At 68.7% G+C, this 54,789-nt stretch carries 54 protein-coding genes; 28 read left to right on the forward strand and 26 right to left on the reverse strand.

The features are described 5' to 3' along the window. A partial coding sequence (locus tag BLQ73_RS26150; RefSeq protein ID WP_143020446.1) for an IS3 family transposase occupies nt 1–701 on the forward strand: 701 nt, incomplete at its 5' end. Nucleotides 702–741: 40 nt separating this feature from the next. Here BLQ73_RS26150 and BLQ73_RS31730 read toward each other — a convergent pair. The 3 genes from BLQ73_RS31730 to BLQ73_RS35150 all read right to left on the reverse strand — a co-directional run bounded on the left by BLQ73_RS31730 (nt 742) and on the right by BLQ73_RS35150 (nt 2,127). Next, nucleotides 742–1,140 (reverse strand): MvdC/MvdD family ATP grasp protein, encoded by a 399-nt coding sequence (locus BLQ73_RS31730; RefSeq protein ID WP_143020447.1) that lies wholly within the window; start codon nt 1,138–1,140, stop codon nt 742–744. A gap of 15 nt (nt 1,141–1,155) precedes the next feature. After that, nucleotides 1,156–1,428, reverse strand: a complete 273-nt coding sequence (locus BLQ73_RS35145; RefSeq protein ID WP_093174423.1) for a putative ATP-grasp-modified RiPP — start codon at nt 1,426–1,428, stop codon at nt 1,156–1,158. 261 nt (nt 1,429–1,689) lie between these two features. Next, on the reverse strand, nt 1,690–2,127 hold the full coding sequence (locus BLQ73_RS35150) for an ATP-binding protein (protein ID WP_093174425.1): 438 nt from the start codon (nt 2,125–2,127) through the stop codon (nt 1,690–1,692). 510 nt (nt 2,128–2,637) lie between these two features. Here BLQ73_RS35150 and BLQ73_RS26165 point away from each other — a divergent pair. Beyond that, a complete protein-coding gene (locus BLQ73_RS26165; RefSeq protein ID WP_275936325.1) occupies nt 2,638–3,477 on the forward strand; it encodes a helix-turn-helix domain-containing protein in 840 nt (279 codons plus the stop codon). Next, nucleotides 3,468–3,665, forward strand: a complete 198-nt coding sequence (locus BLQ73_RS26170) for a DUF397 domain-containing protein (RefSeq protein WP_093174429.1) — start codon at nt 3,468–3,470, stop codon at nt 3,663–3,665. Before BLQ73_RS26165 ends, BLQ73_RS26170 begins: the two co-directional genes overlap by 10 nt. A gap of 242 nt (nt 3,666–3,907) precedes the next feature. Here the strand turns inward: BLQ73_RS26170 and BLQ73_RS26175 are convergent, their stop codons facing one another. The 9 genes from BLQ73_RS26175 to BLQ73_RS26215 form a co-directional block, all read right to left on the reverse strand. After that, on the reverse strand, nt 3,908–4,753 hold the full coding sequence (locus tag BLQ73_RS26175) for an ABC transporter permease (RefSeq protein WP_093174431.1): 846 nt from the start codon (nt 4,751–4,753) through the stop codon (nt 3,908–3,910). After that, the gene (locus tag BLQ73_RS26180; protein ID WP_093174433.1) at nt 4,750–5,748 is read right to left on the reverse strand and encodes an ATP-binding cassette domain-containing protein; all 999 of its coding nucleotides are present in this window, start codon (nt 5,746–5,748) and stop codon (nt 4,750–4,752) included. The genes BLQ73_RS26175 and BLQ73_RS26180 overlap by 4 nt, the downstream gene beginning before the upstream one ends. 50 nt (nt 5,749–5,798) lie before the next feature. Continuing rightward, nucleotides 5,799–10,910 carry a type I polyketide synthase gene (locus BLQ73_RS26185; RefSeq protein WP_218126023.1) on the reverse strand — a complete coding sequence of 1,704 codons (5,112 nt, stop codon included), beginning with the start codon at nt 10,908–10,910 and terminating at the stop codon, nt 5,799–5,801. Then, the gene (gene pabB / locus BLQ73_RS26190; protein ID WP_093174435.1) at nt 10,891–13,110 is read right to left on the reverse strand and encodes an aminodeoxychorismate synthase component I; all 2,220 of its coding nucleotides are present in this window, start codon (nt 13,108–13,110) and stop codon (nt 10,891–10,893) included. The genes BLQ73_RS26185 and pabB overlap by 20 nt, the downstream gene beginning before the upstream one ends. Continuing rightward, the gene (locus BLQ73_RS26195; protein ID WP_093174508.1) at nt 13,110–13,856 is read right to left on the reverse strand and encodes a thioesterase II family protein; all 747 of its coding nucleotides are present in this window, start codon (nt 13,854–13,856) and stop codon (nt 13,110–13,112) included. Before BLQ73_RS26195 ends, pabB begins: the two co-directional genes overlap by 1 nt. A 185-nt stretch (nt 13,857–14,041) precedes the next feature. Next, complete coding sequence (locus BLQ73_RS26200; protein ID WP_093174437.1) at nt 14,042–14,326, reverse strand: ferredoxin; 285 nt, start codon at nt 14,324–14,326, stop codon at nt 14,042–14,044. A 32-nt stretch (nt 14,327–14,358) separates the two neighbouring features. Then, nucleotides 14,359–15,537 (reverse strand): cytochrome P450, encoded by a 1,179-nt coding sequence (locus BLQ73_RS26205; protein WP_093174439.1) that lies wholly within the window; start codon nt 15,535–15,537, stop codon nt 14,359–14,361. A 42-nt stretch (nt 15,538–15,579) separates the two neighbouring features. Further along, complete coding sequence (locus BLQ73_RS26210) at nt 15,580–16,641, reverse strand: DegT/DnrJ/EryC1/StrS family aminotransferase (RefSeq protein WP_093174441.1); 1,062 nt, start codon at nt 16,639–16,641, stop codon at nt 15,580–15,582. Between the two features lie 98 nt (nt 16,642–16,739). Next, a complete protein-coding gene (locus tag BLQ73_RS26215; protein ID WP_093174443.1) occupies nt 16,740–18,119 on the reverse strand; it encodes a glycosyltransferase in 1,380 nt (459 codons plus the stop codon). Nucleotides 18,120–19,478: 1,359 nt separating this feature from the next. Here BLQ73_RS26215 and BLQ73_RS26220 point away from each other — a divergent pair. Together BLQ73_RS26220 and BLQ73_RS31735 are read left to right on the forward strand one after the other, a co-directional pair. Beyond that, nucleotides 19,479–20,087, forward strand: a complete 609-nt coding sequence (locus tag BLQ73_RS26220) for a LuxR C-terminal-related transcriptional regulator (protein ID WP_218126024.1) — start codon at nt 19,479–19,481, stop codon at nt 20,085–20,087. A gap of 205 nt (nt 20,088–20,292) precedes the next feature. Further along, nucleotides 20,293–20,493 (forward strand): hypothetical protein, encoded by a 201-nt coding sequence (locus tag BLQ73_RS31735; RefSeq protein WP_143020448.1) that lies wholly within the window; start codon nt 20,293–20,295, stop codon nt 20,491–20,493. A gap of 101 nt (nt 20,494–20,594) precedes the next feature. On the opposite strand, the gene BLQ73_RS26225 is transcribed toward BLQ73_RS31735, so the two are convergent. Then, nucleotides 20,595–20,840, reverse strand: a complete 246-nt coding sequence (locus BLQ73_RS26225; protein ID WP_420820041.1) for a zinc ribbon domain-containing protein — start codon at nt 20,838–20,840, stop codon at nt 20,595–20,597. Between the two features lie 99 nt (nt 20,841–20,939). Here BLQ73_RS26225 and BLQ73_RS26230 point away from each other — a divergent pair, with 99 nt between their 5' ends. After that, the gene (locus BLQ73_RS26230; protein ID WP_093174445.1) at nt 20,940–22,106 is read left to right on the forward strand and encodes a TetR/AcrR family transcriptional regulator; all 1,167 of its coding nucleotides are present in this window, start codon (nt 20,940–20,942) and stop codon (nt 22,104–22,106) included. A 7-nt stretch (nt 22,107–22,113) separates the two neighbouring features. On the opposite strand, the gene BLQ73_RS26235 is transcribed toward BLQ73_RS26230, so the two are convergent. Then, entirely contained in the window at nt 22,114–22,695 is a 582-nt protein-coding gene (locus BLQ73_RS26235) for a type 1 glutamine amidotransferase (RefSeq protein WP_093174447.1), read from the reverse strand. Nucleotides 22,696–22,728: 33 nt separating this feature from the next. Here BLQ73_RS26235 and BLQ73_RS26240 point away from each other — a divergent pair, with 33 nt between their 5' ends. The 5 genes from BLQ73_RS26240 (at nt 22,729) to BLQ73_RS26260 (ending at nt 26,386) form a co-directional block, all read left to right on the forward strand. After that, nucleotides 22,729–23,190, forward strand: a complete 462-nt coding sequence (locus BLQ73_RS26240; protein WP_176955693.1) for an FtsX-like permease family protein — start codon at nt 22,729–22,731, stop codon at nt 23,188–23,190. Nucleotides 23,191–23,480: 290 nt separating this feature from the next. After that, on the forward strand, nt 23,481–23,909 hold the full coding sequence (locus BLQ73_RS26245) for an ester cyclase (protein ID WP_176955694.1): 429 nt from the start codon (nt 23,481–23,483) through the stop codon (nt 23,907–23,909). Nucleotides 23,910–24,604: 695 nt separating this feature from the next. After that, a complete protein-coding gene (locus BLQ73_RS26250) occupies nt 24,605–25,033 on the forward strand; it encodes an ester cyclase (RefSeq protein WP_093174453.1) in 429 nt (142 codons plus the stop codon). Nucleotides 25,034–25,102: 69 nt separating this feature from the next. Further along, complete coding sequence (locus BLQ73_RS26255) at nt 25,103–25,525, forward strand: hypothetical protein (protein WP_093174455.1); 423 nt, start codon at nt 25,103–25,105, stop codon at nt 25,523–25,525. A gap of 150 nt (nt 25,526–25,675) precedes the next feature. Next, entirely contained in the window at nt 25,676–26,386 is a 711-nt protein-coding gene (locus BLQ73_RS26260) for a PIG-L deacetylase family protein (RefSeq protein WP_093174457.1), read from the forward strand. Nucleotides 26,387–26,434: 48 nt separating this feature from the next. On the opposite strand, the gene BLQ73_RS26265 is transcribed toward BLQ73_RS26260, so the two are convergent. Both BLQ73_RS26265 and BLQ73_RS26270 read right to left on the reverse strand, forming a co-directional pair. Continuing rightward, nucleotides 26,435–28,801: a glycoside hydrolase family 65 protein gene (locus BLQ73_RS26265; protein WP_093174459.1), complete on the reverse strand. Its 2,367-nt coding sequence runs from the start codon at nt 28,799–28,801 to the stop codon at nt 26,435–26,437. Nucleotides 28,802–28,850: 49 nt separating this feature from the next. Continuing rightward, the gene (locus BLQ73_RS26270; protein ID WP_093174461.1) at nt 28,851–29,591 is read right to left on the reverse strand and encodes an HAD family hydrolase; all 741 of its coding nucleotides are present in this window, start codon (nt 29,589–29,591) and stop codon (nt 28,851–28,853) included. A 100-nt stretch (nt 29,592–29,691) separates the two neighbouring features. Between BLQ73_RS26270 and BLQ73_RS26275 the strand changes: the two genes are divergently transcribed. Next, entirely contained in the window at nt 29,692–30,594 is a 903-nt protein-coding gene (locus BLQ73_RS26275) for an alpha/beta hydrolase (RefSeq protein ID WP_093174463.1), read from the forward strand. 23 nt (nt 30,595–30,617) lie between these two features. After that, complete coding sequence (locus tag BLQ73_RS26280) at nt 30,618–31,394, forward strand: MerR family transcriptional regulator (RefSeq protein WP_093174465.1); 777 nt, start codon at nt 30,618–30,620, stop codon at nt 31,392–31,394. A 92-nt stretch (nt 31,395–31,486) separates the two neighbouring features. On the opposite strand, the gene BLQ73_RS26285 is transcribed toward BLQ73_RS26280, so the two are convergent. Continuing rightward, a complete protein-coding gene (locus tag BLQ73_RS26285) occupies nt 31,487–32,023 on the reverse strand; it encodes a toxin-antitoxin system HicB family antitoxin (protein ID WP_093174467.1) in 537 nt (178 codons plus the stop codon). Between the two features lie 247 nt (nt 32,024–32,270). Then, complete coding sequence (locus tag BLQ73_RS26290; RefSeq protein WP_093174469.1) at nt 32,271–32,840, reverse strand: helix-turn-helix domain-containing protein; 570 nt, start codon at nt 32,838–32,840, stop codon at nt 32,271–32,273. Between the two features lie 64 nt (nt 32,841–32,904). On the opposite strand from BLQ73_RS26290, the gene BLQ73_RS26295 reads away from it, so the two are divergent. Then, a complete protein-coding gene (locus tag BLQ73_RS26295) occupies nt 32,905–33,840 on the forward strand; it encodes an alpha/beta fold hydrolase (RefSeq protein ID WP_093174471.1) in 936 nt (311 codons plus the stop codon). On the opposite strand, the gene BLQ73_RS34725 is transcribed toward BLQ73_RS26295, so the two are convergent. Next, nucleotides 33,841–33,963, reverse strand: coding sequence for a hypothetical protein (locus BLQ73_RS34725; RefSeq protein WP_275936324.1), 123 nt, complete (start codon nt 33,961–33,963; stop codon nt 33,841–33,843). It lies immediately after the preceding gene. A 100-nt stretch (nt 33,964–34,063) separates the two neighbouring features. Between BLQ73_RS34725 and BLQ73_RS26300 the strand changes: the two genes are divergently transcribed. The 4 genes from BLQ73_RS26300 (at nt 34,064) to BLQ73_RS26315 (ending at nt 38,909) form a co-directional block, all read left to right on the forward strand. After that, nucleotides 34,064–34,567 (forward strand): copper chaperone PCu(A)C, encoded by a 504-nt coding sequence (locus BLQ73_RS26300; RefSeq protein ID WP_093174473.1) that lies wholly within the window; start codon nt 34,064–34,066, stop codon nt 34,565–34,567. Beyond that, a complete protein-coding gene (locus tag BLQ73_RS26305) occupies nt 34,564–35,664 on the forward strand; it encodes an NAD(P)/FAD-dependent oxidoreductase (protein ID WP_093174475.1) in 1,101 nt (366 codons plus the stop codon). The genes BLQ73_RS26300 and BLQ73_RS26305 overlap by 4 nt, the downstream gene beginning before the upstream one ends. A gap of 317 nt (nt 35,665–35,981) precedes the next feature. Then, complete coding sequence (locus BLQ73_RS26310; RefSeq protein ID WP_093174477.1) at nt 35,982–37,538, forward strand: ABC transporter substrate-binding protein; 1,557 nt, start codon at nt 35,982–35,984, stop codon at nt 37,536–37,538. A gap of 48 nt (nt 37,539–37,586) precedes the next feature. Then, nucleotides 37,587–38,909 carry an amidohydrolase family protein gene (locus BLQ73_RS26315; protein WP_093174479.1) on the forward strand — a complete coding sequence of 441 codons (1,323 nt, stop codon included), beginning with the start codon at nt 37,587–37,589 and terminating at the stop codon, nt 38,907–38,909. Between the two features lie 28 nt (nt 38,910–38,937). Here BLQ73_RS26315 and BLQ73_RS26320 read toward each other — a convergent pair whose 3' ends face one another. Beyond that, on the reverse strand, nt 38,938–39,621 hold the full coding sequence (locus tag BLQ73_RS26320) for a GntR family transcriptional regulator (RefSeq protein WP_093174481.1): 684 nt from the start codon (nt 39,619–39,621) through the stop codon (nt 38,938–38,940). Nucleotides 39,622–40,273: 652 nt separating this feature from the next. On the opposite strand from BLQ73_RS26320, the gene BLQ73_RS26325 reads away from it, so the two are divergent. From BLQ73_RS26325 to BLQ73_RS26335, 3 genes are all read left to right on the forward strand, one after another. Beyond that, nucleotides 40,274–40,540, forward strand: coding sequence for a hypothetical protein (locus tag BLQ73_RS26325; protein WP_093174483.1), 267 nt, complete (start codon nt 40,274–40,276; stop codon nt 40,538–40,540). Nucleotides 40,541–40,773: 233 nt separating this feature from the next. Then, the gene (locus BLQ73_RS33580) at nt 40,774–40,908 is read left to right on the forward strand and encodes a sigma factor (protein ID WP_245691425.1); all 135 of its coding nucleotides are present in this window, start codon (nt 40,774–40,776) and stop codon (nt 40,906–40,908) included. Nucleotides 40,909–40,972: 64 nt separating this feature from the next. After that, nucleotides 40,973–41,746 carry an alpha/beta fold hydrolase gene (locus BLQ73_RS26335; RefSeq protein ID WP_093174485.1) on the forward strand — a complete coding sequence of 258 codons (774 nt, stop codon included), beginning with the start codon at nt 40,973–40,975 and terminating at the stop codon, nt 41,744–41,746. 13 nt (nt 41,747–41,759) lie between these two features. On the opposite strand, the gene BLQ73_RS26340 is transcribed toward BLQ73_RS26335, so the two are convergent. Beyond that, the gene (locus tag BLQ73_RS26340) at nt 41,760–42,569 is read right to left on the reverse strand and encodes a helix-turn-helix domain-containing protein (RefSeq protein WP_093174487.1); all 810 of its coding nucleotides are present in this window, start codon (nt 42,567–42,569) and stop codon (nt 41,760–41,762) included. A gap of 64 nt (nt 42,570–42,633) precedes the next feature. Here BLQ73_RS26340 and BLQ73_RS26345 point away from each other — a divergent pair, with 64 nt between their 5' ends. Next, nucleotides 42,634–43,230, forward strand: coding sequence for a TIGR03086 family metal-binding protein (locus BLQ73_RS26345; protein ID WP_093174489.1), 597 nt, complete (start codon nt 42,634–42,636; stop codon nt 43,228–43,230). A gap of 17 nt (nt 43,231–43,247) precedes the next feature. Here BLQ73_RS26345 and BLQ73_RS26350 read toward each other — a convergent pair whose 3' ends face one another. The 3 genes from BLQ73_RS26350 to dnaE form a co-directional block, all read right to left on the reverse strand. Next, nucleotides 43,248–44,219, reverse strand: coding sequence for a BtrH N-terminal domain-containing protein (locus BLQ73_RS26350; protein ID WP_093174491.1), 972 nt, complete (start codon nt 44,217–44,219; stop codon nt 43,248–43,250). Nucleotides 44,220–44,282: 63 nt separating this feature from the next. Further along, complete coding sequence (locus BLQ73_RS26355) at nt 44,283–44,603, reverse strand: DUF6300 family protein (protein ID WP_093174493.1); 321 nt, start codon at nt 44,601–44,603, stop codon at nt 44,283–44,285. Then, nucleotides 44,600–48,157 carry a DNA polymerase III subunit alpha gene (gene dnaE, locus BLQ73_RS26360; RefSeq protein WP_143020449.1) on the reverse strand — a complete coding sequence of 1,186 codons (3,558 nt, stop codon included), beginning with the start codon at nt 48,155–48,157 and terminating at the stop codon, nt 44,600–44,602. Before dnaE ends, BLQ73_RS26355 begins: the two co-directional genes overlap by 4 nt. 110 nt (nt 48,158–48,267) lie before the next feature. On the opposite strand from dnaE, the gene BLQ73_RS26365 reads away from it, so the two are divergent. Both BLQ73_RS26365 and BLQ73_RS26370 read left to right on the forward strand, forming a co-directional pair. Beyond that, nucleotides 48,268–49,239, forward strand: coding sequence for a LysR family transcriptional regulator (locus tag BLQ73_RS26365; RefSeq protein WP_093174496.1), 972 nt, complete (start codon nt 48,268–48,270; stop codon nt 49,237–49,239). A gap of 443 nt (nt 49,240–49,682) precedes the next feature. After that, the gene (locus BLQ73_RS26370) at nt 49,683–50,669 is read left to right on the forward strand and encodes an NADPH:quinone reductase (RefSeq protein ID WP_093174512.1); all 987 of its coding nucleotides are present in this window, start codon (nt 49,683–49,685) and stop codon (nt 50,667–50,669) included. Nucleotides 50,670–50,703: 34 nt separating this feature from the next. On the opposite strand, the gene BLQ73_RS26375 is transcribed toward BLQ73_RS26370, so the two are convergent. Next, a complete protein-coding gene (locus tag BLQ73_RS26375; protein ID WP_176955695.1) occupies nt 50,704–51,153 on the reverse strand; it encodes a TetR family transcriptional regulator C-terminal domain-containing protein in 450 nt (149 codons plus the stop codon). Between the two features lie 84 nt (nt 51,154–51,237). Here BLQ73_RS26375 and BLQ73_RS32825 point away from each other — a divergent pair, with 84 nt between their 5' ends. The 4 genes from BLQ73_RS32825 to BLQ73_RS26390 all read left to right on the forward strand — a co-directional run bounded on the left by BLQ73_RS32825 (nt 51,238) and on the right by BLQ73_RS26390 (nt 54,202). Next, the gene (locus tag BLQ73_RS32825; RefSeq protein ID WP_176955696.1) at nt 51,238–51,375 is read left to right on the forward strand and encodes a hypothetical protein; all 138 of its coding nucleotides are present in this window, start codon (nt 51,238–51,240) and stop codon (nt 51,373–51,375) included. A gap of 75 nt (nt 51,376–51,450) precedes the next feature. Continuing rightward, a complete protein-coding gene (locus BLQ73_RS26380; protein ID WP_093174500.1) occupies nt 51,451–52,065 on the forward strand; it encodes a TetR/AcrR family transcriptional regulator in 615 nt (204 codons plus the stop codon). After that, nucleotides 52,062–52,901 (forward strand): alpha/beta fold hydrolase, encoded by an 840-nt coding sequence (locus tag BLQ73_RS26385; RefSeq protein ID WP_093174502.1) that lies wholly within the window; start codon nt 52,062–52,064, stop codon nt 52,899–52,901. The genes BLQ73_RS26380 and BLQ73_RS26385 overlap by 4 nt, the downstream gene beginning before the upstream one ends. Before the next feature lie 266 nt (nt 52,902–53,167). Continuing rightward, a complete protein-coding gene (locus tag BLQ73_RS26390; RefSeq protein ID WP_093174504.1) occupies nt 53,168–54,202 on the forward strand; it encodes a TerC family protein in 1,035 nt (344 codons plus the stop codon). Between the two features lie 239 nt (nt 54,203–54,441). Here BLQ73_RS26390 and BLQ73_RS26395 read toward each other — a convergent pair. Then, nucleotides 54,442–54,789 (reverse strand): MarR family transcriptional regulator (locus BLQ73_RS26395; RefSeq protein WP_143020451.1); only part of this gene is annotated, 348 nt, incomplete at its 5' end.

Consider the following 54,789-nt stretch of genomic DNA (forward strand, 5'->3'; position numbering starts at 1 on the left):
GGACCTACGGCTACCGGCGCGTGCACGCCGATCTGGTCGCCCGAGGAGTGCAGGCCGGCCCCGAGCTGATCAGGTCTCTGATGCGTGAGCTGGGCCTTCAGCCCTGCCAACCGCGGCCGTGGCGGGTCGGCCTGACTGAGTCGGACGGCGGCGGGCGTGCCGTTCCGGACCTGGTGCAGCGCGACTTCTCCGCCGATACGCCGGGGCGGAAGCTGGTCGGTGACGTCACTTACATAGAGACCTGGGAGGGCTGGGTCTACCTGGCCACGGTTATCGACTGCTTCACCAGGGCGGTCGTCGGGTGGGCCGTCGGCGACGATTACCGGACCCCGCTTATCGAGCGGGCGCTGGACATGGCCGCCCGGAACATCGGATTCTCCGAGGGAACGGTTTTCCATTCAGACCGTGGCAGCAACTATACCTCGCGGAGGTTCGCGGAGTTTTTACGCCGGCACGGTCTGAGGCAGTCATTGGGGCGAACGGGGAGCTGCTTCGACAACGCGTTGGCCGAGTCGTTCTTCGCCGCTTTGAAGAACGAGCGGGTTCATCGCACTGAATATCCCACTCGTGAGCATGCACGGCGCGACATCGCGCGCTACATAGAGCTTTGGTATAATTCCCGGCGTCGCCATTCCGCGTTGGGGTATCGGAGTCCGCGGCAGGTCTACGGCGAGTACCTGGAACGGCAGCAGGCAGCGTGAACTGACCACTAACTAAGCTGTCCGGAAACCTCGGGGCACATCAAGCAGCAGTAACGAGCTGCATGGGCTTGTACTCGGCGTCGCGAACGCGCCAGGGGTGATTGACGTAGAGCGCACCCGGTAACGCGGCAATCACACCCCCAAGGCCGAATCGAGACTGATCCGCCACCCAGCGGCCGGTCTGTTCGTCCAAGTATGGTGATGGCCGGAAGGGCGTCGGCCTTCGCCAGTACACCGACCGCACATCAGTGAGGTTGACGCGGCGTGTCGCTGTAGTGATCGAACCCGACATACCCTCAACTCCGAAATGGGCGTTCACCAGTGAATCACCGGGAAAGTCAGCCCCCGGGTCGAACCGCACGACCGGGATGCCCCTGTCGTGCAGTTCGACCAACACGAGATCAGCAGTCGGGTCATCCAGACACGTGACCGCCAGCACTGGTGACTGCAATGATCAGTCCGGTACGTGGTCGGTTACGGAGTCGGGCTTTGCGGGTGGGGGCGGCTTACCGTCCCCACCGTCCGGTCCCGCTGGCTGGGTTGCGGTGGACTTGTTGACGTTAGTCCCATGCTTCCCGGCTTCGATGACTTGCCCCATAGGGTCCACCCAGTTGCCTGCCTGCGTGACAGGGTCAAGCACGACACGGTAGTTAGGGGCTATCCCGTCGGGCGGCGGAAATGGGGCCATGCGAGAAATGCCCCATGGGACCACGGGTGAGTCATTCATCTTGCTTCCCTTCTACGGTATCCAGCCGATTGGCGTCGGCACGCTACGAGATTATGCACAAATTGGCTATGCCTCCTATCTGGGTGTTCGATCCTGACAACGGGAACTCTACGAAGGGGAGATCATGCTGTCCATAGGACTTGCTATGCCAATTTTGGTATCCAGGCGGCAATGCGTGAGCGTGACTTACGGCCTCGCTTCGAGCGTATTTTAGTGCATCACTCAAAGCGAGGCCGAGGGGCTGAGGTTGAGGCCTCTCAATCATGCCCAATCAACAAGAAACCACACCATCATGCGTGATTTGTCGCCGTCATGAGCGCCCCAGAAAGCCACGACTTGATCCACGAGCAAGAGTCCACGTCCGTTACTGCGGGTCGAGGTGGGGAGCTGTACAGTGGGCTTACTCTTCGATGAACCGTTGTCTGTGACCTCGACATGCAACGCTCCAGCAGATCGAGCGAGACGGACCGTTATCCGCCCATCAGATGATTGCCCAGACTGGGAATGGACGATCGAGTTCGTTACGAGTTCAGATAGGGCAAGGATGGCACTATCCAGCGCGGGGGCGGGAGCGGCACCTAACGTCTGGTCACGCAGCCAGCGCCGAGTTTCCGAAACCGTAACCCTTGTTCCGGGAAAGTCCCGCGTGTCGATTTCTTGCCAGAAAACCGAGCGTAATAAGTAGGAAGTTCTCAGCATTGGGCGGCCTGCCAGGTCCGTTTAGGGGGGTTCTCGTCGAAGGCCTTGATCCGCTGAAACTTGCTACGGCCCCACGCCAAGTACCAGTCTCGTCCCCTTGCGTAGGCCCTGCCCCTGAGGTGCCCCTCTCTACATCGGACCAGAAGAACTGGCGTTTCACGCTCGGCGAGTTCAACCGCTACGCATGCCATCGTGCGAAGCTCCCAAGCCACTCGCATAAGGTGAATGTACTGGTGTTCGCTCTCTCGCCGGTTCATCGCTCTGCCTTTCCATGTTGCTAGTGATCAAGATCGTAGGGTAATGCATATTTGATCACTATTCTGCCTAGGTATGGTCTATGGCTTCTGGATTCACCTGCCTCCTTGGTGCGGCATGACATAACTCAGGGTGCTGCCAAACTGGTCAGATATGCAGGCTGAACCCCAAACCAGTTCACGCCAAGCAAGGACAGGTGCGGTTTGGCATTGACCTAGGACCGGCATAGTCGCACGATGAGACCAACTCACCGATCTGAGGAAGGCGGCAAGTGAACAAGGAGCCCCCGCGTCCCCAGAGACGCCGCAGGCGCGTTTCGGTTCCGAGATGCGCCGATTTCGCGAAAAGGCACAGCTTTCACAGGAGGCCGTTGCAACCCGTCTGGGATGTTCGCAGACGCAGGTCAGCCGCTTGGAGATTGCCAAGCGGACCCCGTCAAAGGCTGACGCAGAGAAGTTGGATGATCTGTTCGGGACGACCGAAAGGCAATATTTTGTCGGTCTATACCGAAATATCACGTCGCCGGGCAGCCCCATTTGGTTCGCATCGTGGGCGGACAGGATCGAACCCGCCGCCGTCGTCATCCGGTCCTGGGACCCTCTCCTAGTTCCAGGTCTGTTGCAGACTCCGGCCTACGCCAGGTTCGTGCTCAGTCAGGAACCGCGCATCAGTCAGGAGAAGGTGGAGAGGAGGCTTCAGGCACGGTTACAGCGGCGCGAGATCCTCGACAAGGAAGAGCCTCCTCTGTTGCTAGTCCTAATGGACGTCGGAGTCCTTCGCCGCCCGGTCGGCGATGCCCAGGTGATGGCTGAACAACTGGCGTATCTAGTCGAAATCTCAGAGCGGCCCTGTGTCTCCCTCCAAGTTGTCGATGAACACTGCCTGGCTGGCTTCACAGGGCCGTTCATGATCGCTGAAATGCCTGGCGGGGAGCCCGACGTAGTTCACTCCGATTCTTCGACCGTCGGGCATGTGACCACAGACCACGCCCTCGTAACGTCGGTGTGGAACCGGTATGAGGCCATACGAGGTTGGGCCTATCCTGAACATGTAACACTTAAGATGATCAAGGACGTGAAGCGGGAATGGACCTGAGCGCTGCTGTATGGCGGAAGTCAACGCGCTCTGCCTCTAACGGGGGTCAGTGCGTAGAGGTCGCTGCCAACCTCCCGAACGTGATCGCGGTCCGTGACAGCAAGGACCCCGACGGTCACAAGCTGATCTTCTTGCCCGACGAGTGGAGGGCCTTCATCGCGGGAGTCAAGCACGGAGAATTCGACTGATGTAACGATAAGGGTTGGCTGGCCAGAGCTGTTCTGCCAGGTCAGCCCATCGTTCGCAGATCAGCTATCCGCTACGCGGTTGAAGCGCAGCCCGAGGGATCTCTGTCCGCAAGTGCTCGCCGCTTTGTGGCTGGGGCCTAGAACATTGCCTCCAGCGGGGGCCTCTGGCTCTGGGATGAGGGGGGTCGGTGGGGCAGTTCAGGCCCGTGCGGCTGAGGTAGGTGCCGGGTCATTCCCCGGCATCACATCGGGCGCCGGAACCCCACCGCCGCCAGCGCCGCTGAAACGATCGCGACGACCCCGCTGATCACCATCGCGGGCAGTACGGCTCCCGCCCCCGGAATGTCGAGCGCGAGGGCACGTGTCGCGTCGATGGCGTGCGTCAGCGGGTTGACCTGGGCGACCGCCGCCAGCCATGCGGGCAGGTCGGCCACGGGCACATAGGCGCTGGAGACGAACATCAGCGGCAGCACCGCGACGAGCGCGAGGTTCTGCATCGGTTCCGCCCGCCGCAGCCATGCCCCCGCGGCGATGAACGCCCACCCGAGCGCCCAGCTCATGAACAGCGTCAACCCCACGGACGCCGCCACCTCGGCCGGGCCGCCGCGCGGCGAGTAGCCGAGCACCCCGATCGCCAGCACCATGATCACGACAGCCTGTACGGTGCTGCGCGCCAGATTGGTCATGCTCCGCGCGACCAGCAGCGAACTCGGCGCGATGGGCAGCGACCGCAGGCGGGCCACGATCCCGTTCTTTAGATCGTCGACCAGCCCCACCCCCGACTGGACCGCCGCCTGGATGGCGTTGTCGACGAGCACCGCGGGCAGGACGTAGTCCAGGTAGCTCACCCCTGCGGGGAAGTGCGGCGGCGGCCCCATCTTGCTGAAGACCTGTGTGAGGACGAACAGGATGACCACTGGCTGCAGCAGCCCGAACAGGATCACGCCCGGGTCGGTGGCGAGCGAGCGCATGGATCGCGCGGTGAGGACGCGGATCTGCAGGAGGGGCGAACTGCCCTTCCAGGCCGGAGAGGTCGAAGAGGCCGGGGCGGCCGGAGAGGCCGGAGGGGTGGGTGTCGTCGCGGTCACGCGTCCGCTCCTTGCACGAGGCGGGCGGGATGCGGCCGGTGGCCGGCCAGGGTGAGGTAGACGTCGTCGAGGCTCGGTTCGCGGAAGGACAGCTCTTCGGCCTCGACACCCGCGTGGTCGAGTGCTCTGACCACCGCGGCGATGTCCTTCGACGCGTCGATGGGCACGACGATCACGCCTGTGTCCGGGCCGGCGACCGGCTCCATGGAGGCCCGCCGCAGCGCCTCGGCGGCGACGGCCGCGGTGTGCGCCCCGTCGAGGGTGACGACCACGGTCCGCCGGCCGACTCTGGCCTTCAGTTCGGCGGCGGTGCCGCCCGCGATCAGCGCTCCGGAGGACAGCACGGCGATCGAGTCGGCCAGCCGGTCCGCCTCGTCGAGGTATTGCGTCGTCAGCAGGACCGTGGTCCCTTCGGCGACCAGGTTCTCCACGATCTCCCACAGCGCCAGTCGGCTCGACGGGTCCAGACCGGTGGTCGGCTCGTCGAGGAAGACGACCTCGGGGTGGCCGACGAGGCCCGCCGCGAGGTCGAGCCTTCTGCGGAGTCCCCCGGAGTAGGTGCGGGCCCGCCGCGCCGCGACGTCGGTGAGGGCGAACAGTTCGAGCAGGTCGTCGGCTCGCGCCGCGGCAGCCTTGCGCCCGGCGCCGAGGAGCCTGGCGATGAGGATGAGGTTGTCGCGCCCGCTGAGCTGCCCGTCGACCGAGGCGAACTGGCCGGTGAGGCCGATCCGCCGGCGGATCTCCCGGGGCTTGCGCGCCACGTCGAACCCGGCGACGTAGGCGCGGCCGGATGTGGGCGGGACGGCTGCGGTGAGGACGCCGACCAGTGTGGTCTTGCCGGCGCCGTTGTGGCCGAGCAGGGCCAGGACGGTGCCTCTGCGGACGGAGAGGCTCACCCTGTCGAGGGCGCGCACGGCGCCGAACACCTTGGTCACCTCCTGCGCCTCGATCGCGATGTCTCCGTTCGGCCGGGGAGACGCGGCTGGGGTGATCATCGGTTTCTCCTTCAGCGAAGCCGTACGGCGAAGCCCTGCGGCCACCGGGGCTAGCCCGCGCCGTCCATCAGCCGGAACAGGTCCTCGTCGGAGGCGGCGTCGAGGTCGACGCCGCCCGGGCCGTTCCCGGGGCCGGCACCGAGGCGACGCGCGAGGCCCCGCAGCCGCGCGGCGTCGTCCGGGTCCAGGGGAGGGCCGCCGTCGAGCAGCGCCTCCAGTTCGTCCAGCAGGGCGGCCGCCGTACGTGGGGGCGCGGTGTCGGGCGTAGTGTCGGGTGCGAGGTCGCGCCGGAGGAGGCTCACCACGGACGCGGGCGTGGGGTGGTCGAACACGAGGGTGACGGGAAGCGCGACGCCGGTCGCCGCGCTGACCCGGTCGCGAAGCTCGATCGCGTTGACCGAGTTGACGCCCATGTCCGAGAACGGCTGGTCGGCATCGTCCCCGGCCGGTACGGCGCCGCCGAGCACGGCGCGTGTCTCCGCCATGACCAGGTCCAGCAGCGCCGCGCCGCCGTACTCCGCGCGCGGTGGCGCGACGGGTGGCGTGCGCGGGGCGGTGCCGTACGCGACCTGGGTGCCGCTCGTGAGCCAGTATGCCCGGCGCTGGAAGGGGTAGGTGGGCAGCGGCACCGGCCGCGCCCCCGGGAGGACGGCCGACCAGGACAGGTCCACCCCGTCGAGGTGCAGCCGCGCGAGCGCGGCGAGCACCTCGCGTTCCTCGTCCGCGTGCCGCCCGGGCAGGGCGGCCACCGCGGCGGGCCGGAGGCGACGGGTTCCCGCGGCGCACTCTTCGATCATCGGCGTGAGCGGGGCGGTGGGGCCGACTTCCAGGAACACCTCGGCACGCTCGTCGAGCAGGTGGCCGATCGCGTCGAGGAAGCGCACGGGGAGGCGCGCGTGCCGTACCCAGTGGTCGGGGTTCTTGGCCTCCTGCTCGGTCAGGGGGCGGCCGGTGAGGCCGGAGATCACGGGGATGGCCGGCGCGGCGAAGGCGAGCGGGCCGACCGCCTCGCGGAAGTCGGCCAGCATGGGGTCCATCAGGGGCGAGTGGAACGCGTGGCTGACGGCGAGCCGTGTGGTCTTGTGCCCGGCGGCGCGTATCCGGTCGGCGAGGTCCAGCAGCGGTGCCTCCGCGCCGGACAGTACGGCGGCGCGCGGACCGTTCACCGCCGCGATCGATGCGCTGCCGGCGAGGCCGCCGAGCCACGGCAGCAGGTCGCGTTCCGCCATGCGCACCGCCAGCATCGCGCCGCCCTCGGGGAGGGCGCCCATCAGGCGCCCGCGCGCCGCGACGAGGGTGCAGGCGTCTTCCAGGGAGAGGACGTCCGCCACGTGCGCGGCGGCGATCTCCCCGATGGAATGCCCCACCAAGGCGTGAGGTGTCACGCCGAACGATGTGAACAGCCGGAACAGCGCGACTTCGAAGGCGAACAGTGCCGGTTGGGCGTAAGCGGTGCTCTCCAGGAGCTTCGCATGCTCATCTCCCCACATCACAGAGGTGAGCGGCCGTTCCAGCAGGGGGTCCAGCGCCGCGCACACCTCGGACAGTGCCGCGCCGAATACCGGGAAGACCTCGGCGAGCCGGCGGCCCATGCCGTGCCGCTGGCTGCCCTGCCCGCTGAAGACGTAAACCGTGCGGGGGCCCTTCCGCCCCTGCGCCTTCCGGATCGGGGCGCCCTCGCCGAGCGCCGCGAGGCCCGTCAGCAGCTCGTCCCGGTCGGCCCCCACGACGAAGGCCGTGTGGTCGTGCCGGGCGCGGGTCGTGGCCAGCGCGTACGCCACGTCGCGGACCGGCAGCTCGGGGAGCTGCTCCACGTGGCCGGCCAGGCGGCGTGCCTGCGCCCGCAGCGCCGGCTCGCCGCGCGCCGACAGCACCCACGCCACAACCGCGCCCACAGCCGCGCCCACGGGCCCGGTCCGGCCCGCGGCCTCGGATGGGGGCGCCTCCTCCAGCACCACGTGGGCGTTGGTGCCGCTGATCCCGAACGACGACACGCCCGCGCGGCGCGCCCCTCCGGGCGGCGCCGGCCACGGCCGCTCCTCGGTCAGCAGCCGCACCGACCCGCCCGACCAGTCCACGTGGCTCGACGGCGCGTCGACATGCAGCGTCTTCGGCAGCACGCCGTGCCGCATCGCCATCACCATCTTGATCACCCCGGCGACACCCGCCGCGGCCTGGGCGTGCCCGATGTTGGACTTCACCGACCCCAGCCACAGCGGCCTGCCCGCCGGACGCGCCTCGCCGTACGTCGCGAGTACGGCGTGCGCCTCGATCGGATCGCCGAGCGCCGTGCCCGTGCCGTGGCCCTCGACGGCGTCCACATCGGCGGCGGCGAGCCCCGCCGCGGCCAGGGTCGCACGGACGACACGCCGCTGGGCGGTGCCGTTCGGAGCGGCCAGCCCGTTCGACGCGCCGTCCTGGTTGACCGCCGACCCCCTCACAAGCGCCATCACCGTGCGGCCGTCGCGCCTGGCGTCGCTCAGCCGCTGCAGCACCAGCAGCCCGACGCCCTCCGACCACGCCGCGCCGTCCGCCGCGTCGGCGAAGGACCTGCACCGGCCGGACGGCGACAGCGCCCGCAGCCGCGAGAACTCCACGAACGGGGCCGGTGTCGCCATCACCGCGACGCCCCCGGCGAGCGCCACGGACGACTCGCCCGCGCGCAGCGACTGGCACGCCAGATGCAGGGCCACGAGGGACGACGAGCACGCCGTGTCCACGGTCATCGCCGGGCCCTCGAAACCGAACGCGTAGGAGACGCGTCCCGCCAGCGCCCCGCCCGCCGTGCCCAGCCCGACCAGCCCTTCCAACTCCGGGGGAGGAGCGCCGGTGGCGTAGTCGCGGTACATCGCCCCCGCAAAGACGCCGGTACGGCTGCCGCGCAGCGCCGCCGGGTCGATCCCGGCCTGCTCCAGCGCCTCCCACGCCGTCTCCAGCATCAGGCGCTGCTGCGGATCGGTGGCGAGCGCCTCACGGTCCGAGAACGCGAAGAAGCCCGCATCGAAATGCCCGGCCTCGTGGAGGAATCCGCCTTCCCGCGCGTACGACGCGCCGGGACGATCGGGGTCGTCGTCGAACAGCCGCGCGAGGTCCCAGCCCCGATCCTCCGGAAAGCCGGACATGGCGTCGCCGCCGCGCGAGACCAGCGCCCACAGGTCATCGGGGGAGGCGACCCCGCCGGGGAGGCGGCACGCCATCCCGACCACCGCGATCGGCTCCTCCCACGCGCCGCCGGCGTCCGCCGTACGGTCGGACCCGCTCTCGTCCAGCCCGGCCAGCACCCGGGCCACCGCCATCGGATGGGGGTGGTCGTAGGGGAGGCTCACGGGAAGCGGCAGGCCCGTCGCCTCGGCCAGCAGCGCGCGCAGCCGTACGGCTCCCGCCGAGTCGACCCCCTGGGCGCGGAACGCCTCCTCGGCGTCGACCTGGTCGGCGTCGCGGCCCAGCACCTCGGCGACACACGCACGCACCAGGTCGAGCGCTTCGCCGAGGCCGCGGGGCCGTGCCTGGGCGCGCGGCGCGGCGGCGGCGTCGAGCATGTCCTCAAGGGCCCGGCGATGCAGCTTGCCCGCGGGGGTGCGCGGCAGCTCGCCGACCGCCACCAGCTCAAGCGGGATCTTGTAGTCCGCCACGCCGCGCTCGCGCAGGAACTCGGTGACCCGCGCCAGGTCGGTCCGGCCCGTCATGACCAGACAGGGGTACTCGCCGAGACGCGGATCCTTCTTGGCGACCACGGCCAGTGCGCCCGCGTCCGGAAGTCCGGCCAGCAGCCCTTCGATCTCGGTGACGTTGAACTTCCGCCCACCCACGTTGATCAGTTCGGCGGCCCTGCCGAGGAAGACGACCCTGCCGTCCGCGTCGAGGCTCGCGAGGTCCCCGGTGCGCAGCCACCCGTCGTCCGTGACCGCCGCGCGGGTCAACTCGGGTTCGCGGTAATAGCCGCGGAACATTCCCGGCCCGCGGAACTGCAGTTCGCCCGGTTCTCCTGCGGCGCACTCGGCGCCGTCGCCTCCCGCGATCCGGACCCGCGCACCCGGCGTCGGTCGGCCCACGCACCCGGGGGCCGTGTCACCGGGGTCACCGGGGTCACCGGGATCACCGGGATCACGGGTGTCGCCGGCGCGGGTGCAGGTGCCCGTGCCGACCTCCGACATCCCCCACACCACCACCAGGTCGGTGCCGAGCGCCGCGCGCACGTCGGCGGCGAGCGCCGCCGGTATCGCCGCCCCCGCCGTCCGCACCTCACGCGGGCGGAATCCCGCCGGCGAGCGGTCCCGTCTGAGCGCGGCCACGATGTCGTGGAGCTGCGCCGGCACCGCGACGACCAGGCTGGGCTTGGCCTGGCCCGCCAGCGCGAGGAAGCGGTCGGGGTCCCAGCTCCGCAGCATGACCTGCGGGCAGGCGGTGAACAGCGCCGCGTGCATGGACTGCAGCCCGAACAGGTGCGTCAGAGGGCAGGCCGTGATGACCGCGTCGCTGAAGGCGTCCGCTCCCTCCTGGGTGACGGCCGCGATGTTCGACAGCAGGCCGTCGTGGCTGTGCAGGCAGATCTTCGGCCGCGCCGACGTCGTCCCCGACGACGGAATCAGGACGAACGGCATGTCCGGCCGCACCTCCACCGCACGGGGAACACGGCCCGCCCACGTAGCCAGCAGACCGTCCACGGTGGTGGCCCCGTCCTCGCCCTCGCCCGCCACCACCACGGCCCGCAGCGACGGTACGCGCGACATCAGGTCCCGTACGGCGGGAGCCCGCTCCGCGCCGCCCTGCCGTACGAAGACCACGGGCTCCACACGGCCGAGCAGCGCCAGCGTGTCGGCGGTGCCGTTGCCCTGGTGCACGGGCATCGTGACCGCACCGACGGACGCCGCCGCCAGGTGCAGCGTCGGAAACTCCCAGCGGTTCGGAAGCTGCACCGCCACAACATCGCCCACGCCCACCCCGAGGTCCTGCAGAGCGCAGGCCAGGGCGTCGACCTCCGAGCTCCACTGCCGCCACGTCCACGCGCGATCCCCGTCGATCAGCGCGACGGCGTCGGGGGCGAGGCCGACGGCCGTACTGAAGACCCCCGGCAGCGTGTAGCCGCTCAACCCCGGGCCGGAATGGGATGGATCATTGGAGTCGGACGGATCGAACGTGTAGTCACCGGCATGGACGGACACCAGCACTCCCCAGAAAGCCGGCCATCGAGTGGTTCAGCGGCGCCCCGCCGCGGGGCGGCCACACCGCCGACGCCGTGGCGACGGCCGGCGCGGACTTGTGCCTGGGAATCTCGGCGGCGAGCAGGGCCAGCAGCGGCGCCGCCTTTACCACCGTCTCCTCGAACTCGTCCGCCGGGTCCGACAGCGCCGTGATCGCGCCGCCGACCCCGTAGCGCAGCCGGTCGCCGCTCAACACCACCGTGCGGATGACGATGCTCAGATCGACGGCCCCCGACAGGGAGAAGTAGCCGATGGCCCCCGAGTAGATGCCGCGGGGGCCCGCTTCGAGCCGGTCGATGATCTGCATGGTCCTGATCTTGGGCGCTCCCGTCATCGAACCCCCGGGGAAGGCCGCCCGCACCGCGGCCACCGGGCCCGCGTCGGCCCGCAGCCGCGCCCGAACCGTGCTCACCAACTGGTGGACGGACGCGTAGGTCTCCACCTGGAAGACGGGGTCGGCCGTGACCGTGCCGACCTCGGCGCACCGCCCGAGGTCGTGCCGCACCAGGTCGACGATCATGAGATTCTCGGCGCGGTCCTTCTCACTGGTCCGCAGGTCGGCGACCATGAGAGCGTCCCCGGCCGGGTCGGCGCCGCGGGGCCTGGTGCCCTTGATGGGCTTGGACTCCATGGTCCCGAACCGGTCGATACGGAGAAAGCGCTCAGGGGAGGTGCTGAGCACCGCGAGCCCGTCGAAGTCGAGGAACGCCGCGAACGGGGCGGGGCTGACACGCCGCAGGTAGCGGTAGGCGTGCCACGGGTCGAGGTCTGTCTCGGCCTCGATCATGTTGGTGAGGCACACCTCGTAGCTCTCACCCGCGCGGATCTCCTCGTGGCAGGCGTCGATGAGTTTGAGATACGCCTCACGGTCATGCCTGAGCCGCAGCGCGCCCCCGCCGTGCGGCGGCGGCGTGCCGCAGGGAGCGGGAGCCAGGCCCGCCAGCGCCGCGAGCGCCGACGACGTCGAGTCGAGCCACGCGCGGGCCGCGGGCACGGAGCCCTCGTCGGCGAGAGCGAGAAGATACGTGGTCTGCGTACGGTGGTCGAAGACGACCGCACGGTCGGCGAAAACCATGACGGCGTCGGGGTCGGGCGACCGGTGCGCCCGCTCGCCGTCGCATTGGGCCTTCAGCTCGTAGCCCAGGCAGCCCACCCAGCCGAGCGCGAAGTCGAACGGCAGATCGGGCGTGTCCACCCGTATCGACCGCAGATCGCGATCCAGCCAGTCCAGGAACGCACTGTCGACGACCTGCCCCTCGCTTCCCCCCTCGCTTCCTCCCTTGCTTACCGCCGCCACGGTCACCGTCCCCTGCGACACGTCCGCCGTCGCCACCCGGGCCAGCGGCCCCGACGCGTCGCCCATCACCGAGATGTGCCCGAGCGCCCCGCCCGGCCTGCTGCTGTCGAGCCAGAAAGGGTGGCTGCCGGAGCGGAAGAGCCGATCGAAGACCACTTCGGGATCAAAGCGGGTGGGGAGGTGCTCGACCAGCACCCGCAGACACCGCGCCGTACGGTCACCGCCGCCGACCGCCCGCTCCGACGCCCTCGCCGCGGGGGTGGGGGACGGCCTGCGGCGCAGCGCGCGGCGCTCGGTCAACGTGCGGAAGTTGGACAGCAGGCGGCGCCCCGCCTCCGTCCCGATGGACTCCGGGTGGAACTGCACCCCCCACAGAGGCAGTCCGCGGTGGCGCAGCGCCATGATCACGCCGTCGTCGGCGGCCCAGGCGGTCGGCTCCAGGTGCGAGGGAAGCCGCGTGACCGCGAGCGAGTGGTAGCGGATGACCTCCATGGGCTGAGGCAGCCCCTCGAACAGGCCGGTGCCGCTGTGCCGTACCAGGGAGGAGCGCCCGTGGCGCGGTGCCGGCGCTCGCTCCACCTCCGCGCCGTGCACGAGAGCCATGCCCTGGTGCCCCAGGCATACGCCGAGCACCGGCACCCGGCCCTCCTCGGCGATCTGCGCGCAGAGCCCGAAATCGGCGGGCCGGTGCGGTGTGCCCGGGCCGGGCGACAGGACCACGTTGTCGAACTCGTCGAGGAGCTCCGGCCGGAAGGCCGGGTCGTCATTGCGGATCACCTCGGGCTCCCGCCCGTTGACCTCGGCCAGGTAATGGAAAAGGTTGTAGGTGAACGAGTCGTAGTTGTCGACGAGCAGCGTGCGCATCAGAGCGCCTCGAATTCGCGCGCGATCTCCTCGCACACCGCCGGCTGGTGCTCACTGAGGAAGAAGTGGCCGCCTGAGAACACCGCGAACCGGAAAGCCCCGTCCGTGTGGCCCTCCCATGCCCTCGCCTCGGCGAGCGACGTCCGCGGATCGGCGTCGCCCGTGAGCACGGTGATCGGGCAGCGGACCCTGCGGCCGGGAACGCACGCGTAGCTTTCGATGGCGCGGTAGTCGCCGCGGATCGCCGGCATCGCCATGCGCATGATCTCGTCGTCGTCGAACAGGCGCACGTTCGTGCCGTTGAGCAGCATGAGCTCGGCGATGACGCCTTCGTCGTCACGGCTGTGCACCGTCTCGGCGCGCGTCGTCGACGGAGCCCTGCGGCCCGAGGCGACCAGCGCCCTCGGGGCGTGGGTCCCCTTCCGCTCCAGCCGCCACGCCGTCTCGAAGGCCAGCACCGCACCCATGCTGTGGCCGAAGAAGACCGTGGGTCTGTCCTCCAGACCGAGCAGCTCATCGGTGATGAGGTCGGCCAGAACGCCGATGTCCTCCACGCAGGGTTCTCTGCGCCGGTCCTGCCGCCCGGGATACTGCAGGGCGATCACGTCGACCCCGGGGGAGAAGTGTGTGGATACAGGGCGGTAGAAGCTCGCCGATCCGCCCGCGTGGGGGAAGCAGACCAGCCGGACGGGAGCGGACGCTCCCGGATGGAAACGCCGCAGCCATAGGGCCGCGGGATTGCCCATGCCGTTCACAGAGGTCGGTCCTTTCACAGGGAGGGTGGTGCTTGCGGGGCTGAACCTGGGGAAGCCCGGGCGGACTGGGAGAACCGGTCTGACCGGTCCCGTCGGACCGGTCAGACCGGTTCGATGGGACCGGTCGCTAGGCGCCGGGCGCGGCTGCGGGACCCCGCCGCGCCCGGACACCCGGCTCAGCCGTCGTCGACGACGACGCCGTCGTGACCTCGGCCGTCTTCGCGGCCCTGACCGTGGTCGTGGTCGCGGCCCTGGCTGTGACCTTGGCCGTGGTCGTGCACGGTGATCGCGTGGGAGGGGCACAGCTCAACGGCCTGCCGTACCGCGTCGCGCTCGCCCGGGTCGGGCGCGAACGTGAGGGCGGTGACCAGCCCCTCGGCGTCCTGGTCGAACACCTCGGGCGCGGACAGCACGCACTGCCCCGCCCCAACGCAGCGGTCGCTGTCGACGCTTATGCGCATGCTTGTCTCCTCGTGGTCCCCGCGGTCGGCTGCTACCAGCGGACCGGCAGCTCGTGCAGGCCGCACAGCACCCCATCGTGCTTGAACGGCAGCTCCTCGACCGGCACCGCCAGCTCAAGGCCGGGGATGCGCTCGAAGAGCCTGCGGTAGGCGATCTCCATCTCGACACGGACGAGGTTCTGGCCCAGGCACTGATGCACGCCGTACCCGAACGCCACGTGGTGGCGCTCGGTCCGCGCCGGGTCGAACGCGTGCGGGCAGGTGAACACCTCCGCGTCGTGGTTCGCCGCGGCGACCAGCGGGATGATGCCCTCGCCCGCCCTGATGAGCTGGCCCGAGACCTCGACGTCCTCCACCGCCACCCGCAGCGACACCAGATCGGCCACGGAGTGGTAGCGCAGCGTCTCCTCGACGACCCGGCCGTCGCCGACCCACGCGGGGTTCAGCAGCAGCGTCACCACCCCGAGGGCGATGTTGTTGGCGGTGGTCTCATGGCCGGCGATGAGCAGGAGCATCAGCACCCCGGACATCTCCTGGGCGCTGAGCGTCCCCGTCGCGAGCAGCCTGCTGATGAGGTCGTTCCCCGGCCACTTCTCCTTGATCGCGACCAGCCGGTTGATGTAGCGCAGCAGCTCCTTGGTGGCCGTGTCGCGCTGCCGATCGGTCGACGCGCGGATCGCGACCAGCGTGCGCGTCCGCGACTCGAAGAACTCCCGGTCCGCCGGAGGCACGCCCAGCAGCGTCGAGATGACCAGCGACGGCACCGGCAGCGCGAAGTCGGCGACCAGGTCGGCGGTACGGCCTCCGGCCAGCAGGGCGTCGATCCGCTCCTCGACGATGCGCTCGATCGCGGGCCGCATCTCCCGGACCCGCCGCACGGTGAACTCGGGGATGAGGGCTTTGCGGAACCGGTCGTGCTCGGGGGAGTCCAGCCCCACGAACCAGCCGGGGATCTGCTCCTGCCGAGGCACGCCCATCGTGTCGCTGATGTTGGGAAAACCCGTGTGGTCCGGATTCGAGCTGATCTTCTTGTTGGTGAGTACGGCACGGACATCCTCATGCCGCGTCACCAGCCACACCCTGTTCCCGTTCGGAAGATAGGACAGGACGAGCCCCGGGTGCCGGCGGTAATCGTCATAGCGCGGCGGGGGGAACGGCTCGCCCGGCCTGCGCAAGGGGAAGTCGACCACTCTCGGCTGAGCGCCCGTCATTTATTGAGCTCCATCCTGATCGAGGCATTGTCCGCGGGGGAGTCACTGAGGAAGGTCGTAGAAAGCGCGAATCCGTCCTGTCACGTACTCCTGGTCCGCGGCGGTCAGCGAGGTGTACGTGGGGAGGTACAGCCCGTCCTCGCTGAACCGGTTCGCTTTGAGCGACGGCCAGCCCGGGTCGTAGTAGCCGGGCTGGCGGCTCATCGGCTTGAAGAACACCCGCGTCTCGATGCCCTCGGCCGCCAGGAAGGCGCACAGCTCGCCCCGGCGCTCCGCACGCACGTCGTACATCCACAGCACATCCCGGGGCGGCATCAGCGTGATGCCCGGGATGTCCTTCAGGCCCAGGTCGTAGCGGCGTTCGATCTCACGGCGCGCGGCCAGGATGTCGTCGAGCCGCTCCACCTGGGCGAGCGCCACGGCCGCCTGCATGGCCGTCATCCTGAAGTTGTAGGCGAGCTTCTTGTGCAGGAAGTTGTGCTCGGAGGAGAACGCCATGCCCCGCAGGTGCGCCATCTGGGCGGCGAGCCTGGGGTCGTCGGTGAGGCAGATCCCGCCCTCTCCCGCAGTGATGATCTTATTGGCGAACAGCGAGAAGCAGGCGATGTCGCCGACCGGCCTCACGCCGTGGGCCTCGGCGGAGTCCTCCACGACACGCAGGTTGTAGTTGAAGGCGATGTCCATAATGGCCGGCATGGCGCAGCGCCGCCCGTAGATGTGGACCGGCATGATGACCTTGGTCCGCGGGGTGATCTTCTCCTCGATGCGCGACACGTCGATGTCGAGGTCGTCCCCGCAGTCGACGAAGACGGGCGTCGCACCGGTATACGTCACCGCCCACGCGCACGCGATCATGGTGAACTCCGGCACGATCACCTCGTCGCCCGGCCCGACGCCGAGCGCCCGCAGCGCCAGCGTGAGGGCCGCGGTCCCCGACGAGCAGGCCACGCCGTGCGCCACCCCGTTGTACTCCGCGAACGCCCGCTCGAACTCCCGGACCCGCGGCCCCTGCGAGGAGATCCAGCCGCCGCCGACGGTCTCGGTGACATATTCGAGTTCCCTGCCTTCAAGGCACGGCTGTGAAACGGGATACCTGTATGGCATGAGCCTCTCGTATCGTCGTTGGTCGCTCCGGGACGGCTCCGCGGCGCGTCCGGTCGGCGTCCTCACCGCGGGGCCGGTCCTCACGACAGGGCCGGGTGTCACGACAGGGCCGGCAGGTCGAGCACGAGGTCGGCCGCGGCCGTACGCCCGCCCGCTTGGCGCTGCAGCTCCCCGAGATGCTGGGAGCGCTCCCGGAATGACCTGTCTTCGACAACTCGAGTGATCTTGTCGACCACATCGTCGGGATCGACGTCGTACGGCCGGTCCAGGGTCAGACTGATGCCGAAGTCCTGGCCGCGGACAGCCTGGTCGAAGCAGTCCACCCAGAGCGGTCTCACGATCAGGGGTTTGCCGAAGTACACCCCTTCATGGAAACCGTTGCCGCCGCCATGGGTGAAGAACGCTTTGACATGGGGATGGGCGAGCACGTCGAGCTGCGACGGCAGCCAGCTCTCGATGCGCAGATTGGCGGGCATCGCGTGTCTGGACGGCAGCCGATGCTGCTGCTCCTTCGGGAGCTTCCAGAGGAACTGGTGCTTCCCATCCAGCCTGCGGGCCACCTCGACCAGCGCGCCGACGTGCGGACGCGTCAACCTGGTGATCGTCCCAAAGCCCATATAGACGACGGACGACTGGGCGTCGAGCCACCGTGCCAGGTCGCCATCGCCGTCCGGTGCCTCCGGCAGCGGCGGCAGCAACGCGCCGACCAGCTTCACCTTCTCCGGGACGGTGAACGGGTAGTCGAGCTCCGCGATGGAATTGCACAGCACCATCTCCGCTTTCTCCACCCGTGTCAGCGGGTCGGGCCGTGGAAGATTGAGCCGTTTACGGATCCTGGCATCCTCGGAAAGGACCCTGCCGAGGGCCGGATTGAAGAACATCGCCATGGTCCGCAGTTTGAACATTCGGTTGTGCATGCGCTGACCGAAGTTCATGGGGAACGGAAGTCCCGAGTGAGGGACGGGGAAGTCCCTCGGCGTATACGACGGGCGGAACGGATTGTACGACGTCAACACATTGCTGGGGAGGAATGGAACGCTCAATACATAGGGGATGCCCCGCGCGATCGCCAGGTCCACGGCGAAGCCGCTCATGCTGTCGATCACCATGAGGGCCGGTTTGATTTCCGCCACGACCGATTCAAGCCGCCGGTATTTGTCGGCCTGCAGATCCGGCCGGTAGGACTGCCTGACGACGGCGCGGTGCGCCCTGAACCGGGAGGACTGCGTGATCTCGTCGTAGACATCGTCGTCCCAACTCACCGCCGACAGCTCCGAGAACACCTCGCCCAGCGACGCGAACTCCACGCGAGCACGGGCCGCGAGCCGCCCGACCTCCCCGCGGCGGGGCTCGTCGGTGGCGAACCACAGACCGGGCACACCCCTGCGCGCCAACTCTCCCGCGAGCACCAGCAACGGGTTGAGCAGGCCGCTTTCAGGAAGACTGACGAAAAGGATCGGCCGCTGGGCGGTGCTCATCGCGCTCCTCGGGGCGAGTCCGAATCGGTGGCTGCACCCCAATGTGGTCTCACGGGCAGCGCAGGGAAATCCTTAGACTCGCCGCCGCCGGCTCCGCCGTACCGTCGGCACACGCGTCGCACCGGGGCGCCGGTCCGCCGTCCTCCTTGGCGTCGGCCGCGGCGGCACGTCTGGCCGGCGTGCGGCGGCAGGAGGAGCGGCGGGTGCTCCGCGACGGCCCGAATGCTGTTCTTGATGCATTCCATATAGCGGGGGGTGTGGCCTTGATGTCTTCCATACAGTCGTCGTTCTGCTTCTCGGGTACGCTGATCTGGCATTGGTCGAATCAGGTCCACGTTACGGCCCGTGCATTTGCCGGCGCATTCGTCGGCTTTTGTCGGAACAGGCCGGAGCGGCGATTCACTCCCGGCGCATCCGGGGTACGAGGGGGTTCCTCATCGTTCCCGACGGGGTTTTCAGGTTCGATTCTCGCGGTGTTCGGCGACGGGCGGCGGGAAAAGGTGAAGAGCGTGAAATCCGATGGGTCGGCGGGTGCGGCAATGATTATCGCGCATTGTTCGTCCGAAGGTCGCACGGGCCTGATCGCATGTCTGCGCGGCGAGAATTCCCGATGCCGCCCGGCCCGCGGTGGCGCGTGTGGCCGCCCATCGGGCCCGGCGTGCCCTGCTGCGGGGAGACCCGGTTCCGCAGCGGCCGTGCGCCGGGGCCGCTGCGTCCATCGGGGGCGCGCCGGCGGCCGGGGGCCGCGAGCTGGAACCGCGCGCCCCGCGGTGTCGCGCCGTGTCCTGGGCCTCGGTACGGCGGTCGCGGCAAGAGGTCCAATTGATCCTGAAAAGCGGCTGAATTCCTGCTCGGTCTGCCCCTGGGGAAATCCGTGTGGGATTCCTTTCCGGGGCCTTCGCGCCACCGCAATGCGTTCATTCTGCGCGAATCGGAATGGCCTGCATCACAGTCTCCCTGCCCGCTTAACCGTTCTTGGCGTAACGCCGTACTCGCCGCCCTAAATGGTGTCAATGGCATCCGGACGGGAAAGCCAGCCGGTCAAGCTGTGGTAAAGTCGCGGCGGCGCAGTGACCTGCGGGGAAGTAGAGGCTTACCGATCCGGTCCGGTGAAGTTCCGGTTGCGGTCAAGGGGGCTTCACTGAAGTCGACGCGTCTCCCGTGCGAGATGAGAGCCCGTTTAATCGTGCGTATCAAGGGTTGATTGCGGTGGCGCAAGGGCATGGTGTTGTGCAGAATTCAACCGGCAATATGTCGTCGGGAAGGGAAAGGGGTTCATTTGTGATTAACGTTCCCGCGCTGGTGGGCTTAGCGCAAAACATCACACAAGGTCCCAAGTCCGACCATGCCAGCTCGGCAGTGGACCATCCGCTCTCCCACCAGTCCGGCCTCACCATGGTGTGCCTCGACCGGAACCTCGCCATCCAGCAGGCCAACCAGGAGTTCTTCCGGATGTTCGGCGGATCCTCCCTGGAGCTCTGCGGTCGCGCCTTCACCGATCTGGTGCATCCCAGCGTCCGCCAGCCGCTGCTTCGCCAGTTCGCCTCCCTCCTGGAGGGCAGGCGTGACCGTTTCGCCGCGGACGTGATCGCCGTAGGGGGAGACGACACGGCTTTCACCGTGCCTGTGACGGCTTTCGCCGTACGTGGAGGAACGCCTGACGTGTTCGCGATCCTGGTGCTGATGTCGGAACGTGAAACCGGAGACGTCGGGGTCGTCACGAACCGCAAGAAGATCCTCAGTGAGATCGACGCGCGCATCCTGGAAGGGATAGCGGCGGGGGTCTCCACCGTGCCTCTGGCGTCGCGCCTGTACCTGAGCCGGCAGGGCGTCGAATACCACGTGACCTGTCTGTTCCGGAAACTGCGAGTCCCCAACCGGGCGGCGCTCGTCTCCCGCGCCTACTCGATGGGGGTGCTGAAAGTCGGCACCTGGCCGCCCAAGGTCGTGCAGGACTTCGTCAAATGAGGCCGGGCTTCCCTCTCCGACACGGAAGATCGAGGCCACGGCTCGGGCTCCGCGCCTGACCGAGCCGCCAGGGAGTGTGCCTGCCCACGCTCCCTGGCCGCCCGATCACGCCGCCTCGAAATCCTCCTCGGTGTGGGATCCTGCTGCGGGCCACGGCGCCGTCCCGCCTGGCCGCCTCCGACAGGCCCACCCCGAGGGGAGCAGCGTGACCTGGGCACTGGTGCAGCACGTCGACTTCGAAGGGCCCGGCGCCATCGCCACCGCGGCCGCACTCCACGGCATCGCCCTGGACGTGAGGAAGCCCTACGCGGAGACCCGCTGCCCGACGTCGAACTGCTCGACGGGCTCCTCGACGGGCTCATCGTGGTGGAGATCCCATGTCCGGTCTCCGCGTAGTCCTCGCTGAAGACGCCGTCGCGCTCCCCGGCCTGAAGGGCCGGGGATTCAGCCCGCACCGCATGGTGCGGCACCTCTGCGGCTTCCTGTTTCGCTGGGTCCCGCCCTCCGCTAGGCGGCGGGTCCTGCGATCCCTCCGCAGGCGTTCAGCCTCTCCGCCCGTCCGGCGGCGAGGATATTCCCGGCGGCGTTGACGTCCCGGTCATGGGATGCCCCGCGCGGGCAGGACCACGACCGGACGTCGAGCGGCATCGCGTCGGCGACGACTCCGCACGCCGAACACAGCCTGCTGCTCGGGAACCACCGGTCGATCTTGGCGAAGGTGCGCCCGCACCGGGCGGCCTTGTAGGCGAGCATGGCACGGACTCCATGATCATATGACGCCATCATCTGAATGACAGCGGTATCTTGGATCGATCGGCACTGCAAACGCCCAGGAGTGCTCGGAGGAGGAAGATGCGCCGGCTCACCAGGGCTGAGATGCAGGAGCGCACCCGGGCCAAGGTGCTGGCCGCCGCCAGGGATGAGTTCGCCGAGCGCGGTTTCCGCGAGGCGAAGATCGACGGCATCGCCGATCGCGCCGGGCTGACGCGGGGCGCGGTCTACTCCAACTTCCCCGGTAAGCGCGCGCTCTATTTCACCGTTCTCGCCGACGAAGCAGAGCGCTCGGCCCCGCCTGCGCTCGCCGAGGCAGAGCGTACGGCCGCCGAGGCGCTGGCCGCCCTCGCCCGCGCCTGGGTCGCCAGGCTGCCCCTCGCCGTCGAGGCGCCACGAGGTGTCGCCGGACTCGGCGTGGATCTGATGCCGGAGATCCTCGCCGAGCAGCGCACTCGGCAGGTCTTCGCCCAGCTCATGAAGCTCAACGCGATTGTCCTCGGGCTCTCCCTGGAGCGGCTGCGCCCGCGCGGCGCCCCCGCCGCCCGCCTGGTGCGTGTCGCGGAGTCGGTGCTCACGGCTCTGTACGGCGTGAGCCAAATGTCGGCCGCAGCCCCCGGCTTCGTCGACCCGTTCGACGCCGTGACCGTGTGCGAGCGGCTCGCGGATCTGCCCCTGGGCGGCGGATGGCCGCCCGTCGCGGGCGTCCCGCAGGTGCAGGCCATGGATCGGCCCTGGTCACCGGCGGACACGGCGGGTGCCGCGAACGCGCTGGACGCGCTGCGCGCCGAACCGGAGCGGTTCTCGGGTGACGGCGTCGTGGCCGTCCTGGGCCTGCGCCGGCTTGAGGCCGCGGAGGAGGCCGTGCGTGCCGCGCCTGATGGCACGGAGATCACAGCGGTGCTGGTCACCGACGACCCTGACGAGCTCGCGCCGCTGGCGCGGCTGATCCTGGCGGAGCTCGCCGGCTGCCTGCGTCAGGCGTTTCCGCCGTCGTCATGGCCGCCCCTGCGGGTGGTGTTCGACCCGTCGGGAGACCTCGCGGCAGCGGCGGGCGTGTCTGCGGTGAGCGACGAAACCGAGACCGCCGTCAGGATCGAGGCCGACCGCATTGTCGCGCGAGCGGACGGCAGGCTCGCATGCCACGCGATCGCCTCGATGCCGCAGGCCACGATCGCCTCCGTGCCGCAGGCCGCGGGGGCCACCACTGCGCCGGCCGCAGGGGCCTCCACGGCGCGTTCGGGCTGACCACTGGTCAGCGGCCCGCCACACGGGCGAAGAAGGCGAAAAACCGGTCGAGCACGGCAAGGCCGGCGAGCTCCGCTTCCTTGGCCCGATCCGGCTCGAACACCACGCCGTCCGGCAGGTGCGGCGCGAGGGTGGCGCGGAGTTCGGCGTCGACCTCCACGTGAAACTGGAACCCGTAGGCGCGATCTCCGACCCGGAACGCCTGGTTGAGGTAGGCGTCGGTGGACGCCAGCCGTACGGCTCCCGCGGGGAGGGTGAAGGTGTCGCCGTGCCAGTGGAACACGGGCAGCGAGGGCCCCTGCGGTCCGAGCACCGGGTCGGCGGTGCCCTCGCCGGTGAGGGCGACGTCGCCGTATCCGATTTCGAGGGCCGGGCCCCGCGAGATCTCCCCACCGAGCGCGGCGGCGAGGAGTTGCGCACCGAGGCACACGCCGAGCAGCGGAATCCCCCGGGCGACCGCTGCGGTGAGGAGGGCCCTTTCAGCGCCGAGGTGGGGGTGGTCGGCGTCGTCGAGCGCCCCCATGGGGCCGCCCATGTGCACCGAGGTCGGACCGCCGCGCCGGCGCACGACGCTTTGCTTGGCTGCCATGGAAACCAACGAAGCCGTTCATCTGTGGGCTGTGTGCAAGACGTTCGGCTTCTCAGCCTCGTTGACTACGCGCAGGAGAGCGGCGACGAGGAAGATCGTTTAGTGTGGATCTTCACCCTGCTCCTCATCGTGGTGTCCGCGGGCTACACGGGGGTCGCGATCGTGAACACGCAGATGATGGCGGCGGCCGGTCGAGCGCGTGACCTGACTGTTCTGAGGCTGTCGGGTGCTACGACACTCCAAGTGCTGCGGAGTGTCGCGACCGAATCGGCGTTCGTTGTGGCGCTCGGCACCCTGCTTGGACTGGCGGTGGCGATACCCGCCCTTCTCGGGATGCGTGCGGGCATGGCACAGGTGCTGAGCACAACGGTGGAGTTGGTCTTGCCGGTGCCGCTGATCGCTGCGGTCATCACCGCCTGCCTCCTGCTGGCCGCAGGCTCTGCGGTGCTCACTGCCCGCAGTGCCGTACGGATGGACGCCATGAGGTCTCCATAAGGGCGCGGCCCGCTCTGACGGCCCGTGCCGGGGAGCCTGTTTCGAAGGGCAAGGGGAAGGGCGATAGGGAAGGGACAGCAGCGGTCCGCCGACAGGGGCGGATTCGCGGCCCGCGCGGCGTGCGCGCAGCGGGCGCTTCTACGGAAACCGGATTGGTTAAATTCTGTTCAGGGTTGCGGGTGATTATTGGACACGAGTGGTTATTGGGTCGGCTCACGTAGCATTGTATGAGCAGAAGACGATCTCAAAGACTGGGCATGGAGCCCGACGGGTGGCAAAGGGGGGATGCCATGAGGACTGCTCGGGCTGCGGCCGATGGATACCTCGCCGGTTTCAATGACCGCGATATGGATCTCGTTCTGGACACGTTCAATCCGGCTGGGTTCGCCATCAGCCCGGAAGGGGCGGCCGAAGGGCACGATGAGCTTGCCTCATATATCAGGCAACTCTGGGATACGTTCTCCGACCTCCGCGCTGTGGTGTGGAATTCGATGGACATCGGAGATCTGGCAGTTGACGAATTCACCTTCGTAGGCACCCAGGACGGGCCCTTCCTCGTGCCGAACGGCCATGTGATTCCACCGACGGGCCGACCCATCCGTGTGCCTGGCTGCATTCTCTGCACGGTGGAGAACGGGCTGATCGTGAGCGTGCGCCTCTACTTCGATCAGCTGCAACTCATCACTCAGCTCGGTTATCGCTTCGGCGTCGGTGACTGACCATCGGACGGCCGCCACGCTGTGTGGTCGTAGACGGGATGTCCGCAGCTTTGATCGCCAAATCCTCGGTCTGAGTCGCGTGGGTCGCCTCTCGGCATTCCCTGCCCTCGCAGACGCCCGGTCGTAGAGGTGACCCACCCTATTTTGATCGGTGCTTGACATTGGGATAGACCGGCTTGCGGGGGGAGGGGCGTGCACCTTGATCCGTGGGGGTTTGATCTTTGCGGCGGTGGTGCCTGGACGGCGCGGCGCCGTGGCGCGGCGTGTTCCTGACCGCCGAGTCCGGTAAGCGTGCTGTAGGTAGGTGTGCTGGGTCGCGGGAGGCGCGTCGGCCCAGTGCCCTGCGCCGCATTGGCCGGAGGAGGGATGCGGACACGAGGGGAAGGGGCGGCCGGCGAGGAGACATCCGTACCACGTGTCACCATGGCCTCGTCGTGCACATTTGCAGTGAAGGGGCGAGCGTCTTTTCAGGACGCGTGGCCCTATCGCCGTTCCCCTTTGCCGTCGGTAGGGCTTGAAGGCCAAGAGTTTTGACGGCCCCGGTCTCGGGCCGCGGATTTGGTCGAACATGATCAAATCGATTGGCAACGTGTGGGGCGGGCGCGCGTACGATCGAGCCTAGGGGGACGGTCACGCATGGGGACGGCGGGCTCCGATCCGCAGCGTGAGTTCATCGGGGGTAAGGGGGCACCACCATGACCGACGCCCGCGAGGTGCGAGACAGGTACTTTGCCGCGTTCAACGCCCACGACATGGACGCATTGCTGAGCACGATCAGTCCGGCGTGCGTGGCCACCAGCCCTGAGGGAGCGGCCGAGGGGCATGATGAGCTCGCGTCTTACATCGGGCAGTTCTGGGAGGCGTTTCCCAATATGCGCGCGCTGACATGGGAGTCTTTCGATGTCGGGGACGTGACGGTCGATGAGATGACCTTCGCCGGCACGCACAAGGGACCTTACGCCGGCCCCAACGGCCAGGTCATCGCCGCGACCGGCCGCACGGTGCAACTGAGAGCCTGCTATATCTGCACCATCGAGAACGGGTCCATCGTGAGCATGCGATTCTATTTCGACCAGCTTGAAGTGCTCGCGCAACTCGGGGCTCTCCCGAACTCCACAATCTGACCGCTGGAGGCCTGCCGAACGTACGGCAGGGCCCTCGCCACGACGGCGCTCCCGACTTATGATCTCGATATGCCTATCGGCCTGACCGAGTTGCTCATTCTCCTCGCCATTGTTCTGATTCTTGCGGTTCTCCTCGCGGTCTTGAGAAGGAACGCCCTCTCACGGGCGAACGCCCTGCCGATTCCACTGCTGGTCCCTCCAGCGGACCTGCGTCAGCGCGTCGAATCACTCCTGCGTTCAGGGCAGAAGCTCCACGCTCTCAAACTGATCCGTGCCGAGACGGGGCTCGGACTGCGGGAGGCCAAATACCTCGCCGACGCGGTGGAAACGGGCGCTACGTGGAACTTCCCTCAAGGCCCGCCCCGCCACGATCTGGCCTCACGAGTGCGCGAACTCAAGGAGGCGGGACACGTCGGGCAGGCCGTTCACGTGGTGTGCTGGGAAACGGGGATGGAGCCGGATGACGCTCGGCGGTTCGTCGACGCCTTGTAGTGCCCGAGAAGTTCCGCGAAGCGGGGCGTCTCATGCCGGTCACCGTTTTCGGCCGGTCGCGGGTCAGCCGCGAGTCCAGGCGCGCGACGCCCCGAAGCGTTGAATCGGGTCTGATAGACAGGGTGCGTGACAGGCGAACAACTGCTTCCCATGCCGACCGACTGGCAGCGTGCCCTGGCCATTGTTGCTCACCCCGACGACCTGGAATACGGTTCCTCGGCGGCGATCGCCACCTGGATCGACGCCGGGCGTGAAGTCGCCTATGTCCTCGCCACGCGCGGCGAAGCAGGCATCGCCGGTCTCCCTCCCGCCAAAGCGGGCCCGCTGCGTGAGCGGGAGCAGCGGGCCAGCGCGCTCGCCGTCGGCGTGACCACGGTCGAGTTCCTCGATCACCGGGATGGAGCGGTGGAATACGGCTTGGCGCTTCGGCGCGATGCCGCCGCAGCCATTCGGCGGCACCGCCCAGAGCTCGTGATCACACTGAACCACCGGGACACGTGGGACGGCGCCGCGTGGAACACGCCAGACCACCGCGCTGTGGGCCGCGCCGTACTCGACGCAGCCGCTGATGCGGGCAATGAGTGGATTTTTCCGGAGCTCGCGGAAGGCGGGCTCGCCCCCTGGGACGGCGTGCGCTGGACAGCGGTGGCGGCCTCTCCACGGCCCACACACGCCGTTGCCGTCGAAGCCGGGGTGGAACGCGCGGTCGCGTCGCTGCTCGAACACCGCACCTACATCGAGGCGTTGACCGATGAGGCCCCCGAGGAATACTGCAAGAACCTCATTGCCCAGACGACCGACTCCGCTGCCGGCCGGTTCGGGGGCCGCCGCGCGGTGACCTTCGAACTGTTCACCCACTAGCCTCCCCTCCGGGATCGGCCTGCGCTGTACGGCGTGGGGCGCTCGAGGTCAGGTGGGAGGTCGGCCCGGGCGGCGTGGTCGGGGGCGGCGGCTCGGCGGTTGGGAGGGTTCGGGGCCGACGCGGGGGAGGGGAGGAAGGGGGCGCGGCTCTGGGGCGCCGCTGGTGAGAGTGATGTGTTCGTCCAGGTGGACGATGGTGTAGGGGTCCCCGCCGAGCAGGGTGTAGGTGACGGTGGTGCGGGTGATCTCGACCTGGAGATGACGCTGCTGGATGTTCACAATGAAGCGGATCCGGGTGAGGTTCTCCGGGAGCCGGGGCGTGAACCGGATGGTGTCTTCGAAGTGCCGTAGGCCGCCGAATCCTCCGACGAGGGCCAGCCAGGTGCCGGCGAGGGAGGCGATGTGCAGGCCGTTCCGGGTGTTGTGCTGAAGGTCCTCCAAGTCCATGAGGGCGGCTTCGCCGAGATAGTCGTAGGCGAGACGGGTGTGACCGACCTCTGCGGCGATGACGGCCTGGAAGCAGGCCGACAGTGAGGAGTCGCGAACGGTCAGCGGCTCGTAATAGGCGAATCCGCGTGTTTTGTCCTCGGCTGCGAAGGCGTCTCCGCGCATGACCATCGCCAGGATGAGGTCGGCCTGTTTGACGACTTGTTTGCGGTAGAGGTCGAAGTAGGGGAAGTGAAGGAGCAGAGGGTATTGGTCTGCCCTGGTGTGGGCGAAGTCCCACACCTCATGGCGGGTGAAGCCCGCCGACTGTTCGTGGATGCCGAGCTCGTCGTTGTACGGAATGGTCATGCTGGCCGCGGCGTCGCGCCACGATGCGATCTCCTCCTCTTCGACTCGGAGGGCGGTGGCCTGTGCGGGGTGGCGCTGCGCGAGGTCGGCGGCGGCCTTGAGGTTCGCCTGGGCCATGAGGTTGGTGTAGAGGTTGTCGTTGGCGACGGCGCTGTATTCGTCGGGGCCGGTGACGCCGTCGATGTGGAATCGCCCTTGGCTGTCGTGGTAGCCGAGCGAGCACCATAGCCGGGCCGTCTCGACCAGGAGCTCGACGGCGGTGTCGGCCTCGAAGTCGCGGTCGCCGGTGAAGCAGAGGTAGCGCAGCACGGCGTCGGCGATGTCGGCGTTGATGTGAAAGGCTGCGGTCCCGGCCGGCCAGTATCCCGAGCATTCCAGCCCTGCGATGGTGCGCCACGGGAAGGCGGCTCCCCGCAGGCCGAGCTGGCGTGCCCGTTTCCGGGCCTCGGGCAGGGTGCTGTGCCGCCAGCGCAGCGCCTCGGCGACGGCCTTGGGGGCGGTGCAGGTCAGGACCGGCAGCACGAAGGTCTCGGTGTCCCAGAAGCAGTGGCCGTCATAGCCGGAGCCCGTGAGTCCTTTGGCGGGGATCGCGCGCCCTTCGGCGCGCGCACCCGCCTGCAGAACGTGGAACAAGGCGAAGCGGACGGCCTGCTGGATCTCGGGGTCGCCGTCGATCTCGACATCCGCACCAGCCCAGAAGGCGTCCAGGTAGGCGTGTTGTTCGTCGAGCAACCCCTGCCAGCCGGTGCTGCGCGCACCGGTCAAGGCCGCGTCCACCTGGTCGCGCATCGCGGGGAGCGAGCGGCTCTGCGACCAGCCGTACGAAACCAGCTTCTCCAGCCGTAGGCGCTGTCCGGGGGCGAGCGGCGCCGTGACGGCGAACCTGCCCATATCCGGAAAGCTCTCGCTGAGGGTGTCTATCCCCTCGGATCCGGTCACGTGGTGGTCGGCTGCAGCAGCGACCCGCAGTCCGCTGTGGGCCGTACGGTGGATCAGGCGTAGCCGGCTCCCCATGGCGGCGTGCTCCTCGGGGCGCAGGGCTGTCTCCAGTACGGTCGAGACCCGCGGATCCCGCGGCTCCTTCGGCAACTGCTCGTTGGCGAGGAGTTCGGACTGGAGCACCACGCGGACCGGCTCGTCGACCGGCTCCACCTCGAAGGCGACGGCGGCGATGGCCCGCTGGGTCAGCGAGACCAGCCGCGTCGAGCGCACTCGTACGGTGCGGCCGGTGGGGGCGGTCCACAGGCAGTCGCGGTGGAGCAGCCCGCTACGCAGGTCCAGGACACGCTCGTGGGAGTGGAGCCGCCCGTAGCGCAGGTCGAACGGTGTGTCGTCGACGAGGAGTCGGATGACCTTGCCGTTCGTTATGTTGAGGATGGTCTGGCCGGTTTCGGGGTTTCCGTAGCCGATCTCGGGATAGGGCAGGGGATGGCGCTCGTAGACGCCGTTGAGGTAAGAGCCGGGCAGACCGTGGGGTTCCCCTTCGTCCAGGTTTCCTCGCCAGCCGATGTGCCCGTTGGACAACGCGAACACCGACTCGCTCTGGGCCAGAACCTCCAAGTGGAGGTGGGTTTCCCGCAGACACCACGGCTCGACGGCGAAGGCCGGGTGACTGATCACCGCTCCTCCTTCCCCTGCCACCTCTCGGTGGCACGCAGGATCACGTGGTTCACCTGGGCTCCTGCAGCAACTCGCTGAGATCGTGGACGACGACGTCGGCGCCGTGCGCACGCAGGTCCACGGCATGGCCTACGCGGTCGACGCCGATCACGTAGCCGAAACCGCCGGATCGGCCCGCGTCCATGCCGGCCACCGCGTCCTCGAACACGGCGGCCTCCACGGCCGCAACTCCAAGATCGTGGGCAGCGGCCAGGAACGTATCGGGATGGGGCTTGCCGGCCAACCCCCGCTCCACCGCGGTCACCCCGTCGACGCGTGTGTCGAACAGGTCTTCAATGCCCGCGGCCGTGAGGACATCGCGGCAGTTGGCGCTGGAGGACACGACCGCGGTCGCGAGTTGCTCCCTGCGCACCGCCGTGACGAACTCCACCGATCCTGGATATGCCTCCACACCTTCCTCTCGGATCTTCTTGAGTACGAGGATGTTCTTGCGGTTCCCCAGACCATGGACGGTGTCACGGTCGGGCGGGTCGTCCTGCGTGCCTTCGGGCAGGTCGATGTGTCGTGAGGCGAGAAAGGCTCTGACCCCGTCGATCCGCGGACGTCCGTCGACATAGGTGTTGTAGTCGGCGACTGCGTCAAAAGGCCGATATCCTTCCCCTTCCCTGCCGCGCAGGAAACCATCGAAGATCTCTTTCCAGGCTGCCGCATGGACGACCGCGGTCTTGGTCAGCACGCCGTCCAGGTCGAACAGGCACGCACGGACGCCATCGGGAAGCAACACCTTCATACAGGGCTCTTCCCCATGCTGACCTGCGAGAACACACTGATCGCCACCATGTGCCGCCACGGTTTGCCCTGACGCAGGGGCAATCCCCCAGCATGGTGCCATGACCACGAGAACCAGTGCGGTCGAGGTCGGCGCACTGCGCAAGCCGTACGGTGGCCGCGACGGCGATGGGGAGCGAGCCGGGAGAGGCGACGGGACGATGCGGCACTTCACGGTCCACCACGACGGCGTCACTATCCCTGTGTCTCGCGGCGGCCGGGGACGACCGCTGGTCCTGTGCCCCGGGCTGAACTCGACGCAGGCCGACCTGCACGAGCTGGCCGGCCTGCTGCGGCTCGACCACGATGTGGTGACCTTCGACCTCCGGGGCCACGGCCTCGCCTCGGCCGCCGACCGCTACGCCTTCGAGTCGTTCCTCAGTGATCTGTCCGCCGTGATGGCAGAGTTGGGACGCCTTGACCCGGATGCGGCGCCTGTGCTCGTGGGCTATTCGCTGGGAGCGGACCTGGCGGTGCACTATGCCTCCGAGCATCCTGGCACCGTCGCCGGGCTTGTTCTCATCGACGGGGCGAATCCGGTGCCCGAACCGTTCATCACTGAGGCCGACCTGCCGGAGTTCCGCGCGATGTGGGAGGACCTGGCGACGCGGTTGGAGGCCGAGCGGGGCACCGAGCGTCAGGTGCTGCTCACCGCCCAGGAGATTCTCGAGCTGAATGTCGAGATCGATGTGGTTCGGTCTGGGATCCTCGGCCGGTACAGGAAGATCGACCAGCCCATCAGGATGATCATGTCGAGGTCGATGGCCGGCGACAGCGGCGAAAGGCCCGCGCTGCGGTTCAATCGGAACTGGCGTGCCGGCGTCGAGCGGCTAGTCCGCGAGCAGCCGCACATCGCCACGTCCTCGCTCGACGCCGACCACCGGCTGGTCTTCACCCACGCTCCGCACATCGCCCAGATCATCCGGAGCGCACGCGAGGTCCAGCCGGGCAGGCGGACTTCCTGAGCGGCTCCTGAGAAGCTGGTCTGATGCTGACCATCGGCGAGTTCGCGTCGTATGCCGGAGTGACAGTGCGCGCAGTGAGGCACTACCACGCCAAGGGGCTGCTGTCGGAGCCGGAGCGGGACCACTTCGGCTACCGCAGGTATGGCGCCGGCGCCGTGATCGAGCTGATCAAGATCCGGACCCTCGTGGAGGCCGGAGTCCCGCTGGCGCGGGTGCGGGAGCTTCTGCGGGCCGACGAGGAGGAGTTCGCCGGTGCTGTCGCGGGCATCGACAGGCGGCTGCGGGCGGAGATCCGGCAGCGGCAGCGGCAGCGCGAGCAGATAGCCCGGCTTGCCGCTGGGGACGGCGTGGCGCTGCCGACTGAGGTGGTCGAGTATCTCGACCGGCTGCGGGCGCTCGGGGTCGCCGAGCGGATCGTCGAGGTCGAACGCGACGGTTGGATCGTGCTGGCCGCGCGCTCACCCGGGCGGGTTTCGGAGTGGGTGACGCGCAAGCGGGAGCAGATCGCCCACCAGCGGCTCCTCGACTTCTATCTCACCCTGGGCCAGGCTCTCGACTGGACCGCCGACGACCCGCGGCTGGTCGAGCTGGCCGACAGGCTGGCCGCCTACCTCACGGGGCTGGCCGACGAGGAAGGCGAGGACTATGTCGACGACACCGACATCGAGCCACCGCTTGTCAGGCTGATGGACACGCTGGCGTTCGACTCCGTGCCGCCGGCCCGTCGCCTGATCGGGCTGCTGGCACAGCGAGGTTGGACCGGCTGGACCAGACTTGAGCGTGTGGAGCGCACGATGTAGTCCTGACGGAGATCCGCATGCCCGCGACGGATGGCCGACGAGGCGGACCACCGCGGCCGATCCTCGGGCCCGCGGGCGATCTTGCGCGGTCGTTAACGGACCCAACCTGTGTAGGGCCGGGTGGACTGCCGGTCTGTGCGCTGGCGGCTGCCGCCGTCGAAGTCGAGGGCGGCGGAGATGGCGCGAACGAGCCACGAGTTGACTGAGAGTCCTTCTTTGCGAGCGGCCTCTTCGATGCGCGGCTTGAGATGCTCGGGGATGCGAAGCGAGATGCGCGATGTGCCCCCACCGTCTTCGGCGTTCGGCGGTACAGGGGGAGCGGGCAGGCCGCCGCCGGAGCCGGGCGGCATCGGCCGCTCCGCGTCGGGGTCGAACGCGTGGTCGCCCGGCGGCCGTGTCACGACGAACTCGGGGTCGCGCCCGCGCAGCCGTACGTCGACCGATCCCGGGGCGAGATCACGGGTGATCTCGTCCGCCGCGGCGGACAATGCCTCCAGCAGCGCAAGCCGGAGGGCCGACTCCAAGGGCGCGGTGAGCCGCTCTGCGAGTGCTCGGGCCTCTTCGCCGCCGGCCTCGGCGGCGACCGCCAGCTCGCGGCGGAGATTTTCGACGTAGGACCCTAGTTCCATGACGTCATGATGGCATCATTGTGGCGTCATCGCAACTCGGGGAGGTCGCGTGCGGCGTCTCATGGGACCGTCCGGGCCGGGGCCGCTGTCCGGACGGGCTCAGACGCTGAAACGTCTACCAGGTTAAGGCCGCCGCCCGGAAATGCTCGCGCGTCCTGCGGGCCGGGCGGCGGCCGACCGCGCTCGCTGTACGGCAAGGCCCGCTCGGCCGGGCGGTCCGTCGGCGGCGGGTCAAGCACCGCGGCGGTCATGGGGAGCCGGTTCGGCCGGGGCGCGGAGGCTCCCGGGGTGGCTCCTGGAAGGGGAACAGAATCGTGGCCAGCAGGTGTGCGCGGCGGTCGGGAGTGGGTTCGTTGCCCATTCTGGAGATGATCGCGCTGCGGATGTCGTCGATCAGGCCGGCGAGTTCTTCCTGGTCGAGCCAGAGCGGGTGCTGCTTGTAGGACACGGAATCGGCGGTCGGGTCGGCGTGCCCCCGGTCGAGGTAGGCGTTGAACTCGGCCAGGAGGGCGCCCATGGCCGCGGCGAATCCGTGGCGGTGCTCGTCCAGGGACATGGCCGCGGCCGTGTCCTGGCCGATCACGCTGCGGGCGCGGTGCAGGCGGTAGCGGCGTTCCACGGCGCCGTGGACGCGCTGTTCTCCGTCGACCTCCAGCATGCCCGCCTCGGCCAGCAGGCCGACGTGGCGATACACGGTGGCTTTGGACACGTCGGGCAGGCGGGCGCACAGATCGGACGTGGTGTGCGTCCGGCCGCCGGACATGGCGTGAACGATGCGGAGCCGTACGGGGTGCAGGAGTAGTTCAAGGGTGTCCACAGTGATACAGTCTCACGACTGAGACCGTTCTCAAATTTGAGAAAACATCCATCGAGGAGTCGGCATGTCGCATCGACCGTCGGAGGTTCGGCCGGAGACGGCCAAGGAGGGCAGCCCGCCACTGGGGCGGTACTACGACGTGGGGGGACGGCGCCTGCTGCTGCACCGGGCGGGCAGTGGGGGACCGGCGGTCGTGTTCCTGCCCGGAGGCGGCACGGTCGGGCTGGACTATCTGAACGTTCAGGAACGAGCCGCCGAATTCACCACGAGCGTGCTCTACGACCGGGCGGGGACCGGATGGAGCGACCGGGCCGACCTGCCGCGCACATCGGCCGAGGTGACCGACGAACTGCGCGAGGTGTTGCGCGCCGCGGGCATTCCGGCTCCCTACCTCTTGGTCGGTCATTCTCTTGGCGGCTTCTACGCCCGCCACTATGCGCGGCGTTTTCCCGGCGAGGTGGCCGGCATGGTCCTGCTGGACCCCGCCCACGAGGACTACAACTCCTCCATGCCGCCGGAACTGGTCGAGCTCTGGAACACGTGGGACGCCGACCAGGCGTTCCCCGATGAGCTGCCCGACGAACTCGTCCAGCTTTACCGCGGCATGTTCGCGCAGGAAATGGGCGACTGGCCCGACACGGTTCGCGAACTCCTTCTCGACCGCCACGTCAGCCCGGAGTGGTTCCGGGTCGGCTTCGACGAGGCGAAGAACGTGGAGGAGCTCAACGAGGAGCTCCGCCGTACAGGCCCGATGCCCGACGTGCCGCTGATCATTCTCACCGCCATGGGGATCGACCCGTTCAAGAGGCTCGTGTCGCAGGGCGTGCCGGAGTCGCTGCTGGACGCGGAGCTCCAGGGCAAGCGGCGGCTCTATACGGCCTTGGCCGGCTCGGTCTCGCACGGTGAGAACCGCATTGTCGAGGACGTCGGACATGTCACCATTCACTTCCGGCGTCCCGATGCCGTGACCGAGGCGATCCGGGATCTCCTCGGAAAGTGATCACCCTCCGATGAGGGCGAGGGTCGCCGGGCCGCTGTCGGCGCCGCGGATCCAGACGACGTCGTCGGCTTCGCCGGCGGCGGAGCCCGGTGCGGTCGCCGACGCTGCGCCACGAGCAGTCAACGCCGTGATGTCGCGTCAACGTCAAGCCGTGACCCGACCCGAGCGATGAGGTGACCCGCGGAGCCGTCTGAGCGAGTACGGCGTGGCTACGCTCTGAAGCATGATGATCACCGTGTGTATCCAGCGGCTGCTGTGGTGTGTCGCCCTGGTCGCGGCCAGCGGAGCGGGGGGCTGCGGTAGCCCGCCGTGGTCACCGGGCGAGCAGCCGTTGTCGCCGGAAGGCGCGCTGGCCGCGAAGGACGGGCTGCGCCTCCAGGACGTCTCCGTTCTCGGGCCGGCGCCGACGGAGACGGTGCAGGTCGGGGCTTCTCTCCCTCTCTATTTCTCGATGACCAATGAGGGAGGTCAGCCCGACTCCCTGGTCGGGGTGAGTGCTCCGGGTGTGGCCCGGTCGGTGGCGATGTCCCGCTCGCCGGTCGCCGTGCCGCCGGGGAGGTCGGTGTGGATGGGCGGCAACGTGAAGGTGACGTTGACCGGCCTCCTGAAACCACTGCAGGTGGGACAGGTTGTGACGGTCATCATGCACTTTCAACGGGCAGGGGAGATCGTAGTCGGCGATGTCCCTGTCCAACCCGCCTCCTACGCGACGACCCTCCCACGATGAGGAATCGAGCGGCGGCCGAGGACGGCGAACAGCGCTATGACGTGGTGGTGGTCGGGGGCGGCGGCGCCGGGCTGAGCGGCGCGCTGGCGCTGGTGCGGGCACGCCGTACGGTGCTGGTGATCGACTCCGGGCGCCCGCGCAACGCGCCCGCCGGCGCGGTGCACGCCTACCTCGGCAGGGAGGGCACGCCCCCCGCCGAGCTGCTGGCGATCGGCCGCGACGAGGTGGCGCGTTACGGCGGCACGTTCCTGAACGGCAGTGTGGCGGCTGTCAGGCGACTCGGCGACCAGGGCTTCCGGGTGGTTCTCGCCGATAAGCGCGCGGTTCGTGCGCGGCGGCTGCTGGTGGCCACCGGACTGGTCGACGAGCTGCCCGAGGTGCCCGGACTCGCGCCGCGGTGGGGGCGCGATGTGCTCTACTGCCCGTACTGCCACGGGTGGGAGGTCCAGGACCAGCCGATCGGGATCCTCTCGACCGATCGCCGCGGGGTGCATCAGGCTCTGCTGTGGAGGCAGTGGAGCAGGGACATCACGTTGTTTCTGCACACGGGTCCCGAGCCCACCGCAGAGGACTACGGGAAGCTCGCGGCCCGCGGGATCGCCGTCGTGCCGGGGCGGGTCACCGCTCTGGAAACGGCCGGGGGACGGCTCCATGCCGTACGGCTCCACGCTGTACGGCCGGAGGCCGGAAACCCGGTCCGGTGCCGCGTACTGGTCGTCGCGCCGCGTTTTGCCGCCCGCGCGGACTTTCTTACGTCGGTGGGCCTGAAACCGGCCGAACACCGCGTGGACGGGCGTCTGGTCGGCACCTATGTGGCCTCTGACGGGAAGGGCGCGACCGCCGTACCGGGTGTGTATGCGGCCGGTAACGTCACCAACCCGAACGACCAGGTGATGGCCGCCGCCGTGGCGGGGGCGCGCGCGGCGGCGGCCGTCAACACCGATCTGATCGACGAGGAGACCCGCCGCGCGGTGTCCGCCGATCGCGACCGTGTCGGGGCGGGCCGCACGCCGGCCCCGGTGGCCGGGAAGGCGGCGCACGGCCTGCGCCGGCCGTGGTGGGCGGCCGGTGGCGGGCCGCCGGTCGGGACTGACTGAGGAGCGGAGCGGGGGCGCGGCGTGTCCGCGATGGAGGACGGCCTGCTGCTGTGAACGAACATGGGCATCAACTTTCGAAAGTCTATTGACCAATCGAATGTCGGCCGAGTACACCTATAGGTGTTTCCGTCAGCTCGAATCAGGCTCTGACCTGTACTTCCCCAACGCCGACCTGTCCGATTCCGTCCTCGCCCACGGAATCGTCCATCGTGTCGGGTCGACCATCCAGGCGCCTCGGTGGCGCCGTCCACGCCGCCTGGCCGCCCTTCGTGGAACGGTCCGGCAAGGCGGCATCGTACACAAACCATGGAGAAGCCATGCCCAACGGCAAACATGGGCCGCAGTTACCGCATCCCGGGCGCAGGGGGAGGCGGCTGAAGACGTTGCTGGGAGCCTGCCTAGCCCTCGCCGTGGCCTCGGCCTGCGGCTCGGGTGCCCAGGAGGAGAAGGCGGCCGGGGAGAAGCCCAAGCCGGTCCTGCGGTTCGGCGTGCCCGTGCCGCTCAACGACTGGGAGACCATCGACCGCGGCAACAGCACCTACACCTCGCTCGTCTACGAGGGCCTGGTGGGGCTGGCCAGCAACGGTGTCACGATCATCCCCGGCCTGGCCAAGGAATGGAAGGTGAGCGACAGTGAGATCACCTTCACCCTGGAAGAGAACGTGGTCTTCCACGACGGGACGCCGTTCGACGCCGCCGCCGCGGTGAAGAACCTGGAGCGCATGCGCTCCACCTCGGCCCGCTGGAAGGGCACCATGGGCACGGTCACCGCCTTCGAGGCGGTGGACGCGAAGACCCTCAGGATCAAACTGAAGGGCGCGGCTCCCGCACTGCTGCCGAACCTCGCGCGCAGCCAGGGCTACATCATCTCGCCCGCCGCCATCGAGGCCGGGACATGGGCGAAGACGCCTGCCGGGACGGGTCCGTACGCCTATGACCCCTCGCGCTCGGTCGCGGGCTCCAAGGTGATGGCCAAGGTCTTCGACCGCTACCGGCACCCGGAGAAGATCGGCACCGGCGGCATCGAAGTGCACTTCATCAACGACCCCGACTCGCTGCTGAACGCACTCACCGTCGGCCAGCTCGACATCGCCTACACCGTCGCGTCCTACGACAAGCGGGTGGAGCAGAGCGGCCTCGGCCTGGCCACTTACCCGTCGAGCCTCTTCCACCTGCAGATGTACGACACCAAGGGCGTGTTCGGCGACAAGAAGGTACGGCAGGCGATATGCCTGGCCATGAACCCGCAGGAATACGCCGACACGCAGTACCGCGGCTACTCCAAGGTGCACCTGCAGCGGATGAAGGAAGGCCAGCAGGGCTACAACCCGCAGGTCGCCGGCTATCCCCACGACCTCGCCAAGGCCAAGCAGCTCATGGCCGAGGCCGGCAACCCCAAGGTGAGCTTCGTCCTGCCGAGCTACGACATCCAGCGGTCGATCGCGGAGCTCTTCCGTGCGCAGATGGGCGAGATCGGGGTGGACGTGAAGCTCGACATGATGACCTGGGGTCAGTTCTACAGCGTTTACAACAACGGAAAGTATCCCGCGGCCATCCTTTCGGACTTCGGTGACGCCAGCGCCTACGACTACTACCTCTACAAGTTCTTCCCGGGTGGCGCGGGCAACCCCAAGAAGGTCGCCTACCCTGAGCTCGACAAGGTCGTCGAAAAGGCGCTCGCCGCGCCCGATGAGAAGGCGGCCGCCGCCGACTGGGCGGAAATGACGAAGATCGTCAACGATGAGGCGCTGGACTGCGGCTACTTCGAGCAGCCGTACTTCTGGGCCTTCAACAAGAAGAAGGTCGACAAAGTCGACTCGACGGCGACTGTGCCGGCCGCGATTCGCTACGCCGAACTCGTGGCCAAGGGCTGAGGCGCGCCCCTTCCCCGTCGCCCCGACTCACCTGTAAGGAGCTCACTGGTGTCCAGCATTCTGATCAAGAACGGCTTCGTCGTGACGATGGATCCCCGCCTCGGGACCCTGACGCGCGGCGACGTCCTCATCCGGGGCGACCGGATCGAGGCGGTCGGCAAGGATCTCGAAGGGCCGGCGGACAAGACCATCGACGCCACCGGCAAGATCGTCATCCCGGGCTTGATCGACACTCACATCCACATGTGGCAGCACCCGCTGCGCGGCCTCGCCTCCGAGCTGTGGAGCCACCTCATCTACAAATCGGTCATCACGCCGACGCGCGACCGGTTCAACGCGAAGGACTTCGGCACCGCCGTCTACCTGTGCGGCCTGGAGATGCTCGACCGCGGCGTCACCGGGGCGCTCGACTTCTGCCACGGCATCATGACGCCCGGCCACGCGCGTGCGGCGTACGACGCGCATACCCGCACCGGGCAGCGCGTCCTCATGGCGTACGGCCTGTCACTCGGCTACTCGTTCGACGGGCAGATCCCGGACCGGCCGCACGGGGCGAAACTCGACGACCTGATCGAGCTCCAGTCCGAGCAGCGCGAGGACACGATGGTGACGCTCGGCGTGGGGCTCTCCGAGATCGAGACCGCCGGTCTGGAATTGTTCACCAAGGAGCGGAACTTCGCCCGCGACCACGGGCTGCGGGCCACGTTCCACCAGAACTCGCCCGGTCAGATCCTTACTCTTCACGAGCAGGGCCTGCTGGACGGGGAGCTGGTGCCCGTCCACGTCAACTCGGTGTCCGACCGCGAACTGCGGCTGCTGCGGGAAGCCGACATCGCCATCTCCGTCACGCCCGAGGTGGAGATCGCCGTCGGCCGCTCGATGAGCGTGCTCAGCCGTGCGTTCCGCGAGGACGTGAAGTTGTGCATCGGCACCGACACGCCGTCGCGCGTCTCGATCGACCTGCTGAGCCAGCTCCGGCTGTCGTTCACGATGGTCCAGGCGCACGACGCGGCGGAGGCTCGGGCCGCGGGCCGCCTGCCGCTGTCGGGACAGAATGACTCCCGGTCGGCGGCGCCCGGCGACATGCTCGCCACCGCGACGGTGAACGCCGCCCACGCCCTGGGCCTCGGCGATCAGCTCGGCACCCTCGCACCGGGCAAGTTCGCCGATGTCGTCCTGTTGGAGACCTGGCCCTACGGTGACCCGATCGGCGACGCGGCGGCGCACGCCGTACTGTTCGGCTCGTCCCGCGACGTCGACACGGTGATCAGCGGCGGGGTCGTGCGCAAGGAGAACGGCGCCCTGGTGGGCGTCGACCGGCAGGAGATCGCCGAAACCATCGCCGACCTGCGCACACGCGTGCTCGCCTGAGCCGCGTTCCTGGCGTACGGCACAAGCCTCACGCGGGCACGCCGCGCACTCCGATCAGTAGGTCGGTGGTGTGCGCGATGTGAGCGCGCAGCAGGTCGGCGGCCCTGTCGGCGTCGCGGTCGAGCGCGGCGTCGAGCAGGGCCCGGTGTTCGCCCGCGTGGTCGCGGTCGGCGGCGCGGGCCGCCGGCAGCGACCAGTGGCGGTAGAGCTCGGCCTCTTCGCGCAGTGCGCGGGCGGTCTCGGTCAGCCTGCGGTTGGGGCATCCGGCGAACAAGGCGCGGTGGAAGACCGTGTGCGCGACCGCCCACGTCTCCACTAGGGAGACGTGGGCGGGCTCCCCGTCGGGGAACGGAGTGCGTTCGAGCACGTGGTGCGCCGCGACCAGGTCGGCCTCCCACCGCACATTGCCGTGCGTCACCGACATGCGGAACACCAGTGTCTCGACCTCGATGCGGGCCTCGGTCAGGTCGAGCAGGTCGTCATGGGACAGCGGTCTCACCATGTAGCCCTGATGGGCTTGAGCCCTGACCAGCCCCTCGGCGCTCAGGCGGGCGAGCGCCTCACGCGCCGCGCCCACACTCGTGTTGTAGTTCCCGCAGAGATCGGGAAACTTCAGTCGCTCGCCCGGGGTGAGCCTGCCGCCCAGAATGTCGGCGCGAAGTCGTCGATAGATGCCCTCGGTGCGTGTCGTCGCACCACCCTGGCGTGCCATGCCAGCATTCTATTTAGATGTGGCGACGGCCGATATTGGCGAAGGCGTGGCGGTTTCCCATAGCGGCTTAGCCACTATGCCAATTTATCAATGGGGGGCCGATCGCGTAACCGGCCGGTCGGCCCTCCACGCAGCGACGCTTCGCGTCGCGAGAGCCGTCGTGGCGACGTCGTCTGAGGCTCTGACGTGGTCAGCCCGGCCGAGACCCACCGCTACGGCATGCATCGCATCACCAACCAATAGCCCGACTGAGGCGTCACCTTTTGGAGGTGCCGCCGCCACGCCTCGCCCTTTTCCAAGGTCTACCGAACCCCTGGCGTTGCGTTGGTCGAAGCCGGGCACTCCGGCGGCGCCTCCGCCTGAGGATCAGGCACGAGAATGCGTTTTATGCATTCGATGCGGCGAACAGCAATCTCATCTCAAATGACGGGATGCCCTGCTCTTTGGAAGTAGCCGCGACGGTGAATCGAGTGTGCGGTCGATCGCCTGAGGTCAGGTTTTGCCGCCGACGGGGAGAGCAAGGGGGGCGCCCTGGCTATGGTGGAACTGTCCACAGCGCCGTCATGGCGTATCCCGGGAACCCTGATCGACGGTCCATAGAGTCCCAGGTCCGAGGCCTCGGACTCACTCCTTCAGATCACGGAGTGAACCCATGCTGAAACGACTTCTCGTCGCTGCCGTCGTGGCCGCGTCCACACTCGTCGTCAGCGGCACGATCAGCACGCAGTCTGCAAACGCCTCCGGCCCACTCTCCATAAGCGCCGACCGGTCCGCCGTTTCGCCGGGCATCGCCAAGGCGAGCTGCCGGTGGGTGGATAGGTACGGCGACTGGTGCAAGCAGTGCTACAAGTACGGCAAGTGGCGACTCGAATACTGCAAGGACAAGGACGAAAGCGACAACGGTTACGGCGGCTACTAGAGCCGGGCAATCCGGGCCGATGGACCGGCCTGGAAAGTCCTCCGTCCCGCGAGGGGATCCCCTCGCGGGACGGCCCGATGTCCGGCCCGATGTCCGGCCCGATGTCCGGCCCGATGTCCGGCGTGGCGGCCCGTCAGGCGAGGGCGCCGGTACGGTGGCCCGCATGGGTGGTGAGACGGGGGATCTCAGGCTGGAAGGGCACCGGGTCGAGCTGACGGGCCTACTGCTACCGCATGCTGGGATCGCCGTTCGACGCGGAGGACGCGGTGCAGGAGACCCTGGTGCGCGCCTGGCGGAGCGTGACTCCTCCGACGAGGATCGCGGGCCGCTGCGGCCGTGGCCGTACCGCATCGCCACCAACGTCTTAGTTTTCCGCCGCTGTTCCGTATCACGGGTATACCCCCGCACGAGAACGAAGGGAACCACCGCATCATGGCCGACTACATCGACGTCAACGGCGTGCGCACCTGGTATGACGAGCGCGGCTCGGGCGATCCGCTGGTGCTCCTGCACGGCGGTCTCACCGACAGCAGGGACTTCGCCGGCAACCTCGCCGCGCTCGCCGACCGGTTCCGGCTCCTCCTCCCCGAACGGCGGGGCCACGGCCACACCCCCGACGTGCCGGGGCCGATCACCGTGGAGGCGATGGCGGCCGACACCGCGGCGTTCATCGAGAAGACCGTCGGCGGTCCGGTGCGGCTGGCCGGCTACAGCGCGGGCGCGATCGTCGCGCTGTGGGTGGCCGTGCGCCGCCCCGACCTGGTCGAGAGGCTCGTCCTGATCAGCGGTGGTTTCGATCCCGACGGGATGATCGTGCGGCCGACCGCCGACGGGCCCCTGCCCGAGCCGCTGGTCGCCGCCTACGCCGAGGTGTCACCAGACGGCGCGGACCACTTTCCCGTGGTGGTAGCGAAGATCGTCCAATCGGTGAACGAGGAGCCGCCGCTGGCCCTGGCCGACCTGTCGGCCGCCACCTGCCCGGCGCTGGTCGTGGCCGCTGACGACGACATCGTGACCCTGGAGCACACTCTGGAGATATACCGCGGCCTGCCCGACGCCCAGCTCGCCATCGTCCCCGGGACCTCCCACCTGCTCCTGCATGAGAAGCCGGAGCTGTGCACCAGCCTCGTCGCCGATTTCCTCACCGGGGATCCGGTGCCCACCTGGATGCCGATTCGCCGTGCCGCCGACCCTGTCGCCCCCTAGGCCGCGGCCACGGTCACGCTTCGGCGCGGCCGCTTTCCGCGTAGCGGGCAGGTGAGACGCCCACCGCCGCCGTGAAATCGCGCGTGAAGTGGGCCTGGTCGGCGTAGCCGAGATCGGCGGCGACCGCCGCCCAGTCGACGCCGCCGCTCCCGGCCGCCCGCTCGGCCGCCTCGTGCAGGCGGGCCCGGCGCAGGACCCACTTGGGGGCGGCGCCGACGTATTCCGCGAATAGACGCTGCAGCCGGCGCACACTGACGCCGAACTCCTCCGCCACCTGGTCGACTCTGCGCAGCTCAGACGTGGCGGTGATGTGCTCCACCATCGCCGCGACCCGCTCCACCACCGGGTCGGGTTCGGGCAGCCGGCCCAGCAGGAAGGAGTCCACGAAGGAGGCGATGCCCGCGGCGTCCGCAGGGCCGCCGAGCACCCCCGCGTTGAGCCGATCCACCTCCGGGCCGAAGAACTCGCCGGCCGGCACCGCCCGGTCGGCGAGATCGGCCACGGGACGGTCGGTGAACGGCCGGAAGCCTCCCGGCCTGAACTTCACCCCCCACACATGCCCGGCCCCCTCCAACCGCCGCACGAACAGCGACCGGTCGACCCCGTACACGTGAGCCCGCGGCGCCTCGAAGACCAGGTGCACGTTGGGATGAGAGAGCACTTTCTGCTCATAGGCCGGAAGGCCGCGGCGATCCCAGCGCACCAGCCAGTAGAACTCGACGATGCGCGCCAGCCGTACGGCAGGCTTGTGCCGGGAGAGGCTGATCACGGTCGCCCCCCGGCCGGGGTGAAGCACCCCTCGTCCAAGGGCGCGCGAGGTCATACCGCCAGGTTAGCCGTCGCGTTTGTTCAAGACGGACGTACGGCGGAGCCTCCACGATGGGTAAATGCACGTTCACGCACTTCACCCCTTGATGGCACGGGCGGCGGCGGAATCCGCCCGCGTCGCTTACGGTGTCCGCACCGAACACCTGGACGGCCCGACCCCTTGCACGGAGTTCGACACCCGGACCCTGGTCAACCACTGGGTCCTGTACACCTCTCACGGCCTGGAACGCCGGGCCCGCCGGGAAACCCTGCCGCAGGACCTCGTCGAGCGCGACTTCACCGCCGACCCCGCCTGGGCCGACGCCTACGCCAAGCAGGTGGACCGGGCCGTGGCCGCCTGGGCTGACCCCGCGGCCTGGGAAGGCGAGATCGACCTGGGCTGGACGGCCATGCCCGCCACGGCGATCGCCCAGATGGTGGTCAAGGAGATGGTGGTGCACGGCTGGGACGTCGCCCGCGCCACGGGCCAGGAGATCGACATTCCCGACGACCTGGCCCTCATGGTGCTCGGGGTGGTCGAGGAACACGCCGAGATCTACCGGCAGTACGGCGGATTCGCCGACCCTGTGCCGGTTCCCGCCACTGCGCCGCCCCTCGCCCGCGCCCTGGCCGCCTCCGGCCGCGACCCGCACTGGATCCCGTCCCCGCCGGACTGATCGCCTTCCGCGCCCCCTTACACGGCCACCTGCGCCAGGACCCGCATAGCGTCGTGTTCCCTGCGCGACAGCTCGGCCAGCATGTCCGAGGCGCGGGTCAGCCGGGCGGGATTCTCGGCAGCCGCAGCGATCTCCGCGATGGCCTCGGTCCACAACTTGGCGATCTCGCCGTACAAGTGGTGCCCCTCGTGTACGGCCGGGTCGTCGACGAGGGCGGCGCATTCGCCGAGGAAATCGCGGTACATGTTGCGGAACAGGGCGCCGCCGGTGCCGCCGTACTCCATGATCGCGGCTGTTCGGGCGATCGCGGCGGGGTCGCGGTCCGTCCAACCCCGCATCTGCCGCGCAGCCTTGGCGATGCCCTTGTGGCCGAGGTTCGTGATGGGCGGCTCAAGGAACGCGTGCGCGTTGCGCTTGATCGCCTCTGCGAGCACCTCGCGCAGCTCGCGCGCGGCTGAGCCCGTGACGGTGAAGGACCGGTTGCGGGCGGCCATCGGCCCCCGCTCGGCGCGGGCGAGCCGCAGGCTGTCGAGTGTGGCGGTGACCGCGCCTCCCTGCTGCGCGGTGTCCACCAGGTGGGCGTGCGTGGCGCTGAAGCCGTACGCCGCCACGAAATGGCCGGCGAAGTGGACGCGCGTGGTGAAGTAGCCCAAGTGATAGCAGTCAAGCTGTAGTCCTACGGGGCTGCCGCTCTCCAGGGCCTCGGTCAGGTTGTTCCACGCCTTGCGCTCGGACGAAGTCTCCAGCACTCGCAGTTCCAGCCCGCCGAGCCTGGCAACTACCTGGCGAGTGAGGTGGAACGGCTTGATGCGCCCGCCGAGAAAGGGCATATCCATGTTTTTGGCGTCCCAGTAGATGAAGCCGAGCCCCTCGCCAAGGCCGAACAGCATCGGCTCCGAAAGATCGACTCCCCGGTGGCGCAGCAGTACACCCAGTGTGCTGGTTTCACAGTGCAGGCCGCCGCGCGGCTCGATGTCGCTGACAATCACCACTTCAGTGTGGCCTGCGGCAAGCCGTACGGCATGGGGCCGCGGGTTTCCGGCGGGGGATCGTCATAGGTCGCCGCGGTACCAGGCTTCGGCCTCGGTTGTCAGGGGCTTTTCGTTGGGTTTGGGGATACTCGCGTGATCGATCCAGCGTCGCAGGAGCCGGGCGAGGTGGTGCATGTGCTCGGGCCGTACCGTCTCGTGCAGGGCGAAGTACGTCACGATGGGGCCGGTCAGGGGGTCGTGCGCGTCGCAGTGGGAGCACAGGAGGAGGTCGCTGCGGACTGACACCCGCTTTCCGGTGGCGTTCTCCCAGGTGTGCGGAAGGCGCAGGATGGCCAGGATGTCGCCGGTGCGGCATCGGGGACAGGTTTGGGCGCCGCTCATGTGGCGCCGTTCGCGGTCGCGCCGACGGCGCCGGCTCCCAGCAGTGCCTTGATGTCGCCGTAGAACGCGGGGTGCGCGGTGACGTGGAAGGGGGAGAGGGCCAGCAGTAGACACTTGGCGCTTGAGCGGTGCAGATGCACGTGTACGGGGGCCCGGCCGGGGTGGGTTGTCAGGATGTGTCGGAACTCCTGGACGAGTCGCGGGGTGAGCTGGGTTTCGTGGATCGAGATCACCACGGGCGGTTCGGCGTTAGTGGCGGAGATGTCCAGTGGTGTGATCTCCTCGCCGTAGACGCTCGTCGTCTCGTCGCGTATGTTGACGCGTCCCCGCACGGAGATCACGCGGTCTTCGGCCAGGGCTTCGCCGTACAGGGTGTAGGTCTTGGGGAAGACGAGGACCTCGACGGCCGCGTCGTGGTCTTCGAGGGTGACGATCGCCCAGGGGCTGCCCTGCTTGGTGACCTTGCGTTGCAGGCCGGAGACGATGCCGCTGATCCGGGTGGCCGCGTCCTGCCGTCCGAAGGCCAGCAGGTCGGCGATGGTGGTGTCGCGGTTGGCGTTCAGGACGTGTTCGGCGCCGTCGAGCGGATGGCTGGAGACGTACAGACCGAGCATTTCGCGTTCGAAGGCGAGCAGGGTGGCCTTCTCCCACTCTCCCTTGGGGATCGCGATCGAGAAGGTTTCGCTCTGGCCCGGTTCACCGAACAGCGAGTCCTGCCCGTGGGCCTCGTTGCGTTTGACGTCGATGACCGCATCCACGGCCTGCTCGTGGATCGAGACCAGGGCCTTGCGGTGATGGCCCAGGCTGTCGAACGCGCCGGCTTTGGCCAACGACTCGATGACGCGCTTGTTGCAGACGGCGGAGGGGACCTTGCCGAGGAAGTCGTTGAAATCGGTGTAGGGGCCTTTGGCCTGCCGGGCGGTGACGATCGCGTCCACGACGCCGGCTCCGACGTTGCGTACGGCGCCCAGCCCGAAGCGGATGTCGGAACCGACGGCCGCGAAATCCAACCGGCTGGCGTTGACGTCGGGCGGGAGCACGTTGATGCCCAGGCGCCGACAGTCCGACAGGTAGACGGCAATTTTGTCCTTGTCGTCCCCGACGGAGGTGAGCAGCGCGGCGAGGTACTCCTGGGGGTGGTTGGCCTTGAGGTACGCGGTCCAGTAGGAGACCAGGCCGTATCCGGCGGTATGCGACTTGTTAAAGCCGTAGCCGCTGAAGGGGACCAGCACGTCCCAGACCGCCCTGATCGCCTCGTCGGAGAAGCCGCTGCCACGCATCCCCGTGGAGAAACGGTCCCATTCGGCGTCCAGGACTTCTTTCTTCTTCTTGCCCATGGCGCGGCGCAGCATGTCGGCCGCGCCAAGGGAGTAGCCGGCCAGGTGCTGGGCTATGGCCATGACCTGCTCCTGGAAGACGACCAGGTGGTAGGTGTCGCCCAGGATGGGTTCCAGGGCTTTCTCCAGCTCGGGGTGAATCGGTTCGATCGGCTGCCGTCCGGTTTTTCGGAGGGCGTAGTTGGTGTGGGCGTTCATCTCCATCGGGCCGGGGCGGTACAGCGCGTTCACCGCGGCGATGTCGGTGAACGTGGTGGGCTGCATGAGTTTCAGCAGGACGCGCATACCGCCGCTGTCCAGTTGGAAGACCCCGAGGGTGTCGCCGCGCGCCAGCAGTTCGTAGGTCGTGGCGTCGTCGAGCGGGACGTCGAGGATGTCGATGTCGAGGCTTTTGTTGGCGCGGATGTTGGCGATCGCGTCGCCGATGACGGTGAGGTTGCGCAGGCCGAGGAAGTCCATTTTCAGCAGGCCCATGTCTTCGGCCTGGGTGAAGGGGAAACCGGTGATGACCGGGCCGTCGACCTTGGGCTTGACCAGGGGGATCACGTCGATGAGGCTGTCGCTGGACAGGATCACGCCCGCGGCGTGGATGCCGGTGCCGCGGGTGAGGCCTTCGATGCCGACGGCGGTGTCGATGACCAGTTTGACGTCGGGCTCCTGCTCGTACATCGTCCGCAGCTCGGCCGCCTCGCCGTGGCGGGGGTGGCCGGTGTCGTGGATGGCGGCCAGGGGGATCTCCTTGCCGCCTGCCGCGGCCGGGAAGGCTTTGGTGATGCGGTCGCCCAGCGCGTACGGCAGGCCCAGCACGCGGCAGGAGTCCTTGACGGCGGCCTTGGCTTTGATGGTGCCGAAGGTGACGATCTGGCAGACTCGGTCGTCGCCGTACTTGCGGGTGACGTAGTCGATCACCTCGTCGCGGCGCCGGTCGTCGAAGTCGAGATCCACGTCGGGCATCGTGATGCGCTCGGGGTTGAGGAAGCGTTCGAAGATCAGCTTGTGCTCGATCGGGTCGAGCTGGGTGATGCCCGTGCAGTAGGCGACCATGGAGCCGGTGGCGGAGCCGCGGCCTGGGCCGAGGCCGATGCCGCTGTCGCGGGCATAGCGGCAGATGTCGGCGACCACGAGGAAGTAACCGGGGAAGCCCATGCTGTCGATGACCGACAATTCATAGTCGATGCGGTCGAGCACCTCCTGTGATGGGTGGCCGCCGTAGCGGTGGCGTGCGCCCGCGAGGGCCTCTTTCCGGAGCCAGCTTGACTCGCTCTCGCCTTCGGGGACGGGAAAGCGCGGCGTCAGGTCCCGGTGGGCGAACACCTCCCCGTAGTCATCGATCCGTTCGGCGATCAGCAGGGTGTTGTCGCAGGCGTCGGGCACCTCGGCGTCCCACAGGGCGCGCATTTCGCTGGCGGACTTGATGTAGTAGCCGCTGCCGCTGAACCGGAAGCGGTCGGCGTCGGCAAGCCGCTTGCCGGTTCCGACGCACAGCAACGCGTCATGTGCTCCGGCCTGGTTCTCGGTGACGTAGTGGGAGTCATTGGTGGCCAGGGGAGGCAGACGGAGCTCCTTGCCCAGTTTGAGAAGCTCGCCGCGGACCCGGCGTTCGATGGCGAGGCCGTGGTCCATAAGCTCGAGAAAGTAGTTGTCCGGGCCGAAGATGTCGCGGTAGCGGGCGGCGGCCTCGACGGCTTTGCCGTACTGGCCGAGCCGCAGCCTGGTCTGCACCTCGCCGGAGGGGCAGCCGGTCGTGGCGATGATGCCTTTGCCGTACTCGGCGAGCAGTTTATCATCCATGCGCGGATATTTCTGGACGTGTCCTTCGAGCCAGGCCCGGGACTGCAACCGGAACAGGTTCCGCAAGCCGTCGGCGTCGGACGCCCACATCGTCATGTGCGTGTACAAGCCGCGCCCGGAGACGTCGCCGCCCTCTCCGGTGTCATCGTTGGAACGGCGTAGCGCCAGGTCGTCGCTGTAGTACACCGGCTTCCGGTGGTGGCGCGAAGCCGGGGCGACATAGCTCTCCATGCCGATGATCGGCTTGATTCCCGCCTTGCGCGCCTTCTGGTAGAACTCATACGCCCCGTGCACATTGCCGTGGTCGCTCATCGCCACGGCCGGCATGCCCTGCCGGGCCACCTCGTCCATCAGCAGGCCCACCTTGGCGGCGCCATCGAGCATGCTGTACTCCGTGTGCACATGGAGGTGTACGAAGGACCCCACCCGTGACCACTCCTCCTGGTTGTAAGCTCGTTCGCGATCCGCAGCATTCGACCCGAGGGCAGACAGAGTTGTCCAACAATCGACACGCCGACACCTCACAACCATCGGTTGTGCATGGAGGTACGGCAGAGCTGGATCTCGGCGCGGTCCGCGCCTTCGTCGCCATCGCCGAGGACCACTCCTTCAGCGAGGCCGCGGCACGGCTCGGGATCAGCCAGCAGGCCGTCTCCAAGCGGATCGCGAAGCTGGAGTCGGATCTCGGCCTGAGGCTGTTCCACCGCTCGCGCGCCGGAACCGGCCTCACCGAGGACGGCAGTGCCTTCCTGGCCCACGCGCGCGCCCTCGTCGGCATCGCCGACCGGGCGCTCGACGCGCTGCGCGTGCGGCGCCGTACGCTCCGGATCGACGTGCTCGACACCCGGCTGGCCACCATCGAATTGGTCCGCGCGTTCCACCGGGCCCTCACGAACGCCGACATCGAGGACGCCGACATCGAGATCGTCACCTCGGACGGGCTGAGAACGGCGCCTGGCGCCCTTCTGCGTGGATCCGCTGACGCGGCCTTCGCCCGCGTCAGCGGCGCGCTGGAGGAGGGGCTCGTGAGCACACCCGCCCACCTGGAGCCGGTGCACCTGCTCGTCGGCCGAGACCATCCGCTCGCCGACCGTCAGGTGGTGAAGACGGGAGAGCTCGCCGGGGCGACCGTATGGATGCCCGGCAACGCGGCGGGCAGCGAATGGGCCGACTACTACCGTTTCCTCAGCGCCGAGTTCGGCATCCGGATCGACACGGCAGGGCCGAACTTCGGCTACGAACACATGGCGCAGCAGGTCGCCTCCGGCGAACGGATGAGTTTCGCGGGCATGGACACGCAGTTGCCCTGGCAGCCCGGCGTCACCCGGATCCCGCTCGTCGACCCCGTGCCCGTCTACCCTTGGTCGCTGCTGCGCCACCGGCAGAACCGGCACCCGGCGCTGGAGCTGTTCGTGGAACACATCGCCGCCGGCTACCAGCCGTATGATCCGCGCCGCCAATGGCTTCCCGACCCCGACCGCGCGGCCTTCAGCACCACCAGGACGTGACCGGGCGCAGGCGGACGTTGCTGCGGATGCCGCTGCGGACGTCACGGTGTCGCGGGTTCGGCCTCCCGCCGCCGGTTGAGCGGGAAGCCCGCACCGGCGGCGGTGAGGAACATCCACAATCCGGTGGCGTCCAACACCAAGGGCATGGTGCCCCCCCTCATGGTGCAACTGGTCGCCGGGTGCCCCGTCAGGAAACGCGGCCTGGCCACTCGCGCATCCGATGATCGCCGTCCAGCTCATGGCCGGCCGCGCTGCTGGTGATCTTCGTCCCGCTGTCGCTCCGCGCCTACACGCAGGGGGCGGTGAGACAGGATCGGCGCTCGCCCGCTGACCGGCCGTTAAGCCCCGGAACCGCAGACGTCCGGCCGCCCCGAGGGTGTACACGCTCGACGCGACCTCTACCTGCGGCGTTGGCGCGACATGCGGTGGAAGACTTCGTCATCATGCGTGCAGCCTTCATCAAGACCCTCGGTCCGCCGGAGAACATCCGGTACGGCGAGTTGCCCACTCCGGAGCCGGGGCCGACCGATGTCCTGGTCGATGTCACCGCCGTCGCGGTCAACTCGGTGGACACTTTCGTGCGTTCCGGCTTTTTCCGCACACCAGTTGTGTTTCCGTTCGTGGTCGGCCGCGATCTGGTCGGTACGGTGGCCGCGACCGGGCCGGGCGCGGTCGGGTTCGCGGTCGGTGACGCCGTCTGGTCCAACAGCCTCGGGCACGGAGGTCGCCAGGGTGCCGCCGCCGAACGGGTCGTGGTCGCGGCCGACCGCCTCTACCACCTTCCTCTCGGTGCGGACCCGGTTCGCGCGGTCGCCGTCGCCCATCCGGCCGCCACCGCCTACCTGGCCCTGTTCACGCACGGCGGACTCCGGGCGGGGGAGACCGTCCTGGTGCTCGGCGGCGCGGGAAACGTCGGCAGCGCGCTCATCACCATGGCCTGGGAGGCCGGCGCCCGGGTGATCGCCGTCGCCGCCGACCGAGACGCCGACCACTGCCGCGCTCTCGGGGCGAGCGACGTCATCGACTACCGGGAGCCCGGCCTCGTCGAGCACATCAGGAACGCCTCCCCGCGTGGCGTCGACCTGCATCTCGACACGTCCGGACGGAACGACCTCGCCGCGGCCGTCGAGTTGTGCGCGCCGCGCGGCCGGATCGTTGTGCTCTCCGGCGCCCGTTCGCGCCCGGTGTTCCCAGTGGGGGCGTTCTACATGAAGGACTGCTCGATCAACGGGTTCGTCATCTCCCACGCGACCGTCGCCGAACTCGCCGAGGCCGCTGCGGCGGTCAACCGGCTTCTGGCGGCGGGCCGACTGGGCCCCCGCCAGGTCGAGGCGTATCCGCTGAGCGCCACCGCCGCCCTCCACCGCAACATGGAAGACGGGGAACTCCACGGTAGACGAGCGGTCCTGCGCCCGGATCTCGACACCTGACCATCCCTCGTGCCATGCGCAGAGGCGTGCCGCCTCAGGCCGGGCCGGGCTTCGCGGCGACGCTGAGGAACTGGCGCAGCAGACGGCCCGCATCGGCCGCGGTGACCTCGCCAGGGGTGTTGACGATCTGCGAGGCGAGGCCGTCCACGAAAGTGTGCAGGAGGGCCGCCCACAGCTCCACCTCGTGATCATGATGTGGGCGGAGAACGGCTTCGTTCGTCTCACGGATGGGCTCGTATCCTCGGAGCGCGGCCACGCACTGGCGGTACAGAGCGCGTTGCTCCTTCCATATGGTCGACCCGTGCTGAGGGGGATCGGCGCGTTCCCACTCGGCGACAGCGCACCACAGCACGTATTCCTCGCGCCGCACCTCGTCGATCGGCAGCAGTTCTTCCCCGATCGACGCCACCCCGTCGATCGGGGAAGGACTGACGCGAGGCTGTGTGATGCGGGGATACACCCGCTCCTGGAGCGTTTGCACCACCACCGCGATGGCATGCCGCCGCAAGGCGTCCTGGTTGGCGAAGTAGTGCCGGAGCGACCCTGTTGACCAGCCGGTCTCCGTGGCATGCGCGACCGGGTGAGGGGGCGGTTCGAGGGTTGGGCGACGAAACTGAACTCCGGTTCGCGTGCGGCACTGCGCTGGATCGTAGGCATCGCCGGCTTCCTCGTCCTGCGCGACGCGATCACACAACTCGCCATGTGAACCTTGTGATCCAAGGTGTAGCCTAGGGATATTAGGAAGAAGCAAATATCTCTAGGATGAGAAAGCGGTATCCCTATGGCGCGGGCCGGGTTGACGGCGGATCGAGTGACACTCGCCGGTGCCGAGCTGGCGGACGAGGTCGGGCTCGACCGCGTGACCATGTCGGCGGTGGCGCGACGACTCGGGGTGAAAGACGCCAGCCTCTATGTGCACGTGCGCAACCTGGAGGACCTGCGCGGGCGGATCGCATTGCTGGCGGCGGACGAGAAGACCATCCGCATCGCGGAGGCCACCGCCGGCCGGGCGGGCAAGGATGCGCTGGTGGCGTATGCCACCGCGTGGCGGAAGTACGCCCATGACCACCCGGGTCGATATACAGCGACCCAGATCCCGATAGAAATCGATCCCGAGCTCCTGGCCCGGGCACTCGGGCCGTGGCGCGCGGTCGAGCTGACCTACAGCATGCTGCGTGCCTATGCGCTGGACGAACCCGACTTGACCGACGCAGTCCGGCTCATACGCAGCACGCTCCACGGCTTCACCAGCCTTGAGGCCGCGGGCGGGTTCGCCCATGCGCGTCCAGCGGAGGACTCCTGGGTCCGCTGCCTCGACGCCCTCCACGCCCTTCTGAAGCACTGGCCCGCACACGACCCCGTACATGATGAACACGATGAAGGAGCCCCGGCTTGACCAGTCCGTCTATCGGCCACCTGCGCGTCGACGGCGCCACCCTGCACTACGAGGTGCGCGGAACGGGCCCGCTCCTGCTGCTGATCCCCGGCGGCACGGGCGGCGCGGCCTCCTACGACGGCGTCGCCGACGACCTGGCCGCCGATCACACGGTCGCGGCCTACGATCCCCGCGGCCTGTCCCGCAGCCCGTTGGACGATCCGGAGGCGGAGCAGCGGGTCGCGCAGCACGCCGATGACGCGTTCCGCCTGCTGGAGTCGCTGTCCCCAGACGCGCCCGCCCGCGTGGTCGGCTGCAGCTCGGGTGCGATCGTCGCCCTGCACCTGCTCACCACCCGTCCCGAACGGATCGAGCGCGCCGTGGCGCACGAGCCGCCGGTGGTGGAGGTGCTGCCCGACGCCGCCGAGCATCGCGCGCTGCTCGCCCGCGTCGAGGACACCTTCCGGCGGGACGGGCTGATGCCCGCGCTGGCCGAGTTCGCGGCTGGCCTCAGGCGGCCCGGCGCCGACCCCGTCGACGTCCAGGCGGCCACCGAACTGCCGCCGCAGGCGGCGGCGCGAGCGGAGCGGACGATGGCGGACATGCCCTACTACCTCGGGCGTATCGTGCCGAGCTTCATGGCCTACACCCCGGACCTGGATCGCCTGGGGGCTCTGTCGGACCGGCTCGTGCTCGCCGGCGGAGCGGACTCCCACGGTGAACTGCCTTACCGGCCCGCCGCCTACCTGGCCGAGCGGTTCGGCACGGAGCTCGTCCACTTCCCCGGCGGGCATACGGGTCTCAGCACCCACCCCGCCGAGTTCGGCGAACTGCTCCGCAAGGTGCTGAGCACCTAGCCTTCCCGCTGAAGCACGCCGGCCTCGCCTGTCTGGGGGCGGCGATGGGTTCGGAATCCGCCTTCTCAACCTTCGACTTGGCTCGCGTCAAGGACAAGAGTGGAAGGTGGAGCCCAAGGTGGTCTACTCTGACCGGAGCGAGGGGAGTACTTCACAAGCGCAGGCCCGGTCAATACGAACGCGATGTGGCGTTCCCGGGCGGCCGCCCACCATGACTGCGTGGGTGAAGGAGACCTCGAACGACCTAACCCGTTCGAGGAGACTTCATGCCCTCTGAGGCCACCCGTGCCGTGTCCGAGCTGTCGACGATCGGGTCGCCCACCCTGTGGGCGATCACCGTGGCGGGGTTGGCCTTGCTGCTGATCATGGACTTCCTGCTGACCCGCCGCCCGCACGAAGTGCGCATGCGCGAGGCGGTGGCGTGGTCGATCTTCTACCTGGCACTGCCGATCGCCTTCGGACTGTACGTGTGGCTGTCGTTCGGTAGCGGAGTCGCGGTGGAGTTCTTCACCGGCTACGTGGTGGAGAAGTCGCTCTCGGTCGACAACCTGTTCGTGTTCATGCTGCTGCTGTCCGCCTTCGCCGTCCCCGCCGCCTACGTGCAGCGGGTCCTGCTGTACGGCATCGTGGGAGCGCTGGTGCTGCGGGGGATATTCATCGCCCTGGGCGCGGCCGTACTGCAGAGCGGGACGTGGGCGTTCCTGCTGTTCGGCGCCATCCTCATCCTGACCGCCGGCAAGGTGTTCAAGGAGGCGCTGGGCGGGCAGCAGCACCAAGTCGACATTTCCGGCATGCGCACCGTCCGGCTGCTGCGCCGCCTCATGCCGGTCACCAACGACTACCGCGGCGCCCACCTGGTCGTGCGGGAGAACGGGCGCCGCGCGCTCACGCCGCTCGCTCTGGCCATGGTGGCCGTCTTCGTCACCGACATCGTCTTCGCCGTCGACTCCGTCCCCGCCGTCTACGGCGTCACCGAGGACCCCTTCCTGGTCTTCGCCACCAACGCCTTCGCCCTCCTCGGCCTGCGCGCCCTCTACTTCGTCCTGCAAGGGGCGCTGGCCAAGCTGCGCCACCTCAACCACGGCCTCGCGATCATCCTCGCCTTCATCGGGGTCAAGCTCGTGCTCCACTGGGCGCACGGGATCTGGCCCCAGACCCCGGAGATCCCGACGCCGGTGTCGCTGGGCGTCATCATCGGCGTCCTGGCCACCGTCACGATCACGAGTGTGCGAGCCAACCGGCGAGACGGCGCTCGGTCATCCGCCTCACCCGATGAGCAGCCCGAGCGCTCACACCCCTGACCGCGGCGACATTCCCTCGTCGTACGGCGGGCGCGCCCGAAACCGGGTCCCGAGTCGGCGTGCGGCTCGGCCCGGCGGGCCCCGGGAGGTCGACCCGGTCTCCGCAGGCGCCTGCGGCCCTCGTGGAACCTGGCCGCTGCCGTACCGGACGAGGGGGAGAAGGCCCACTTGGGGGACCGGGCGGCCGGCAGTCGGCCGCCGAGACCGTCCAACCGGAGGGTTGCCCCACGGCGTGTGGTTCACGTCGTCCCCTCCAGGGCCGGGGCCATGGCCGACTCGGCCAGCCCGGCGACCAGCGGAGCCAGGCGGTGGAGCTCTTCGAGATGGGGGGCGCTCAGCAGTGCGAGCTTCCCCTCGCCCTTCTCCGTGAGCATGAGGCGGACGATCCGGCGGTCGCCGCTGAGGCTGCGGTTGCGCGTGACCAGCCCCATCTGCTCCACCCGGTTGACCAATTGGACGGTGCTGTGGTGCCGGGTGCAGAGGTATTCGGCGAGGTCCCCGATGGTCGGCCCCCGCGGGTCGGAATGCCCCCGGATCGCCAGCAGCAGTTGGTGCTGGGCGGCCGTGAGCCCCACCTCGGCGGCCTG

Source organism: Sinosporangium album (assembly GCF_900100605.1).
Lineage (GTDB): Bacteria > Actinomycetota > Actinomycetes > Streptosporangiales > Streptosporangiaceae > Sinosporangium > Sinosporangium album.

Bases quoted from the DNA above. Each gene is read 5' to 3' on its own strand.
- BLQ73_RS35145 (WP_093174423.1), bottom strand. From the start codon at position 1,428: ATGAATGACTCACCCGTGGTCCCATGGGGCATTTCTCGCATGGCCCCA.
- BLQ73_RS35150 (WP_093174425.1), bottom strand. From the start codon at position 2,127: ATGCTGAGAACTTCCTACTTATTACGCTCGGTTTTCTGGCAAGAAATC.
- BLQ73_RS26170 (WP_093174429.1), top strand. From the start codon at position 3,468: ATGGACCTGAGCGCTGCTGTATGGCGGAAGTCAACGCGCTCTGCCTCT.
- BLQ73_RS26180 (WP_093174433.1), bottom strand. From the start codon at position 5,748: ATGATCACCCCAGCCGCGTCTCCCCGGCCGAACGGAGACATCGCGATC.
- pabB (WP_093174435.1), bottom strand. From the start codon at position 13,110: ATGCGCACGCTGCTCGTCGACAACTACGACTCGTTCACCTACAACCTT.
- BLQ73_RS26195 (WP_093174508.1), bottom strand. From the start codon at position 13,856: ATGGGCAATCCCGCGGCCCTATGGCTGCGGCGTTTCCATCCGGGAGCG.
- BLQ73_RS26200 (WP_093174437.1), bottom strand. From the start codon at position 14,326: ATGCGCATAAGCGTCGACAGCGACCGCTGCGTTGGGGCGGGGCAGTGC.
- BLQ73_RS26205 (WP_093174439.1), bottom strand. From the start codon at position 15,537: ATGACGGGCGCTCAGCCGAGAGTGGTCGACTTCCCCTTGCGCAGGCCG.
- BLQ73_RS26210 (WP_093174441.1), bottom strand. From the start codon at position 16,641: ATGCCATACAGGTATCCCGTTTCACAGCCGTGCCTTGAAGGCAGGGAA.
- BLQ73_RS26215 (WP_093174443.1), bottom strand. From the start codon at position 18,119: ATGAGCACCGCCCAGCGGCCGATCCTTTTCGTCAGTCTTCCTGAAAGC.
- BLQ73_RS26225 (WP_420820041.1), bottom strand. From the start codon at position 20,840: ATGCTCGCCTACAAGGCCGCCCGGTGCGGGCGCACCTTCGCCAAGATC.
- BLQ73_RS26230 (WP_093174445.1), top strand. From the start codon at position 20,940: ATGCGCCGGCTCACCAGGGCTGAGATGCAGGAGCGCACCCGGGCCAAG.
- BLQ73_RS26235 (WP_093174447.1), bottom strand. From the start codon at position 22,695: ATGGCAGCCAAGCAAAGCGTCGTGCGCCGGCGCGGCGGTCCGACCTCG.
- BLQ73_RS26245 (WP_176955694.1), top strand. From the start codon at position 23,481: ATGAGGACTGCTCGGGCTGCGGCCGATGGATACCTCGCCGGTTTCAAT.
- BLQ73_RS26250 (WP_093174453.1), top strand. From the start codon at position 24,605: ATGACCGACGCCCGCGAGGTGCGAGACAGGTACTTTGCCGCGTTCAAC.
- BLQ73_RS26255 (WP_093174455.1), top strand. From the start codon at position 25,103: ATGCCTATCGGCCTGACCGAGTTGCTCATTCTCCTCGCCATTGTTCTG.
- BLQ73_RS26260 (WP_093174457.1), top strand. From the start codon at position 25,676: ATGCCGACCGACTGGCAGCGTGCCCTGGCCATTGTTGCTCACCCCGAC.
- BLQ73_RS26270 (WP_093174461.1), bottom strand. From the start codon at position 29,591: ATGAAGGTGTTGCTTCCCGATGGCGTCCGTGCGTGCCTGTTCGACCTG.
- BLQ73_RS26275 (WP_093174463.1), top strand. From the start codon at position 29,692: ATGACCACGAGAACCAGTGCGGTCGAGGTCGGCGCACTGCGCAAGCCG.
- BLQ73_RS26280 (WP_093174465.1), top strand. From the start codon at position 30,618: ATGCTGACCATCGGCGAGTTCGCGTCGTATGCCGGAGTGACAGTGCGC.
- BLQ73_RS26285 (WP_093174467.1), bottom strand. From the start codon at position 32,023: ATGGAACTAGGGTCCTACGTCGAAAATCTCCGCCGCGAGCTGGCGGTC.
- BLQ73_RS26295 (WP_093174471.1), top strand. From the start codon at position 32,905: ATGTCGCATCGACCGTCGGAGGTTCGGCCGGAGACGGCCAAGGAGGGC.
- BLQ73_RS26300 (WP_093174473.1), top strand. From the start codon at position 34,064: ATGATGATCACCGTGTGTATCCAGCGGCTGCTGTGGTGTGTCGCCCTG.
- BLQ73_RS26305 (WP_093174475.1), top strand. From the start codon at position 34,564: ATGAGGAATCGAGCGGCGGCCGAGGACGGCGAACAGCGCTATGACGTG.
- BLQ73_RS26310 (WP_093174477.1), top strand. From the start codon at position 35,982: ATGCCCAACGGCAAACATGGGCCGCAGTTACCGCATCCCGGGCGCAGG.
- BLQ73_RS26320 (WP_093174481.1), bottom strand. From the start codon at position 39,621: ATGGCACGCCAGGGTGGTGCGACGACACGCACCGAGGGCATCTATCGA.
- BLQ73_RS26325 (WP_093174483.1), top strand. From the start codon at position 40,274: ATGCTGAAACGACTTCTCGTCGCTGCCGTCGTGGCCGCGTCCACACTC.
- BLQ73_RS33580 (WP_245691425.1), top strand. From the start codon at position 40,774: ATGCTGGGATCGCCGTTCGACGCGGAGGACGCGGTGCAGGAGACCCTG.
- BLQ73_RS26335 (WP_093174485.1), top strand. From the start codon at position 40,973: ATGGCCGACTACATCGACGTCAACGGCGTGCGCACCTGGTATGACGAG.
- BLQ73_RS26340 (WP_093174487.1), bottom strand. From the start codon at position 42,569: ATGACCTCGCGCGCCCTTGGACGAGGGGTGCTTCACCCCGGCCGGGGG.
- BLQ73_RS26345 (WP_093174489.1), top strand. From the start codon at position 42,634: ATGCACGTTCACGCACTTCACCCCTTGATGGCACGGGCGGCGGCGGAA.
- BLQ73_RS26355 (WP_093174493.1), bottom strand. From the start codon at position 44,603: ATGAGCGGCGCCCAAACCTGTCCCCGATGCCGCACCGGCGACATCCTG.
- BLQ73_RS26370 (WP_093174512.1), top strand. From the start codon at position 49,683: ATGCGTGCAGCCTTCATCAAGACCCTCGGTCCGCCGGAGAACATCCGG.
- BLQ73_RS32825 (WP_176955696.1), top strand. From the start codon at position 51,238: ATGCGCGACCGGGTGAGGGGGCGGTTCGAGGGTTGGGCGACGAAACTG.
- BLQ73_RS26380 (WP_093174500.1), top strand. From the start codon at position 51,451: ATGGCGCGGGCCGGGTTGACGGCGGATCGAGTGACACTCGCCGGTGCC.
- BLQ73_RS26390 (WP_093174504.1), top strand. From the start codon at position 53,168: ATGCCCTCTGAGGCCACCCGTGCCGTGTCCGAGCTGTCGACGATCGGG.